This is a genomic window from Pararhizobium antarcticum (assembly GCF_001885585.1).
Lineage (GTDB): Bacteria > Pseudomonadota > Alphaproteobacteria > Rhizobiales > Rhizobiaceae > Pararhizobium > Pararhizobium antarcticum.
Genome location: NZ_LSRP01000076.1, coordinates 1 through 57,671, shown reverse-complemented (window position 1 = coordinate 57,671; position 57,671 = coordinate 1). Strand labels below are relative to the sequence as shown.

Here is a 57,671-nt window from a genome sequence, read left to right as displayed (position 1 = left end):
GCGACCCGGCTTGCGTTGTTCAATGCCCACAACATCAATCTTCTGGCCGTCAGCCGCCAGGGGCAGCGGATCAAGGAGCGTCTCGGCTCACTGAAACTGCAGGTTGGCGACATTCTGGTGCTGCAGGGTGCACGCACGGAACTGCCGGGCTTCCTGCAGGAGTTCGGCTGCCTGCCGCTGGCGCAGCGGGAAATCCTGCTCGGCACGATCCGGCGCGCCTATCTGCCGCTTCTGGTGCTGTTTGCCGCCATGGGCAGCACGGCCGTCGGCATCCTGCCGGTGCCGATCGCTTTCTTCGCTGCGGCCTTGGCCATGGTGGTGTTGCGGGTCATTCCGCTTAGAGACGTCTACCGCTCCGTCGATGGGCCGATCCTGGTGATGCTCGCAGCACTGATCCCCGTCAGCGATTCGCTGCGCACCACCGGCGGTACGGACGTGATCGCGCAATGGCTGGGCGGGGTGGCAACACAGCTTCCGCCGATGGGCGCGCTGGCTCTGATCCTTCTGGCGGCAATGGCGGTGACGCCCTTTCTCAACAACGCCGCAACCGTACTCGTCATGGCGCCGATCGCGGCCAGTTTTGCAACGGCGCTCGGCTACAGGCCCGAAGCCTTCCTGATGGCCGTCGCCATCGGTGCCGGGTGCGACTTCCTGACGCCGATCGGCCACCAGTGCAACACGCTGGTTATGGGCCCCGGCGGCTACCGGTTCAGCGACTATCCAAGGCTGGGGCTGCCGCTGTCTCTGGTCATCGTGCTCGTCAGCGTTCCGGCCCTGGCCTATGTGTGGCCTCTCTAGACACGCCTCCGGTACCTGCGGAAAAGCGACAAACGCTGCCCGTGCCTGTTGGTGACAGTCCGTATCCTTGCCCTGATGTCGCCTGCGGCCAGAACGCTTGCCCATCGATAAAAACGCCTATCAGACCATATTGACCGATGTAATGTTATTATATAACAAGTCCGCAGATCAACAGTTCGCGCCAGATTTCCCGGGAAGACGGCGCGCGCAAGGTTGTCAGTTTTGGCGGGGTGTGTATTGGTTTGGATCGATGGTGCTGCTTCCACGAGGAATAGGAAGCGGCTGAAAAGGGAACACGGTGAGGACGACCCAACACGGGGCCGAAACCGTGGCTGCCCCCGCAACTGTAAGCGGAGAGTGCATTCACGTTATCCCACTGGCGAAAGCCGGGAAGGGGTGAATGCGCATCGACCCGCAAGCCAGGAGACCTGCCATCAAACCGATCAACCGCAACGGACGGGGTGTTCCGATGGAAAAAATCTGGCCTGCCGCCGGGGGCTGCTTGCTCCTGCAGGACCTTGCCATTTTGTCTCCGGAAAAAGCCACCGGGGGAAAACGATGGCAAAATCATCTTCGAACAAACACGCGATTACGGTCTGCACCGATTGCCGGATTACCGGCACACCCTGCCGGCCGGGACTGGAATTGCTTGCCCGGCTGAACGAAAGCCTCGCCCGGCTGGGCCGGCCTCTCGACCGTGATTTCTCGGTGTCCGGCACCGTCTGCATGGCCGGCTGCACGCGGCCGTGTACGATCGCCTTCCAAGCGAGTGGCAAGGCGACATATCTTTTCGGCGACATCCTGCCGGACCAGGACATCGATGATCTCATGGCTTTCGCCGGCTTGTATGCCGGGCGCGGCGACGGGCTGACACGCGCCGCGGAGCGTCCTTGGGGGCTGAACGGCAAGACAATCGCCCGGATTCCGGCTGCCCTGGTGGCTTCGGAACTGCTCGGGGAGCGCCTGCAGTGAGCGGCGCGTTCAAGGGAGGCCGGCCATGAACTGCCGTTCAGAAGGGTCTGGTCTCGCGGCCCGATCACTGTGCTGGGGGCCGCGCGCCGAACTGATGCTGGTCCGCGATGTCAGTTTTTCCATCGTCCCCGGCGACCGGCTCGTCATTCTGGGACCAAACGGTGCAGGCAAGTCTTCGCTGCTGCGCTGCCTGTTCCGCGCGGTGAAGCCACTGAAGGGATCCGTCGAGATCGACGGCGACGATCTCTGGCAGCTGTCAGCGCGGGACGCCGCCCGCAAGATCGCCGTTGTGCTGCAGGAAATGCCGGCTGATTTTCCATTCAGTGTGCTGGATGTCGTGACGATGGGGCGGATACCGCGGCGGCAGGGCATGAGCGGCTGGACCGAGCTTGACCGCGAGCATGTGCATCATGCGCTTGATCATCTCGACCTCGCACATCTGGCGACACGCCAGTTCACGACCCTGTCGGGTGGGGAAAAGCAACGCGTCCTGGTGGCGCGGGCGCTGGCACAGGAGCCGCAGATCGTCATTCTCGACGAGCCGACCAATCATCTGGATATTCGCCACCAGCTGGAAATCCTGACGCTGTTGCGCAGCCTCGGGCTCACCATCGTCACGACGCTGCACGATATCAACCTGGCGGTCGATTTCGCCACAAGGATCGCCATCATGCAGGACGGCCGCATGACCTGTTTTGGCGTGCCATCAGAGGTGCTGACATCCTTGGAGATTTCCCGGGCCTTCAGCGTCACGGCCACCGCGCACAGCAAGGTGGACGGCGATGCCCCGCGTTTTTCGTTTTCCCTTACCGCTTGAACGGAGATCATCATGATCAAGTCGATGCTGTCTACCACGGCGCTTGCCGTGCTCATCACCTGCCTCTTCACGGGTCACAGCCTGGCCCAGGACACGACCGTCAGGAGTTGTGACCGCGACGTCAGTTTCGATACGGTGCCGAAGCGGGCCGTCTCCAACGACGTCAATCTGACGGAAATGATGCTCGCCTTGAAACTGCAGGATCATATGGTCGGCTATACCGGTGTTTCCGGCTGGAAGACGCTGGACGAGACGTTGCGCCAGGGCGTCAAGGCATTGCCGGAATTGTCGGCAAAATATCCGACCAAGGAAGTGCTGCTGAATGCCGATGCCGATTTCTATTTCGCCGGCTGGAACTACGGCATGAAGGTCGGCGGCGAGGTGACGCCCGAGACGCTGGCGCCTTTCGGCATCAAGGTCTACGAACTGACCGAGTCCTGCATTCACATCATGGCCAGAAGCAAACCGACTATGGACGAGATGTTTGTCGACCTGATCAATCTCGGCAAAATATTTCATGTCGAGGACCGGGCCGAAGCGCTTGTGGCGGACTATCGCAAGAAGCTGGAAGGCATCACCACCAGGATCGGTGCGGTCAAGGCGCCGGTTCGCGTCTTCGTCTATGATTCGGGCGAGGAAAAGCCGTTCACCTCCGGCCGATACGGCATCCCGACGGCAATGATCGAGGCTGCGGGCGGCATCAATGTCATGGACGGCGTCGAGAAGAGCTGGACGGAGGTGTCCTGGGAACCGGTCATTGAGGCCGACCCGCAGGTGATCGTCATCGTCAATTACGGCGAGGTGACCGCAGAACAGAAAATCGCCTTCATGAAGACCAATCCCGCCTTCAAGGCGATCGACGCCGTTCGCAATGATCGTTTCGTGGTTCTGGACTATGTCGAGGCGACGCCCGGTCCGCGCAATGTCGATGCGATCGAAAGACTCTCGGCCGCCTTTCATCCGGGCACGATGTAGGCTTTCCGTCTGCGCCTCTGTTCATGCCGCCGGATGCATCCGGCGGCATTCTTCTGCACAGGAAAGCTCTTTTTGACCATGACCATCAAAGTCTGCCTCGCCGGGCTGGCAGCCTGCCTGCTGCTCGCCCTGTCGGTTTCGGCCGGTGTCTCGCTCGGGGCTGCGCCCGTTCCGCTGTCGACGGTCTGGTCGATCGTCGCCAACAAGGTGATGCCCGGAGTGCTGGAGGCCACCTGGTCGGCCGGGCGCGAAAGCATCGTCTGGGAGGTGCGTTTTCCAAGGGTGATCCTCGCTGGTCTGGTCGGTGCGGGACTGGCGGTCACCGGCGCCGTGCTGCAGTCGCTGACCCGCAACCCGCTTGCGGATCCGCATCTGCTTGGCGTCTCCTCGGGGGGCGCGCTGGGTGCGATCATCGCGCTCTTGCACACCGGGCTGATCTTCGGGCTGGTGACCGTGCCGCTGTTTTCCTTTGCCGGGGCGCTGCTGGCGACCGTCGCGGTTGCCGGTGTCAGCCGGATGACGGGGGCGGGGGCCGATCGGCTGGTGCTTGCCGGTGTCGCCGTTGCCTTTGTCCTGACGGCCCTCTCCAATCTGACGATCTTTCTCGGCGATCCGCGCGCCGTTCATACGGTGATCTTCTGGATGCTCGGCGGGCTGGGGCTGGCGCAGTGGCCGCACCTCGCCTATCCCGCGATCGTTCTGGCCGGCAGCCTTTTGTGGCTGTGTCTCAAGGCACGCGAGATCAATGCCCTGGCCATGGGCGACGAGACCGCGCTGACGCTTGGCATTCCGGTTGCGCGCTTTCGCATGATGCTGTTCGTCGTCACGGCACTGTTGACCGGTGTCATGGTGGCGTTTTCGGGTGCGATCGGCTTTATCGGGCTGATGGTGCCGCATTTCGTGCGTATGGTCGCCGGCAGCGACAATGTCCGGGTCATTCCGCTCTCGGCGGTCTTTGGCGCTGCGGCGCTGATCTGGGCGGATCTGGTCGCCCGGATCGTCATGGCGCCGGAAGACATGCCGATCGGCGTGGTCACAGGCCTAGTCGGCGGCATCGCCTTCATTGCGATTTTACGCCGGCGCGCGTTCTGATGTGTATCGGAAATGCCCTTGGAAAAGTCCCATTCAAATTCTAAATCCCTCGCCTATGATGGATGTCAGGAAAGGCCTTCGCGCTGGTGCGGGGCCGGGAAGAGGATGGAAAACGATGAGCATGGACGCGCCGCTCTGCACCCCAGGGGAAATTCTGACCTTCTGGTTCGAGGAGTTGCAGCCCGAGCACTGGTTCAAGTCGCCGCCGGGCCTCGACGAGCAATGCCAGCGGCGTTTTATGAGCACGCATCTGGCATTGGCACGCGGTATTCCGCCGCTTTGGCGCGAAACACCGGACAATCGGCTGGCGGCGATCATCGTCCTCGATCAATTGCCGCGCAACATCTATCGCGCCAGCCCGCTGGCCTTTGCAACGGATAGCCTGGCCTTGCGGGAAGCAAAGCTTGCTATCGCCGCCGGCGCCGATCTGGCGACCCCGGCAGAGCGACGCTGTTTTTTCTACATGCCCTTCGAACATGCCGAAAATCTCGCGGAACAGGTTCAGTCGGTCAAGCTGTTCACCGAATTGGCAGACGCGCACTATCTCGATTTTGCCATTCGCCACCATGAAGTCATCCGCCTGTTCGGCCGCTTCCCGCATCGCAACGAGATGATCGGGCGGACCTCGACGGCCGCAGAGGAAGCGTATCTCAGCCAGCCGGGTGCGGGCTTCTAGATCGATCCCGGATAAGCCGCCTTTGCATCTCTCCGCATCGCCACCTATTGAAACTAGACAAACACGTTGCGTGCCGATTCTCCCTCCGCTGTCATTCCCATCGCTCTGAAAGCCAAAGGCTTGCCGATGCCACCGAAATTTCTTGTCCTGCTGTTTTCGCTCGGGGTAGCGCTGTCGGTGCCGACGGTGTTTGCTCAGGACGCTGCAGCCCCGGTCTCGGCGACCGAGACTGCGGTGGGCAGCGCGCAGAGCCAGGCGAGCGAGCAGTTGAACGTGGCGCGCAACGAATTGACGCGCCTGACGGATCTGATGCAGGCGGAAAAGAGCGACGACAACCGGCTGTCCGAACTCAAGGTCGATGTCGATGCGACCGCCAAGAAGATCATCGCGATCTCCATCGCCACGCGGCCGCGGCTTGACGAGATCAAGGCGCGGCTCGCCGAGCTTGGTGATCCGCCGGCCGAAAATGCGCCTCCGGAAGCCGAAATCGTCCGCCAGGAACGCGAGCGGCTGATTGCCGAGCGCGGCGAAATCAACGCGCTGACGGGCGATGCAGAAAATCTCTCCATACAGGCGACCAGACTGTCGAACGCGATCACCGAGATAAGGCGGGCGCTGTTTTCCAACACGCTGCTCCAGCACACGGACATCAATCCCGACGTTCTCGTGAACGCTGGAAAGGCGCTTGCCATTGAAGGGCAGGCGCTGTCGCGCAGCCTGACGAGCTGGGTTTCCTTTGTCTGGAAGTACAAGCGCCTCTCGGTGTTGAGCGCGCTTTTTCTGTCGCTCTGTGCAGCGCTGCTGTTCCTGTCCGGCAGCTACCGTGTGTTTTCTCCGCTGATCCGCCGCGATGTGAAGGATCCCGAGCCGGGCTACATCACGCGTCTCTCTGTCGCCTTCTGGTCGACGATGATCCCGACGACGGCGGCGGGGGCCTTCGTGCTGTCCAGCTATTTCTTCCTGCAGTCCTTCAATGTCCTGCGCGCCGACATCGCCCCGATCATCGCGATCACGCTGGGTGTCAGCGTCGCGCTCTTGTTCGTGGTGACGCTGGCCAATGCCGTGCTGGCGCCGGGCGAAGGCAACTGGCGTCTGGTTCGTGTATCCGATGTCGGCGCGCGGCGCCTGATGGTCGCTATCTTTGCGATGACTGCGGTCAACTCCTTCGATTACCTGCTCGGCGGGATCAGCGAAGCCATGGGCTCGCCAGTCGTCCTGACCGTCGTCAAGAGCCTGTTCGCTTCTGTCATCATCGGGCTCATCCTGATGACCCTGGCGCTGATCAAGCCCATGGTGCCGGCCGGTGCACCTCTTGACGGACCGGGACGGCCGTGGCCTCGCTTCATGTCCGTGCTGTTCGTGTTGACCGGCGGTGCGCTGATTGCCGCGGCGCTGGCTGGGTATGTCGGGCTTGCGCGGTTCATCGCAACACAGATCGTCGTTACCAGCGCGATCATGGTCACGGCCTATATCGGTATCCTGACGGGCAAGGCCGTGGCCAAGCAGAACGCCTTTGCCGACACTGTCGTTGGTCGTTTCCTCGAAAAGCGATATGGCATGGGGCAGGTGTCCCTTGACCAGTCCGGCCTCGCTGCGGGGCTTGGCATCTATGCCCTCGTCATCCTGATTTTCATTCCGCTGATCCTGCTCCAGTGGGGCTTCAAGGTCGCCGATATCCAGGCTGGGGCCTACCGGTTGTTCACGGAAATCAAGATCGGCAGCATTACCATTTCGCTGGTCGGCATCTTTGCCGGCATTCTGCTGTTTACCATCGGATTTTTCATGACCCGCTGGTTTCAGCGCTGGCTGGACGGCAGCGTCATGGCGCGCTCTCGCGTCGATGCCGGCGTGCGAAATTCAATCAAGACAGGGATCGGTTATCTCGGGGTCGGCCTTGCGGGTCTGGTTGGCATTTCCGCGGCGGGCCTCGATCTGTCGAGCCTTGCGCTTGTCGCGGGCGCCCTTTCGCTGGGTGTCGGTTTCGGCCTCCAGAACATCGTGTCGAACTTTGTCTCGGGCCTCATTCTTCTGGTTGAGCGTCCCTTCAAGGTTGGCGACTGGGTGGTCACCGGCACGACGGAAGGCTTCGTCAAGCGGATCTCGGTTCGCGCCACCGAAATCGAGACATTCCAGCATCAGTCGATCATGGTCCCGAACTCGCTGTTCATCAATGCCTCAGTTGGCAACTGGACGCATCGCAACAAGCTCGGACGATCGGATATTCCTGTCGTCGTCGGTTATGACACGGCGCCGCGCCGGGTCATGGATCTCCTGCTTGAGATCGCCGAAGCGCATCCGCTGGTTTTGCGCAACCCATCGCCATCGGCCGTCTTCAGTGCCTTTGGCGAAGCGACGATGACGTTTGAACTGCGCGTCTATGTCGCCGACATCGTCAATGGCGGGGGTGTCCGCAATGATCTTCGGCTGGCAATCTACGAACGCTTCCGCGCCGAGGGCATCGGGTCTCCTTTTCCAAAGGATGTCGTCGAGGCGGTGGCGCTGGAACCTGTGCCGGAAGAACCCGCTTCGCTGGAGGTCGGCCTGCCGGCGCCTGAAGATGCCAAGCCCGGTGCGACAGCGCGCCGCCCCCGTCGCGTTGGTGTCGGTACCGGCGGTGAGCCCTCCTAATGCTCGCGACGAACATATTCACGCTGCATTCAGCCATCGCGCAATAAAACCCATGCAATTCCTTCATTCGCGGTCTAGTCTTCGAATGGCTGAAGAGGTGCAGGCCTTATCCGCGGTATATCGCTTCGGAACTGCGCGCACCAAAAAGGGGCGGCGTTTACGCCGATGAGCAATGAAGACAGCATCGGGTGCATTTCTTCTCGTCCTTCTTGCAATTGCGCCAGCGGGCGCTGCCACGGTTACGAACAAGGACGCCGACACGGCGATCCTCGTCGTCGTCGAGGGCGAAAGCCGCATGGAGATTGCAGTTGATGCCGGCGGCTCGGAATCGATCTGCCCGGCGGGCTGTTTCCTGACCACGCCGAGCGGCGACCGCATCGGCCTGCAGGGTGATGAAAATGTCGAGATCATCAACGGTTCCGCCGTGGTGAAATAGGCCGCCGGCCATTCCGCGATGTTGCGGCCTTTGAACGGCCATGTGTCGGCGCTGGCGTGGAATTTGCGACAGGCTGAACGCCTCGTTTCAGGCTTGTCCTGCCGAAAACACTCCCTTGTTATTTCAGCAATCGGTTAACCACTGCGAAAACCTTTCCGCGTAGCTTCTCTGTGGGGACAATCTTTCAGATAGGCGAGCTATGTCATTTTTTGGCGTTTCCGGCATGTACTACTCCGGCGAATCCTTGCAGCAGCACCGTATCGTGCTTGCCGAGGACTCAAACCTCTTTTCGGCCATGGTATCCAAGCGGCTGAAGGAGTTGCTTGATATCGACGTGATCGTGTGTCGCGACTACGACGACATGACCTTCGCTGTCGAGAACTCATCCTTCCCGGCAACGCTGGCAATTTCCAACATCAATCTTCCCGGCGCCGAAAACGGGGAAGCTCTGTCCTATCTGACGGACATGAGCATTCCGACGATCGTGTTCACGGGGACGTTCCAGGAAAGCATCCGGGAGAAGATCCTGGCCAAGGATATCGTGGACTATGTCCTGAAGGACAGCGTCTTCGCAGTCGACATGCTGGCCGAATCCGTCTGCCGCTTTCTCACCAACCATCAGCACCATGTGCTGATCGTCGATGACAGCCCGACGGCGCGCGCCCTCCTGACGACCCAGCTCAAGCGCTACAACTTCCGGACAAGCTCGGCTGAAAACGGTGCGGTCGCTCTCGACATTCTGAAGAAAAATCCCGATATCGGCCTGATGATCACGGACTATAACATGCCCGATATCGACGGTTTCGAATTGACGCGGCGCATCCGCGGCAGCCATGGCCCGCATCAACTCCGCATTATCGGTGTTTCCTCTTCCGCCGACCGGCTCCTGTCTGCGCGCTTCCTGAAAGCCGGCGGCAATGATTTCATGCTGCGGCCATTCATCAATGAGGAATTCTACTGCCGGGTGAACCAGAACCTCGATACGTTGACGAGAATCCAGACGATGAACGCGAAATCAGCCCGAAAGGTCTGATTTTTTTAGAATTTGCTCATTTTCACAGCTTTTCGACCGATTTTGCAACAGCTGTCGCTTATTTCATCATTTTTCTTAAGACACGCCGCGAATTAACCAATTCGAAACGGCGACCCCGTTTGATTGCACCAACGGGAACATTGGGACGGGAGCGGTTGATCCGGCAGGGAATGCCTGGTCGCCGCCCGGTCACAATCAAAAAATATTGCGAGTCAGCCTTTCAAGCGAAAGCGCCTCCGGCTCAACAATGGGATTGGTAGCAACGTGGGCTTTCGCAAGGCACTGGGGCGTGGGAACGCCGTGCAGAAACATCCGGACAGGCGGATGCTTCTTGTAGAAGATTCCCGGATGTTCTCGACAGCACTGAAGCATGGTCTGGAAACGGCCCATGGTGTCTCGGTCACCCATTGTTCCTCATTGCAGGCGTTGAAAACTCTGTTCGGGACGGGCCAGGCCGATTTTTCGCTGGCCGTCCTTGATCTCAATCTTCCCGATGCACCGAACTGTGAGGCTTTGGAATTTGTGCTTTCCAAGGGCATTGCGGTGATCGTCTTCACCGCCACCTTCAACGACGCGACACGCGACTATATTCTGTCGAAGAACGTGGTTGATTGCGTGCTGAAGAACCAGATGGATTCTATCGGCCAGGTGATGTCAGCCGTCGATCGTGCCCTGACGAACAGCAAGACTCATGTTCTGCTTGCGGATTCCGATGCCGATTCGCGCTCCGGTCTCGCCAGCCTGCTGGTGCGACAACAATTCCGTGTCACCGCTGTCGACAGCGGCACGCAGGTTTTGGAGCGGCTCGAGGGGGCGGAGGCGTTCGACCTGGTCGTTACAAACATCAATCTTTCCGACATGTCAGGCCATTGGCTGCTGGCGGAGATCCGGCTGCGCTACGGCGAGGATGCGCTGGGCGTGATCGCCGTGGATTCGAGTGGCGATCGCCAGCAGGCGGCCCGCTTCCTGCGCAACGGCGGAACGGAGTTCATTCAATCGCCGTTTCTGGTCGATGAATTCATCAGTCGAATTTTTCATGTCGCCAGCATTCAGAATCGTGTCCAGGCCCTGCACAATATTGCCGCGCGCGACTATCTGACGGACCTCTACAATCGCCGACACTTCTTCCAGGTCGGGCCGCGCCTCGTGGATCAATGCCTGCGTCGGGGCGGGACGACGTGCATCGCCATTCTCGACATCGACCATTTCAAGCGTCTGAACGACACGTATGGCCACGAGGTCGGCGATCTCGTATTGACGGCGGTTGCCCGGCGCCTGCGCGCCCAGGTGGGCGAGGAACATCTTCTGGCGCGTCTGGGTGGCGAGGAATTCGGCATCCTGTTCAACAGCCTCAACGTTGCCGATGCCAGCCGGTTTTGCGAGGACCTGCGACTCGACCTTGCCTCGGCAAAAGTGACTGCGGACGATGAAGAACTCTCGGTCACCGTATCGATCGGCTTGGCGATCATCGAGGGTCGCGAATCCTTCGACAACTATCTGAATGCTGCCGACCAGTTTCTCTATATGGCGAAATATGATGGCCGCAACCGGACCGTCTCCGAACTGACGCTGCTCAACGCAATGGCATCCTGAACACCCTGATCAAGTCCTGTCCGAACGTCGCGATGAACTCGCCCGCTGGTCTTAACGTGCGGCCTGAAGGGTCAGTTTGCGCTCGGCTCGCTCCTGCTGCGGCGAGCGGTTGTAGAGTTCGCGATAACACTTGGAAAAATGCGAGGCGGATACGAAGCCACAGGCGACAGCCACTTCAACGACGGGCATGGCCGACTGGACGAGCAGGTGCCGGGCGCGGTCAAGACGGATCTCCAGGTAGTAGCGGGCAGGCGAGCGGCCCATTTCCTGGCGAAACAACCGCTCGATCTGGCGGCGCGAGAGGCCGGCACTGTCGGCGATCTCGATCAGCGACAGGGGTTCTGAAAGATTGCCCTCCATCAGTTCGATGATCGACAGGACCTTGGCGTTCTGGACGCCGAGGCGGGCGCGCAGGGGCAGGCGCTGGCGGTCATGCGGGCCGCGCACGCGGTCCGTCAGAGCCTGCTCGCAGACGCGGTTGACGAGGTTTTCGCCAAAATCCTGATCAATCAGGTTCAGCATCATGTCGAGAGACGCCGTGCCGCCGGCGCAAGTGTAGATATTGCCGTCGATTTCATAGAGATCGGCATAGACATCGACCTGCGGGAAGCTTTCGGCGAAGCCGGGCAGGTTCTCCCAGTGGATCGCACAGCGTTTGCCGGTCAGAAGTCCGGCGGACGCCAGGACATGGGCGCCCGTGCAGAGGCTGCCGACGGAGACGCCGCGATTGTAGACTTCGCGCAGCCAGGCATTCACCGACTTGTTGTAGAAATCCTCGACATAGATGCCCGAACAGACGAGCACCATGGAGGGGCGGTTTTCACCGCCGAGATGTTTGCGTTCGTCGGCCAGCGAGGAGTTGACCTCGATGCCGATGCCGCTCGAGGAGAGCACCTGCAGCCCGTCCGTCGAGGCCAGACGCCATGTGTAGGCCTCATAGCCCAACATGCGGTTGGCGATGCGCAGGGTCTCGATCGCCGCTGAAAACGGCAGCATGGAGAAATTCGGTACCAGAAAGAAAACGAGAGACCGTTTTTTAGTCATTGGCTTGTTCATGAGACCGTTCCATGCCCAGAGGATGTCGCATTTGTCACGTGGAAGCCGGAGTTGTCGCTTGTCTGAATACGACATTCGCATGGATGTCCACGACTGGGAAGATGTATATTTTTGGGTCTGGTTTGAGACGGCTGCCAAAGTGGTCATGGCGTCATGCAGACGCCTATTCTTTTTGCTTTCAGCGTCGAACAGCGGGACTTCGGCAGGCAATTCCGCAGCGTGCGTGGCTTGGCGCGGTGTGCTTGTAGGTTGCGCAACTTTGTGAATTGCGACGTCTTTCGACGGCTTGGGCGTGTGTGTCGGAATCAGGCCATGCCCGGATCATACGAATTTGGCAGAGCGACAGGGCGCTGTCATCAAAAAGGGCACTCCGCCGTCATGGTGGAATGCCCTTTTCATACGCCGATCCATTTTCGACAGGACGGTCCGTCCTCTTGTTCTGTCGGGATCCGGACTGTCATCGTGCCGGCTTGCCTGTCTTTTCAGCGGTTGCGGACGGAAAGCCGATGTCCTTCAACGTGTCATAGGACAGGCCTTCGAAGGCGCGTTCGGTGCGGTGCTGTTGCCAGGCGTCGGCCATACGGGTGCGTGCCGTCTGAAACAGGGACAGCGCGGGCCGAAACAGGTTCGAGGACAGCCTCGGACGGCGTCCGGGCACGGTGTGTTCACAACTGGAGAGCGTCATTTGCTGGTTCCTTTTGAGGTTTGGTTTTCAAAAGGTCGCGACCATGTGAGGATAATGTCGCAACCCAATTCATCATTCAAACGAATATATTTGATGTTTTTCATCAAGGATCGTTGTGTTTCAGCTCCTTCGAAAAAGCGATGTCCTGCTGCAACGAAGCGGGTAGATTGGCAATTTCTGCGCGCGTCTGGCGGCGGAGGGCGGCGATCCTGCGCACCTGCCTGTTGTCGGTGATCTGCAGCAGCAGGGGGCTGACCATGCGGCCGATGCCAAGGACGAGTTGTCCGGCGCGCCCGCTAAGCGCTGGTGCGTGGTCGTGAGGGCCGGTTGAGTGGATGGACATGGCAGGCTCCTTTCGTCTCGCTTCGATGTTGCAACTTGACTATCGCTGCTCCCTCATGTTCAATCAAACGAAATGAAGTCATGATATCTTTCAGAAAAACTGATCCTGGAGTGTTTCGATGAACATGATGCTGCGGCATGCCCTTCCGCTTCTGGAAATGGACATTCTGAAGACCTTTGTCGCCATCGCCGAGACCGGCAATTTCACCACGGCAGCCGAAACCGTCTACCGGACGCCATCGGCCGTCTCGATGCAGATCAAGAAACTCGAGGAAATCCTCGGCTGCGTCCTCTTCCTGCGGGATGCGCGCTCCGTCTCGCTGACGCCCAACGGTGAACTGCTGCTCGGCTACGCCCGCCGGCTTCTGGCGCTGAACAACGAGACGGTGTCGCGCTTCCTTTTGCCGGACATGAACGGCGTCGTGCGCGTCGGTGCGCCGGAGGATATTGGGGAACGCATCCTGCCCGAAGTGCTGAAGCGGTTCGCCTTATCCTATCCGAACGTCACCGTCGACGTGATGATCGGCAACAGCAGCGTCCTGCGCAAGCGGGTCGAGGAGCACCGGATGGACATCGCCATCTTCAACAGCATGTGCGGTGAAAATACCGGTGGCGGTGAAATCCTGCTGTCGGAGAGACTGGTCTGGACCGGGACAAAATGCGGCACGGCCCATACCCGCGAGCCGCTGCCGATCTCGATGTGGGAGGATGGCTGCGTCTGGCGCTCGGATGCCGTCGAAAAGCTCGCGAAAGCAGGGCGAAAGTTCCGGGTCGCGTTCCTCAGCGCCCATACGACCGGCCAGCGGGCGGCCATCCAGGCCGACCTCGCGGTCGCCCCCCTGCCGCGCTATCTCGTGCAGGGCGATCTGGTGGCGCTGGGCGAGGTGGATGGCCTGCCGGACCTCGGCTCCTACAATATCGGCCTGCAGATCGTCGAAAACGCGTCGCCGCCCGTCCTGGCGGTGGCAGACTATGTCCGGGCGGCCTTTGTCGACCTCCAGTAAACCGGTTTAGCGCGCGGAGTTTTCAAGATCGGTGCTGTCCGCCAATTTCAGCCAGCGCAGCAAGCGGATTTCGTCTTCGTCCATCCAGCGGGCGGCTCGGCTTGCGCCACTCACCCTTATTTTCCGGAGCGCCGTTAGCCCGCCTTCGGGAAAATGCTGCAGAATCAGCGGATGGATATAGGACGAGCGACAGACGGCGCGGGTGTTGACCATGCGGCTTGCAACGCTGTCGATCGCCGCATTGATCTGGCGGGCAATCGCCGTCTGGCTATTGCCGGGTTCGAGCGCCGCAAGCGCGGTTGCCGCGTGGCGCGTTGCGCCCCAGGTGCGGAATTGGCGCGAACTGAATTCCGCACCGGCGGCCTCCCTGATATAGGCGTTCACATCCTGGGAACTGATCGGATGGCGGTTGCCGTCCGCGTCGATATATTGGAACAGCCGCTGGCCGGGCAGTTCCTGCAGCATGCGGATCGTGCGGGTGATGCGCCGGTCGTTGTGGCTGAGTTTCCATTCCTTGCCGGACTTTCCCTTGAACTGGAAATGCACCGTGGAACCGTCGATCTTCACATGTTTGTTGCGCAGCGTCGTCAGCCCGTAGGAGCCGTTTTCCTGCGCGTAGGTCATGTTGCCGATGCGGATCAGAAGATTGTCGAGCAGCCAGACGACGGTCGCCAGGGCCTTTTCCATGCATGGCTTCTGACGCCTGAGATCGCTATCGACCCGTTCACGGATTTTCGGAAGGCTGGCCGCAAATTGGGTCAGCAGCGCAAACTTTGCCCTGCCACGTGCTTGCGACCATCCGGGATGGTAGCGATATTGCTTGCGGCCCCTCGCGTCACGTCCGGTTGCCTGGAGATGGGTGGTCGGGTCCGGCGAGATCAGCACGTCGGTATAGGCGGGCGGGATGGCAAGGGCCGCGATACGCTCCAGTGCCTCCCGGTCCGTGATCCGCTTGCCATCGCCGCTGCGGTAGTGAAAACCGCGCTTGCCCTGCCGGCGGGTGATGCCGCCCTCAAGGCTGGTCGCATAGGTGAGCGCGTCGAGGGCAGGCGTATCGGCTTCGTCACGCCGCGTGCGTGTTCCGTGCATGGCATGGTTTCCGTGAGGGGGTGGACAGGGTCACAGTCCCCATAAACGCGATGCGGATCGACTTGGTTCCTTTCCTGAAAGAAGCAGGAGCCGTATCAGTCGCGACTGCGCCTGCGGCGACGGCCGCCGCCTTCGCCACCGCCATCGTCCGCCATGACCTTGCGTGCCGGCAGGGTCACCACGGCCGAAAGCTTCGGGAAGGTATCGACCTTGTTCGGGAGCGCCATGGCGTAGACGAAATGCTCCTGGAATTTCGGCTCCAGCGCCGTCTCGATCTTTTCGATCCGGTTGACCATGGTTTCGATCTCGCGGCGGTGGTCACGGTTGAGAAGCGCCATCAGCGCGCCGGTGCCTGCGGCATTGCCGACGGCCTTGACTTCAGACAGGTCGCAGTCCGGAATGAGCCCCAGCACCATGGCGTATTTGGGATCGATGAACGAGCCGAAGGCGCCGGCGAAACGGATCGTATCGACATGATCGATCCCGAGCTTTTCCATCAGCAGCTTGATACCGGCATAAAGCGCGGACTTGGCAAGTTGAATGGCACGCACGTCGTTCTGGGTGACGGTGATGCGCTGTTCGCCATCATGCAGCAGATAGGAGAAGGTGCGGCCGCTCGGGAGGATGCGCGGACTTTTTTCCGCCATCGTGCCGTCGACGACGCCGTCTTCCGAGATGATGCCGGCGAGGTACATTTCGGCGACGACTTCGATGATCGCCGAGCCGCAGATGCCAGTGACGCCGACAGAGGCCGCGTCCTCGGCAAAACCCTGTTCATCCGACCATTTCTCGACGCCAATGACCCGAAATTTCGGCTCCAGCGTCACCGGATCGATCCGCACACGCTCGATGGCGCCGGGCGCGGCCCGCTGGCCCGACGAAATTTCGGCACCTTCGAAGGCCGGGCCGGTGGGCGAGGACGCCGCAACGACGCGCTGGCTATTGCCCAGTACGATTTCGGCATTTGTGCCAACATCGACGAGCAGCATCATCTTGTCCTGGCGATAGGGACCCTCGGCCAGCGTTGCGCCGGCTGCGTCAGCACCAACATGGCCGGCAATGCAGGGCAGCATGTAGAGCCGCGCACCGCGATTGACGTCGATGTCGATCTCGTGTGCCCAGAACTGCAGCGCTCCGGAAACGGCAAGCGCGAACGGCGCCTGGCCCAGTTCGGTCGGGTCGATGCCGAGGAACAGATGGTGCATGATCGGATTGCCGACGAAGACCATGTCGAGAATGTCGTGACGATCGACCTGACCTTCCGCGCAGACCTTGCCGATCAGCACGTTGATTGCCTCGCGCACGGCCTTCGTCATGGCTTCCCGGCCGTCCGGGTTCATCATCACATAGGAGACGCGGCTCATCAGGTCTTCGCCGAAGCGGATCTGCGGATTGGAGGTGCCGGACGACGCGACGATGCGGCCCGACAGCAGGGAGACGAGATGCATGGCGATCGTCGTCGATCCGATGTCGCAGGCGATGCCATAGGCTTCATTTTTCAGGCCCGGCCAGAGCGAGACGATGAAGGGACGCGACGAATCCATGTCGCGGTGGATGGCGGCGGTCACACCCCAGTTGCCCTTGCGCAGGATGCCCTGGATCTGCGGAATGAGATGCGGCGCGATCAGGAGATCCTTCCAGCCCCAGTCCTTTTCCAGCATAACCTTCAAACGGTCGAGATCGCCGAGCGGCTTGTGCATATCAGGCTCGTCGACCTCGACGTAACAGAGCTGGACTGCAGCATTGCGCTCGATCACACGGTCTGTGGCCGCCTTGCGCACCACCTGTGCATTGATCACCGTATCCTGCGGCACGTCGATGACGAGGTCGCCAAGGATCTGGGCTGAACAGGAGAGACGCCGGCCATCGGGCAGGTCGCGCACCGAGGCGTAACGCTGCTCCTTGGGGCCAAGCGGAGAGATGTGGTCGTTCGAAGAGACGATCTTGTGCTTGGCGAAATTGCCTTCCTGCACGGTCACCTGACAGCGGCCACAGGTGGCGCGACCGCCGCAGACACTCTCGACATAGACGCCAAGCTGACGGGCCGCATCGAGCACCGGCGTACCGACCGGAAAATGGCCGCGCTTGCCGGATGGCATGAAGAGGACGAGGGGATCGCTTTTGTTCTGCTCAGCCGACACGGTCAGTTCATTCCTTTTAAGCCTTGGCTATCTGCTCAGACGCTGCGCATTGGCGCGAACGCGCTTGCCGTAGGGTTCGAGGGCCGCAACGGCGACGCGGTCGGAGGCACCGGCCATGCCGGCACAGGTTCCGGTGGCAAGCGCCGTGACGGCAATCATGCCTTCCTTTACCATGGCCATGTTGACGGCCATGACGCTCTCGACGGCTGCGGACAGTTTCTCGTTGATCATCTGGCCGACTTCGGCCGGCCCGCCCGTTGATCCGCTCAGGCTCGATGCGGCAAGGTCCTGCAGGCGCGACGACATGACCATCGGGGCCTGGAACCAGAGGCTCGCACATTCGTCGAGCAGATCAGCACTGAAAAACATCTTGTCTCTTTCCGGGCGGGTTTCCGCCTTTTGCGCCCGATCCCGCCGGATGATTCCGGGGGATCAGGCTTTATTCCAGCCGCTGGCGGCTTTATTCCGGACGGGCGCGGCCGGCACGTCCGCCGCGACGACCGCTGGAGGCGCCGGGGGCAGCCGTCGAGGCCGCTACGGCTTCACCAGGCTTGTGGTCACGATAGGACATGATCCAGTTGCCGCAGTTCGGGTCCGTTCCGTTCAGCACGTTGGCGGCGCGCACGGCTTCCATTTCCTGCGGACGGCAGGGGTTCATGATCGCCGACGTCATGCCGGCACCGATGACCATCGGGATGAAGCCGGCATTGATGCCGTGGCGATGCGGCAGGCCGAACGAGATGTTCGACAGGCCGCAGGTGGTGTTGACCTTCAATTCGTTGCGCAGGCGGTAGAGCAGCGCAAAGACCTGGCGGCCGGCATCACCCAAGGCACCGATCGGCATCACCAAGGGATCGACGACGATATCGTGCGGCTTGATACCATAGTCCATGGCACGCTCGACAATTTTCTTCGCAACTGCGAAACGAACGTCGGGGTCCATCGAAATGCCGGTCTCGTCGTTGGAAATGGCAACGACAGGAACGTCGTATTTCTTGCAGAGCGGCAGGATGGCCTCAAGCTTCTCCTCCTCGCCTGTGACCGAATTGACCAGCGGGCGACCCTTGGCGACCTTGAGTGCCGCTTCGATGGCAGCGGTGACCGAGCTGTCGATCGACAGCGGTACGTCAACAAGGCCCTGGACGATCTCCATGGTCCGCACAAGCAGGCCCGGCTCGGTTTCATTCGGGTTGACCGAGGTGACGCCGGCATTGACATCGAGCATGGTGGCGCCGGCGGCGACCTGTTCCAGCGCGTCCCGGATGACGGTGTCGAAATTGCCCTCGATCATCTCGGCGGCCAGTTTCTTGCGGCCGGTCGGATTGATGCGCTCGCCGATGACGCAGAAGGGCTGGTCGAAGCCGATGATGATTTCGCGTGTGGCGGAGGCAACGATGGTGCGGGTCATGTCTGATCCTCTGGTCGGGTGGCGCATCCGGTCTGTCTGGATGGCCCGTTTGTTTAGGATAACCGGCGTGTTTTAGGAAGGTGCGCCTGACAGCGGCACCCTGATTGTTGCAGGAAGGCGGTCAGTGCGGCCGATGGGCCGCGACGTCGGCCATTTCCTCCTGGTTTTCGGTCTTGCCATCGCGCAATGCGTCCATGCGTTCGGCCACCAGTGCGTCGCCAAGGTTGGATTCGCGCTTCCACGGCGTACGCCCCTTGAGGACGCCGGATTCGTGGACGATCTCGGCCACATATTCTTCCTGGCGGTAGGCCATGACGTGCACGCCGGACACGCCCGCGATCTCCTTCACCTCATTGATGATGTCAATGCAGAGCTGTTTTCCCTCCTTCTTCTGGTCCTGCGCGCCTTCGAGGCGGGCAATGATCGAATCGGGAATGTGGATGCCGGGCACGTTCGAACGGATCCATCTCGCGGTCTTGGCGGAGGCAAGCGGGCCAACGCCGCAGAGGATGTAGCATTTCTCGTCCAGGCCGAGATCGCGCACCTTCTCCATGTAGGTGCGGAACATCGGCACGTCGAAGCAATACTGGCTCTGCACGAATTGCGCGCCGGCCTCGATCTTCTTGGCGAGGCGATAGGGACGAAAATCATAGGGCGGCGCGAAGGGGTTGATGGCCGCCCCCAGAAACACCTGCGGCGGTGTCGTCAGCTTGCGGCCCGACAGGAACTTGCCGTTGTCGCGCATGATCCGGACCGTTTCGAGCAGCGACATGCAGTCGAGGTCGAAGACGGGCTTTGCGCCCGGCTGGTCGCCGGCCTGCACGCCGTCGCCGGTCAGGCACATGATGTTGGCCACGCCCATGGCGGCAGCCCCCAGCACGTCGCCCTGGATGGCGATGCGGTTCTTGTCGCGGCAGGCGATCTGCATGATCGGCGCATAACCCATGCGGGTCAGAAGGGCGCAGATGCCGACCGACGACATATGGCAATTGGCGCCGGAGGCATCGACGGCGTTGATGCCGTCGACCCAGCCCTCGAAGATCGCGGCGCGCTCGTAGACGTCCTGCGGATTGGCACTGTCGGGCGGGTTGAGCTCGGCTGTTACGGCAAATTCACCGCGCCTGAGCACACGCTCCAGCCGTCCGCGCGAAGAATGCCCGGGCAGGGGATCGAGCGGCAGGTCGCGTCCAAGCGGGTTTTCGTCGATATGCGCCATGGCTCAGGCGTCCTTCGCTGCCGCTTCGCGGGCTTCTGCGGCCTGCGCGGTGACGCGCAGCCAGGAGGATGTTTCGCGCAGCGACTGATTGACCGGCTGCTGCACCTTGAGGATCGCGTCGCCGCCGACCATGCTGCGCGAGCCTTCCCAGGCCTTGACCCAGACGCAGGGCATGTCGGGCTCGACTTCGCAGTTGCCATTGGCGCGCACGCCGCCGCAGGGGCCGTTGCGCAGCTGTTTCGGACAGTTCATCGGGCAGGACATGCCCGTCGACGACAGCACGCACTGGCCGCACATGCGACAGTCGAACATGAGGCCCTTGACGTTGCGCTCGATGAAGGTGATCGGCGCTTCCACGCGGCTGTAGCCGATCGCCTTCCAGAGCGGGTGCAGAAGCAGGAAGGTGCTGGCAAAGCGATGGTAGAACCATTCGAGGAAGCGCGCGTGGCGCACGGCCCAGAGCCGGATCGTATAGCTGCGGCGGGCACGCCGGTTGGGTGACACCCCGGATGGCGTGAAGGCGCCGGTGGCAGCCTTTTTGGCGGGGGCGGCATTGCCGGGTTTTGCGTCAGCCATTGTCCTTGCCACCCGCTTTCACCAGCGCCACCAGCCGTTCCTTGTCGTAGGCCGCCTCGATTTCCGCTGCCGCGGTGTCGGCTTCGGCTTCAAGGTCGTCGGAAACAGGGGTCGGGGCGGCCTTGCGCCATTCGGCAAGATAGTCGCCGGATTCGGCAGCCCCGGTGCGCATGGCCGCCATGTCGATCGCTTCGGTGAAACGCAGGGAGAGTTCGCGCTTGGCGGTCTTGCGTCCCTGTTTGATGATGACCTGCGCGGGAATATCGCGCCAGTATACGATAATGCGGTCTGCCATCTCTGTGAATTCTCCTCTTGTCCGACAATGCGCATGTCGGTGGCTCGTGGCTCATCTCGCCACGACGCGCGACAGGCTCAAAAGCGACCTTCCTGCAGCATCGGCGAAATATACCGGAAAACGATGATAGGGCGTGGACGTGCCGACTACCAGATGCGGCGCGCGATGCCATTCCAGAGCCATGTCCAGATCGGCGGATGATACCATTGCTTGGAGGGGCCGGACGTCGCGACCGGACGGATCGCGCCGTCCAGAACGTCCTCGATCGCCCTGATCGCGATGTCGGTGGAAGCAGCCGTCTGCAACAGCGGGTAGGTGTGCAGCGTGTCGCGCTTCGACGGGGTCATGCGCGACTGGTAGAGGACGTCGCCGGTATCGACGCCGGCATCGACGAGATGCACGGTCGCACCGAAATTGGCCGCGTCGCCGCTGGCCAGCGCCCAGTATCCGCCCATCAGGCCGCGATAATGCGGATTGATGCCGGCATGGAAATTGAGGACGGGACAGGGCAGGGCTGACAGCGTGGCGCGGCTCAGCATGCGGCAGCTGATCAGGAAAACAACGTCGGGGGCAAGATCGCATATGCGCGCTGCGGCCGAGGCTTCATTGATGCTGCTGATGGGCAGCACGGCAATCGCCGGATTTTGTTCGTCGCTGACGCCGTAGTCGCGCAGGATCTCGACGGCGCGCAGATGTGTGAAGCGCTTGCCGACCTTCGAAACAACCATGGTGGCAAATTGTCCGGCAGCGGCGATCCAGCCAAGTTTCCGGGCGCGGCGCCTCAAAAATACTGATTTTGATTCGGGCTCCTCCTGGACGACCGTGATCGCTTCGGTCCCGAAGCGGCTCGCCAGCGCGTTGATCATGATCTGCGGATTGGCTCCGCCTGCGGTGACGACGACGATGCGGGGGCCGGATGCCGTGTTGTCGCGCATGCGCCCGCCCTAGAACAAAAAGCTGAGGAGGGTACCGGCGGCAAACACCACGGCGGTGGCGATCGCGATCGATCCGACGCCGATCGTCGTTCCGACCAGAAGGCTGATGCCGTCACGCTCCGTATGGGCAAAGCCGATGATGGCGAGCGCAAAGGCCGGCAGCCAGTTTCCAAACGGGATCGGCAGGAAGATGACAATCGCAAGGATCAGCGCCAGAAGGCCGACGAGACGCTCGCAAAACCGGCTGCCGAGAAACCAGGCACGCGGCTTGACCAGACGTTCGGCGCGCACCAGCCAGGGCGTGATGCGGGTGACGATGGCGGCAAAACTCGCCTGTTCGAAGGCATAATCGCCCATGCGCTTCGGAAGCCAGATGCGCGTCCGGCGCGAGGCGAACATCTGCCAGGCAACGAAGATCAGCGGCAGGCCGAGAATGAAGGTCGCCCCCGGCGGCAAGGGAATGAGATTGGGCAAAGCAAAGACGACGAGGAAGGCGCCGAAGGAGCGGTCTTCCATGGCGACCGCGATGTCGCGCAGCGTCACTTTCGGTCCGGAGTTGAGTGCGAGATTGCGCAGCAGATGCGAAAGCTGGCGATCGGAATGGCCGTGTGCTCGAGACTTGGCCTGTGTGCCCGTAGAAAACGTGTCCGTCATCTCTTCCCCGTTCAGTTCCGTTTCTTGCTTGTTGTCGATCAGTCTGGTGCGGTGTGCTTACGATCGACTTAAGGCAGGGATGAGGAAAAGCTTAAAATTGTTCGCAAGGCTAACGGAAGGTTTCGACCGCCCGTCGTCAGAGGGTGAGCAGCGCAGGCGTCAGATCGCCATAACCGGTATGACGATATTCATAGGCAAGGCCGAGCGTTTCGGCGGCGGCTTTCGCCTTGGCCTGAAGGGCCGCATCCTCCACCTGCGACAGATAGATCAGCTTGCGGTAATGGCCGAAATACATGTCGCGCAGCTCGGGGTGGCGATCAAGCCCGAGCGGTTCGATGACAAACGCCTCGAACTGGCGGGCGAGAAAATCGGTAAGGAAGAACGCCGTGAAGTCTTCGTCCCAGCGCGATTCGAAATCGGCATTGCCGGCAAAGAAGGAAAAACAGTGTGGCCCGGCGATGCGCCCGACCTTTTCTTCTTCGCAGAGCCGGTCGAGATGCCCGCCGGTGCCGCAATCGGCATAGGCGACGAAAATGCGCTCGAAACCCGCAGCCCGCGCCTTGTCGATCGCCACCTTGATGCCCGGCGTGATCTTGTCCGGCGTATTGTGCCAGATGGCCGGCAAACAGGCGAGGTCAATATGATCGAGACCGTTGGCTTCGCAGACCGCCAGAATTTCACGGGCGATCGCACCGCAGGCAATCACGTGAACTTTTTCCGCACTCGTGCGTTTCATGGCTGTTGGATCACTTCCATCGCAGTTTCATGTTGAACCAATCTAAAGGAATCCAGACCATGACAGCAAAGACAATCGCGACCGTTGGCGTCGTTCTCTTCGCACTCACCACACTCAGCGCCTGCGGCAACACGATCCGTGGCGTCGGCCGTGATGCTGCGAACACGGTGGATGCAACGCAGGATGCCGGCCGCAACGTCGAACGCGCTGCCAACTAAGATTTCTGAGTTCCCGAATGAAAACGGCCGCGCCTTTGACAGGCGCGGCCGTTTTCGTTTCTCCGGTGTCATTTGGAACCGATCAGGCGCCGGACATCTGGTTGTGCTTGCGCTTCATGAATTCCTTGGCTGTCTCGACGGCGACGGCTGCATCGCGGCAATAGGCATCGGCGCCGACAGCCCTGCCGAATTCCTCGTTCAGCGGCGCACCGCCGACCAGCACGACATAGTCGTCGCGCATGCCCTTTTCCTTCATCGTGTCGATCACGACCTTCATATAGGGCATGGTCGTCGTCAGAAGGGCGGACATGCCGAGAATGTCCGGCTGCTCGCGCTCGATGGCCTCGAGATAGTTTTCGACGGGATTGTTGATGCCGAGGTCGATGACGTCAAAGCCAGCCCCTTCCATCATCATGCCGACGAGGTTCTTGCCGATGTCGTGGATGTCGCCCTTGACGGTGCCGATGACCATTTTGCCCTGCTTCGGCGCGCCGGTGGCGGCGAGCAGCGGACGCAGGATGAACATGCCGGCCTTCATGGCATTGGCCGAGAGCAGCACTTCTGGAACGAACAGGATGCCGTCGCGGAAATCCACGCCGACGATCCGCATGCCTTCGACCAGCGCCTGGGTCAGGACGTCGTAGGGAACCCAGCCGCGCTTCAGCAGGATATTGGTCGCATCCTCGATCTCTTCCTTCAGGCCGTCATAGAGATCGTCGTGCATCTGCTGCACAAGCTCTTCGTCGGAAAGATCCTCGAGAATGATTTCGTCGTCTGCCATGATCGGTTTCCTCGGTTTGTGCGCCCGGTCAGCATGGTCCGGTCACAGCGCATCTGTCAATAAAGCATCCTTGCCGGCATCGCTCCGTCCCACCGGCGCCAACGCCCAGAGCGAAGCACGAAATGCCTCGACACTGCCTCCAGCCTGTCATCGTTAACCGCATTGCGACGGAAACCCCTTTTCGAAAGCGACGCCGCATGCGATGAAAAACGACGATAACCGTCCAGCGCTATTTTGTAGCCGAATCTGCTTAACAAAAACAACAGATTATGAGCGGGTTCAGAGCCTGTGCCGGCCGGTCTGGAACAACGATGGCAACGCGTAGCGGAGGCGGCAAATGCGCCATGCCTGCGCGGGTATCCGACCTGCGTCACTTGGTGACGCATTAAGAACCGTCTCGACTTGGCCTGTTGGTAGCATAGTTTTCGAATGACGGTGCAGCGACTGCACGGGAGCGAGGAAGACAGAGATGAGCGACAAGATCGAACAGACCGAAGCTGAAGCCGGCGGTCGCCGCACGCGCGGCGAAGGCCGCGGAGCCGCCGCCCGCCGGGCGTCGCGGACCGGTGGAGGCGCTGGCCCCTCACTGCCGTTCATCACCCGCAAGATCAAGGAATACGAGGTCCTCGATGAAGACGGCCTGCAACTGATCGAGAACAATGCCGATCTTATCCTCGAGGAAATCGGCATCGAGTTTCGTGAAGATCCGGAAGCGCTGGAGCTGTGGAGGCAGGCCGGCGCCGACGTGCGTGGCGAAAGGGTGCATTTTCCCAAAGGTCTCTGCCGCGAACTGTTGAAGACCGCGCCGTCGAGCTTCACCTGGCATTCCCGCAATCCCGAGCGCAACGTCACCATCGGCGGCAAGGCCACCTGCTTTGCGCCGGTCTACGGCCCCCCCTTCGTGCGCGACCTCGAAGGCGTGCGCCGCTATGCGACGATCGAGGATTTTCGCAATTTCGTGAAGCTCGCCTATATGGCGCCGTCGATCCATTCGTCCGGCGGCACGGTCTGCGAGCCGGTCGACGTGCCGGTCAACAAGCGCCACCTCGATATGATCTACAGCCATATCAAATATTCCGACAAGCCTTTCATGGGCTCGGTGACGGCGCCTGAACGCGCCGAAGACACGATCGCCATGGCCAAGCTGGTTTTCGGCGACGAATTTGTCGAAAACAACTGCGTCACGCTCAACCTGATCAACGCCAATTCGCCGATGGTCTTCGACGAGACCATGGTCGGGGCGCTGAAGGTCTATGCGCGCCATAACCAGGCCTGCGTGATTTCGCCGTTCATCCTGTCCGGTGCCATGAGCCCGGTCACGGTTGCCGGCACGCTGACGCAGATTCTGGCTGAGGTTCTGGCCGGTGCCGCCTTCACGCAGCTGATCCGCCCCGGCGCACCGGTTCTGTTCGGCACGTTTGCCGCCTCGATCTCGATGCAATCCGGTGCGCCGACCTTCGGATCGCCGGAGCCGTCGCTGGTTTCCTACGGCGCTGCCCAGCTCGCCCGCCGTCTCGGGCTTCCGTTCCGCACCGGCGGCTCGCTCTGCGGCTCCAAGGTTCCGGATGCGCAGGCAGCGCACGAATCGGCCAATACGATCAACATGACGCTGCTTGCCGGGACCAACTTCGTGCTGCACGCGGCCGGCTGGCTCGAAGGCGGTCTGGTCTCCTCCTACGAGAAGTTCATGATCGATCAGGACCAGCTCGGCATGATGCAGAAACTCGCAGAAGGCATCGATCTTTCGGAGAATGCGCAGGCGCTCGACGCCATCCGCGAAGTCGGTCCCGGCAGCCATTATCTCGGCTGCGCCCACACCCAGGCCAATTTCCAGACGGCCTTCTATCGCTCGGCGCTGGCCGACAATAATTCCTACGAACAGTGGGAAGTCGAAGGCGAAAAACGCATCGAGCAGCGGGCCAACGCGCTGTGCCGCAGCTGGCTCGACCAGTACGAGGCCCCCCATCTTGATCCCGCGATCGATGATGCGCTGAAGCAGTTCATCGCCGAGAAGAAGGATTCCATGCCCGACGCCTTCACCTGAAGCGAGCCCGAGAGCGCCAGGGAGCAAGGCGGCACGGCAAAAGTGGCGGACCTCATACAAAAGGAGGTCTGGCGGTCGCACTACAACGCGGTTCGCGGGCCAATGCCGAAATGACGGATGACAACCGATCAGTTGAGCAAGTCCGTGCGGTTCTCGAACCGCACGGACTTTTTTTGCGCGGCACGGTGAACTTCGCATTGGGCGAAACGGCGCCGGATCTTGCCGATGGTCGGCCCGCGCGTTCCGTAGTCCTGATCGGCAATGTCGGCAGTTCGATATGGCCGGCGTTCGAGCGCTGGCGCGGCAGCGCAGCCCCGACCGATCATCCTCTCGACGACTGGACAAAATCGGTAATCCGGCCGGTCGCCACAGCCTTTGGCGCAACACCGTTTTTCCCGTCCGATCCGCCGTTTCAGCCGTTCCAGCAATGGGCGGTGCGGGCGGAGGGGATCAAGACTTCGCCGCTCGGCATCCTGATCCATCCGCAATACGGCCTCTGGCACGGCTATCGTGCGGCGCTGGCGTTCGACCGTGCGCAGCTGCAGACGGGCGCCGACAAGACAGAGCATCCGTGCGATAGCTGCCGGGACAAGCCCTGTCTTTCATGCTGTCCGGTCGATGCGGTGCAGCCGGGCGGGTTTGCGGTTTCGGCCTGCCGGACGCATCTTGCAACAAAGGCAGGTGCTGATGGCTGTGGGGAGGGCGGCTGTATAGCGCGCAATGCCTGTCCCGTTGGCACGGACTATCGCTATAAACAGGCGCAGTTGCAGTTTCACATGGCGGCGCTTTGGCGACCGCTTTGAACCGGCATCTTCGCGATTTTGCCGCAATCGGCGGTGATGCAGGACGGGAAAAGAGGGGTTGCTGTCTTGCACGCACTGAAAAGCCTGATGATCATCCTTGCCGGGTTTCTCGCCGGTGGCAAGACGGCGGATGCGGCCTGTCGGCATATTGCCCCCGCGGGCGGCGATTACACGATCTGCAGCTTCGACCCGGCCAGCACCGAGATCCGCACCTACAACAAAGATCGGAGAGGCGTGCCTTACCGATCGTTCAAGGCTTTGGCCGACGATCTCCGGTTCGACCGCGAAACTATGGTTTTCGCCGTCAATGGTGGCATGTATCACGCCGACCTGTCTCCGGTCGGCCTGTTCACCGAGGTCGGCATTGAAAAGCAGCCAATCAGCACAAAAGCCGGCTGGGGCAATTTCCATCTCCTGCCGAATGGCGTGTTCTTCGTTGTGCCGGGCAAAGCTGGCGTTCTGGAAACGGGAGCCTTTCTCAAGGCGGGCTTAAAGCCGATCTATGCGACGCAGTCTGGGCCGATGCTGGTGATCGACGGCGTCCTGCATCCGCGCTTTCTGGCCGACAGCGACAGCCTGAAGATCCGCAACGGCGTCGGAATCGATCGCGACGGGATCGTGCATTTCGTGGTTTCGAACGGACCTGTCCGCTTTTACGATTTCGCTGTTCTGTTTCGGGATCGTCTCGACTGCCCGAATGCGCTGTTTCTCGACGGCTCCATCTCCAGCCTGTTTGCGCCTGACATCGGTCGTCACGACCGCATTTTCCCGATGGGGCCGATCATTGCGGTGGTGGAACGCCGGCGTTGAGGCCAGAATAAAAAAAATCTTGTCAGGCACCCAAGGAATGTCCTCCAGCAGACGTCTAGTGTGATGAGGACTTAAAAAGCGGGCGGGATCTTGGACGCGACGTTGATCGAGAGTGCACAAAAGGGGGACCGGCAGGCGTTCAGCGCGCTTCTGGAACAGCACTATGATTTTGTCCATGCGGTTGCTTGGCGGTGGTCGGGCAATCGTGCGGATGCGGAGGACATCACCCAGGATGTCTGCGTCAAACTTGGTCAAGCCATCCGCAGCTTTCGCGGCACAAGCCGCTTCCGGACCTGGCTCTATACGCTGACGCTCAATGCTGTCCGCGATCATCAGCGCAAGGCATCGCGCGAACGGCGCAATGCCGGACAGTTCATCGCCGACCCGGCCTTTGCGGCAGTTGCGGCGGCCAATGACAATACGGCGCAGGCCGATGCCCTTTGGGCAGCGGTGCGCAGCCTGCCGGAAAAACAATGCGATGCCGTGCTGCTCGTCTATGCCGAGGGTTTGAACCACGCTGCCGCCGCCGATGTCATGGGCTGCTCCGAGGGCACCGTGTCCTTTCATGTGCATGAGGCGCGCAAAAGATTGAAAATCCTGCTCGGCAGGGAGACGGTGTGATCATGACCGACGAACTCGACAGACTTTCGAAGACCGCAACGCCTGCAGCGTCTGCAGATGCGCGGGCGCGGGCGGTTGCTGCAGCGATGCAGGCGTTCGACGCGCAGGACGCGGGCAAAGAAAAGTTTTCGACCGCCCCCCAAGGAAAACAGAACGGCTGGCGTCAAAGCTCCATCATCAACTGGATATGGAGCCCCATCATGAACAGGAAACTTCTGGCCGGCTCGGCACTCGCCACGCTTCTCGTGGTCCCTGCCGCCGCCTTTCTGACCCTCGAACTCACGCGCGGCAATCTGCCTGTTGGCAAGCCGGATCTCGAGATTGCCGGCGATGTGCTGCCAACGGAAAATCCGAAAATTGGCGACGAGGCTGCTGCGGATGCAGCGAAAACGAAGGCCGTGCCCCTCGAGCAAGAAACGGCAGTCAAACCAACCGACTTGACGGGGGAGCCTGTTGGGATGCTGTTGAAGGAAAATAACCCCTCCGAGGATGCAGGTCGCAGTTCGGATGGGAAAAAGCTTGCGCCGATCGCTGATGGGGCTGCATCCGGTGTGCAGCCACAGCGCGCGGAATCGCAGTCAGTGGACGCTGCGGCACCGGTCGGGACGCTCACACGGACACGACAGGTCACCACGATGATGCAGGAGGCGATGCCTGCTCCGTCTTTGCTTCCGGATGGTCTTCTGCCGCAGCCGGAGAAGAGCGGTGATCGCTTTTCAAGCGAGGATAACAATCCGGTCAAGAGCGTTGCCTCCGATCCGGTCTCGACCTTTTCCGCCGATGTCGACACGGCCTCCTATGCCTTTGTTCGCAAGGCGCTTCTGGCCGGCGGTTTGCCGGACAAGGACAGCGTGCGGGTCGAGGAGATGGTCAATTATTTCCCCTATGACTGGCCGGGACCGGAGACCGACGCCGCGCCGTTCAAGGCGACGGTCAAGCTTCTGCCGACCCCCTGGAACCCGAACACCCGGCTGATGCATATCGGGATCAAGGGCTATGATGTCCTGCCGGCGGCTGCGCCGCGCGCCAATCTGGTCTTTCTCATCGACGTCTCGGGTTCGATGGAGGAGCGAGACAAGCTGCCGCTTCTGAAAAGCGCTTTCCGCCTTCTCGTCGAAAAACTCAAACCCGACGACACGGTCTCGATCGTCACCTATGCCGGCAATGCCGGCACGGTGCTGGAGCCGACAAAGGTCAAGGACAAGCAGACGATCCTGTCGGCCATCGACACGCTTCAGCCGGGTGGCGCAACGGCGGGTGCGCAGGGGATCGAGGCAGCCTATGCGCTGGCGCAAAGCGGTTTTGCCAAGGATGGCGTCAACCGCATCCTGCTGGCGACCGATGGCGATTTCAACGTTGGCCCTGCCAGCGACGATGCGCTGAAGGCCGTCATTGAGGAGAAGCGCAAGGCTGGCATTTTCCTCTCGGTGCTCGGTTTCGGGCGTGGCAACTACAATGATGCGCTGATGCAGACGCTGGCGCAGAATGGAAACGGCATTGCCGCCTATATCGACACGTTGGCCGAGGCGCAGAAAGCCCTGGTCGAGGAGGCCGGATCGCAGCTATTCCCGATCGCCAGGGATGTGAAGTTCCAGGTCGAGTTCAACCCGACACAGATCGCCGAATACCGGCTGATCGGCTATGAAACGCGGGCGTTGAAGCGCGAGGATTTCAACAATGACCGCGTCGATGCCGGCGATATCGGCTCCGGCCATCGGGTGACGGCGATCTATGAGGTGACGCCGAAGGGCAGCCCGGCCGTGTTGAACGACGATTTGCGCTACCAGGCGGGGAAGACATCGGAAGAAGCGGCGGTAGCGCCGGGCAAGGGGGGCGAGCTGGCCTTCCTGAAGATCCGCTACAAGCAGCCGGATAGCGACACCAGCCGCCTGATCACCACGCCGGTGACCGAGGAAAACGCTGTCACCAGCCTCGACGCGGCAGGCGCGGATGCCCGATTTTCGGTGGCGGTTGCCGCCTTCGGGCAGAAGCTGCGCGGCACGGATGCAGTCGCAGCCTATGCCTATGACGCCATCCTCGAACTTGCCGCAGGCGCCAGAGGCGACGATCCCTATAGCTACCGTGCCGAATTCCTCAATCTTGTCCGGCTCGCAAAAAGCCTGTCCGGCGAGTGACGGACAAAGTTCCTGGCTGGCAGGGCTGGTCACTGGAAAAGCCGGTGATCGGCCGGGCGGTTCAGGCCTTCGGGTAGGCACGCTCCAAACCGCCGGAGCGGACAAGGCCTGTACGGAAAGCGGCAAAGGCGGCGTGCTGGCTCGAGCGCGCCGCTTCCATGAGCCGGATCTGCAGCCGGGCGGGGGCATGGGTGCCGATCCACTCGCCGGCCGTCTCGAGTTTCAGGGAGTTCAGGAAGCGCGCTTCCGAGGCGAGATCGAGATAGCGGTACAGACCCTCGAGAAGATTTCCGTCCTGCGCCGCGTTCTCCATCAGGAGACGCAGGTAGGACTGCTCGGTCTCGCCAAGATTAGCAAGTTTGCTTGCGACGGCGTCGCGATCGGGAAATGCGGCAGCTGTACCGTTCATGCTTGGTCTTTCCTGTCTGTCTCTGTCGGCTGGAGGTCTGTTGACCGCTACTTCCGGAACGGTGCGGTTCGCGCCGGGCGGGCCGGAACGTCGATGTGGTCCGGCTCCAGTCCGGCCTTTTCCCGGTCGATCATCCGGATATAGGCGTCTTCGAGATGGCGGGTGAAGCGCTCGGTATCGAAGAGCGGCGCTGAGAAGCGATTTTCCACCAGTTTGTCGCGGATCGCTTTCAGCTGATCGGGATTGCTGGCGAGTGTCTTGCAGAGCGCCACATAGCCAGCGGCGTCTGCGGCGATCAGTTCGGGCACGGCGAGCGCCGTCAGCAGGCTTTCCGACACGCGCGATGCAAAATGACTGCCCTTCATGGTGACAACCGGCAGTCCAGCCCAGAGCTTGTCGGATGTCGTCGTGTGACCGTTATAGGGAAAGGTATCGAGGCCGATATCGGCGGCCTGCAGGCGGGCGATGTGTAGGTCGTAGGCCAAGGATTTCGCAAAGATCACACGGCTCTCGTCGAGGCCCTCGTCGGTCACATATTGCAGGAAATTGTCGCGGGCGAATTCGTTCTCGCACATCATCCAAAGGACGCTGTCCGGCACTGAATTCAGGATTGTCACCCACAGACGGGCAGTGGCCGGGGTGATTTTCCGGATCGCGTTGAACGAGGCAAAGACGATTCCGGTTTCCGGCAGGCCGGCCTCGGCGCGTGTTGCGGCAGGCGTCAGGGCGCGATGGGTGTCGTCGTTCGACTGATAGCTTTCCGGCAAACGGCAGAGTTTCTCGTGATAATGCGGCTTGCTGCTGTCGGGCGTGACGATCGGATCGCTGATCACGTAGTCGCAGTCGATCCCGTTGCCGCTGCCGGGAAAGCCGAGATAGGCGACCTGGATCGGCGCCAGCCCGAGATTGATCAGATCGACGCGGGCGCCCTTCGTATGGCCTTTCAGGTCAACGAGGATATCGATCTTGTGCTTGCGGATCAATTGCGCCGCCTTCTCGTCGCTCAGATGGCTGATCGGGATGAGCCGTCCATATTTGCGGCGCATGCCCTTGTCCGTACCGATGACCTTCTGCTCGGTGTGACAGAACAGCGTGACCTCGAATTTTTCAGGATCGTGGCGTAGGATGACGCCCTGAAACAGTCGCATCGTTGCGTGCTGGTCGGAGAAGTCGCTCGAGAGGTAGCCGATGCGGATCTTGTCTTCATAGACATGCGGCTGGGCGCGACGTGCGGCCCGCGATTGTGCTGTGAACGCCTTGCCTTTCTGGATGCGCGTCAACCTGGCATTGATGCTTTCGTCTGCGCACCAGCTGATGTGGTCGAACGGGTTTTCGACGGCGAAGAAGGCAGGCTCCCCGGATTTCAGCTTCTGCAGGAAACGCTGGTCCTCGATCGCGGCTTCCTCGAGGCAGAGGTAATTGTGCAGGCAGCGTCGGTATGCTTCCTCGCCATCGCTGTTGAAGTCGCCGGAGCGTGCGGCGTGCCGGGCAGCCTTCAGGGCCTGTTTCGATTCGTTCGTGCGCATCAGCATCGCTGCTGCCAGCGTCTTGAACAGCGGCTCCTTGCCGCCATCGGCCTCGGATGCCCTTCCGTAGTAGTGCGCAGCATCGGCATATTGCTCGGCCTTGGCGTGGCACTGGGCGGCGAGAAGTACGGTTTGCAGCCCCGCGTCCGACTTGGCAAGCAGGGGGGACAGGAGTGTCAGGCTCTGGCGATATTTGCCGGCATGATAGCTTTTCAGGGCATTCTGAAGGATCATCGACATGGGTTCCGAAAGGCTGGATTGCGACTGGTTGCCTGCTTCTAGCCGATCAGGCTGGGGCAAAACTGGATTCCCTGTCTGGACAGTATCTGGGGCGCAAGCCTGACGCAGCCATTGGCTGGCAGATATTCTCGGGCCGACGGGCAGCTTCAAGAATCAGGTCGATGGTCACGTCCTGAACGGAAAGCCTCCTCTGGGGGCCACCCTTCGGCCGATCGTTTGCGTCCAATTGTTTCCGTGCCCCGTATCGTCTGGAAGTCGCCATGCCCCAATTGTCCATCTGCATGCCCAGCAATCGCGATCTCAAGCGCTCGCGGCGGGCCATCGAAAGCGCGCTGGCCTATGCGGAGGCGACGGATGCGCGCCTTATTCTTTCGGACAATTCCCGCGATCCGGAAAAACGCGCCTGCTTTGAAGGGTGTTCTGCGCGCCTCGTCTATGTCGTTCCGGACAATGATGACCCGATGTTCAACATGATGAACGCCTTGTCCCGGGTGGAGACACCGTTTCTTCTGCCGATGGGCGATGATGACGAGGTGCATTTTCTCGAGGGTGCGGCGAGGGTCGACCTGTCGAGCTTGCCTGCCGATGTTGTCGGCGTCCGGCCGCGCACGCAGTTGTGGACACTGGATGGCGGCGTTGGCCGCACCGAACGCTTCACCATCGATGCAGATGCGGCGGACATGCGGCTTATGGAATATAATGAGAAAGCCAAGGGCAACAACACGATCTATTACAGCATCTATCGCACCAGCCTGTTCAAGCCGCTGCTGGAACTGTTCTATACAGCGCACCCGACCCGCGGCGGCTATTGCGACTGGGCGCTCTGTCTATCGTTGTTTGCCTGCGGCAGGATGGTCCACGATCCCTCGATGGTGTACCGCTACGATATGGGCCGTTGGGCGCAACAGAAGAGCATTGATGATACCAAGCTGTTCCTCTATCGCATGGTCGGGCTGCCGGACACAGCAGAGGATTTCTGGGCGCTGCTGACCTTTGTCGACCTCTATATTCTCCTGATGCGCGGTTCCCTGCCGCTTTCGGCAGCAGAGCGGCAGAGTGCGTTGATGATGACCTGTCGCATCGCGCTTGCCACCTTCGTTCGGGATGTGCGCGCGGACGGGGGGAAGTTCGATGAGACGACGCGCTACCTGGTCGAGCTGATCGAGAGTGAAGCCAATCTCGACACTATTTTCCAGATCGCGCTGATGCTGACCGACTGCGTACAGCCAGGACTGAAGGAACGGTATGTTCGCTTCTTCCAGGCCGCTGTCGCGGCCTGAGATCACAGCCTATGCTACGCCTTTCGGCGGTTCGTCGCGATGCGCGCCGCCGCTTGCCTGGCCTGATGACTACTGCCTGCGGCGACCGGTGCGTTCGCGCGGCGCGCTGGTCGGACCCTCATTGGCTGTCTTGTTTCGCATCGGGCCGATACGGGCGATGATGGTTTCGACCGTCGGACGCTCGCTGGGCGTATAGTCGTCCAGCGCGACCCGCATCGCCGCCAGATGTTCGCAGGACGTGCCGCAACAGCCGCCGATGATCCGCGCGCCGGCGTCACGGGCGAGCCGAGCATAATCGGCCATCAGCGGTGGCGTGCCGGAATAGTAGATCTCCGAACCGCGAAATTCCGGAATGCCGCAATTGCCCTTGACGACGATCGTCGCACTCGGATCGGCGTCCGTCATGTCGAGCAGCGAGGACAGGATGTCCGATGCGCCGACGCCGCAATTGGCGCCAACCGCCACCGGACCATCGCCGATGTCTTTGGCGACAGCGGGGAAATCGCGCGGATGTACGCCCATCATCGTCTTGCCAGCCGTGTCGAACGAACCCGTGTAGACATAGGGCATGCCGAGTTTGACAGCCGCTTCGGCCGCGGCGCGGATCTCATCGGCAGACGACATCGTCTCGATCCAGGCGACTTCGGCACCCCCGGCCTTCAGGCCTTCGATCTGCTCGGCAAAGGCTGCGACCGCATCTTCATAGGACATGGCGCCGAGCGGGATCAGCAGTTCACCCGTCGGCCCGACGGAGCCGGCGGTGATCACCTTGCGCGGCGCCTTGTCGGCAACGGCGCGGGCGATCTCGGCGGCTTTCCTGTTGAGGTCGAAAACACGATCCTGCGCATTGTGCAGCTTCAGGCGATGCCGGGTTCCGCCAAACGAATTGGTGAGGATGATGTCGGCGCCGGCATCGACGAAATCCTGGTGGAGCTTGGTGATGTTCTCCGGCCTGGTCTCGTTCCAGAGCTCCGGTGCTTCGCCTGCTTCGAGGCCCATGGCAAACAGCGAGGTCCCGGTCGCGCCGTCTGCGAGCAGAACTCCTTTTTCGGCAAGGAGGTCGGAAAGTGGGTTTGCAGCGGCGCTCATGGTCATATCCTCAACTGTCGTGTTGAAATAACATATAAAGATGTCTTTATGTGATTGCAATCATTTTGAAGGCGCTGGCCAGCAGCCGGTCATCGGGGTGGGCCGCGCACCCCAAGGCGGGCGGCAAGCCCCAGACCGTAAACCGCAACGGCCGTCAGCAGCCACATGGGATCGGCGCGATTGAGGAAAAAGCTCTCCATCATGCTGTTATAGGTCATGAAGATCACGACCATGATGCAGAAATCCGCAAAATGGCGATTGCCGGCGCGCTGGTTGGCGCGGGCGTAGTCGTAGAACGGTTTGACAAACAACAGCAGGATAATGGCGATACCGCCCGGCAGGCCGAAGGTGAGGACGGCGTCGAGATAGCTGTTGTGCCCGGATACAATGCCCCGGACGTCCCAAGTCGCTTCGAAATCGGCCTCAAGCCCCCGGATCACCGGCGACAACCAGAAGCTGGCATAACCATGGCCAGCCCAGAGATGATCGGGAATGCTGGTGCTGGCAAAACGCCAGATCGCATCGCGTCCCGTATAGGTCGGATCGTCCAGGAGTGCGGTCGTTACGGCCAGCAACTGATCCGAATAGATCGTTCCGAGCGTCAGCGCGAAAATGAGGATGGTGAAGAGGAAATGCCCGAGGATCATCAGACCGGGCCTGCCGACGGCGCGACCGCCCAGCACAAAGAGGATGGCAATCGGCAAAAATCCGATGGTGGTCTTGGATCCCGTGTGCAGAACGAAATTCATCGCCAGGAGCGCAATAAGCGCGCCGCGCACCCGTGCCCCGGCGCGAAAGCAATAGATACCGAAGACGCAGAGCACGGAAAAAACCGGTGCTGTCACGTTCTTGTGCAGCAGGTGCCCCTTCCAGAAACCGGCATGCCACGGCTCGCCGCCAGCGGCGGAATGGATGGCACGATCGGGAACGATGAACAAAGCGGCATAGTCGATAAGAACAAGCAGCAGGATGGCGTTGGCGCCGGCGTTGACAAAATCCTCCTCGCTGCGCGGCAGAACCAGAACGCCAGCGACGAGAATCATCGCCACCAGGCTGAGCATGAGACCGCGCGCCGAAGCGGTCGGATCATAGGATTGCAGGCAGGAGATGAAGGCGATGCCGAAGATCAGGAGCCAGGTTGGCGACAGGATGCGCACCATCGTCCGTCGCTCGACGATCAGCAGCATGGCAGCGAGGTAAACGACGCCCAGGCCGAGATAACCGACCTGATTGATGATGTTGCCTTCATTGCCGGAACTCAGATCGACTGCCACCACGCCCTGAAACGGGATCAGCGTCAGCGCAATGAGGAACAGTCCGGCGCCCGACAGGAAGGCGGCTAAAGTCTTGAGGAACCTGGCTTTCAGGTGTTCGTTCGCCTCGAGCGACATGGGCGCTGCCGGATGGTAGGTCTGCATGGTCATTGATACATGGCTTGCATATGGAGCGCCCCAATGGCGAAGACAGCGGGCGGTTTCCGTGATGGCAGAAGCTGCGAACGATGTTCAGCCCGAGTTTCCACCATGCCGCGATATGGTTAACCGCCGGTGAACGCGTTCGCCCGGCCGGCGCCAAACAAAAAAGGCACCCGTTGCCGGATGCCTTCCGTTTGTCTGGCGAAAGAGCGGCTACTCGGCGGCCTGCAATGCCGGTTCATGGCCGATCGGTGTCACCATTGCGGAGATGATCGTGGACAGATCGATCGATCCCACCGCCTTGCCGTCGACCGTCACCACGTGCGCGGTGGTGTGGTTGGAAACCGTCATCATCCGGGCGGCAGCCTCAAGCACGGTTCCGATAACCACCGGAATGCCTTCCGGGTTTCCAGAGAGCGGCTTCATGATGGTCTCGACGTTGATCACCCGGCCACGGTTCACTTCCTTGACGAAGGCGGTGATGTATTCATCGGCCGGCTTCAGCACGATATCCTGGCCGCTCCCCTGCTGGATGACCTTGCCGTCGCGCAGGACGGCGATCTTGTCGCCGAGGCGCAGGGCCTCGTCGAGATCGTGGGTGATGAAGACGACGGTCTTCTTCAGTTCCTTCTGCAGGTCGAGAAGCACCGTCTGCATGTCGACACGGATCAGCGGGTCGAGCGCGGAATAGGCTTCGTCCATCAACAGGATATCGGCATCATTGGTCAGTGCGCGCGCCAGACCGACACGTTGCTGCATGCCGCCTGACAACTGGTTGGGGTAGTGGTTCTCAAAACCCTTGAGACCGACACGCTCAATCCATTCCTGGGCCCGCTTGCGGCTTTCCGCATCCGGCACGCCCTGGATTTCCAGGCCATAGATCGTGTTCTCGATGATCGTGCGGTGCGGCAGAAGCGCAAACTTCTGGAAGACCATGGCGGTCTTATGCCGCCGGAATTCGCGAAGGTCGTTTTCGTTCATCTTGCAGACGTCGACACCGTCATAGAGCACTTCGCCGGCCGTCGGGTCGATCAGCCGGTTGATATGCCGGATGAGGGTCGATTTTCCGGAACCCGACAGGCCCATCACCACCATCACGCCACCGGCGGGCATGGAGATATTGATGTCCTGGAGGCCGAGCACGTGACCGTGCTTTTCGTTGAGTTCGGTCTTGCCAAGGCCTGCCTTGACCTGGTCGACATACTGTTTTCCTTGCGGACCGAAGATCTTGTAGAGGTTCTTGACCTCGATTGCGTGACTAGCCATGGATCACCTCCGAATGCTTCTGCAGCCGCTTGCCATAGGCCTGGCTGGTCCGGTCAAAAATGATGGCGATCGCGACGAGCGCGAAGCCGTTCAGGAAGCCGACGGTGAAGAACTGGTTGTTGATCGCCTGCAGCACATTTCGGCCGAGACCGCCGACGCCCACCATTGATGCGACCACCACCATGGCCAGCGACATCATGATGGTCTGGTTGATGCCGGCCATGATGGTCGGCAAGGCCAGCGGGATCTGGACGTTCTTGAGGCGTTGCCATTGCGACGAACCGAAGGCGTCTGCCGCTTCCAGCACTTCCTTGTCGACAAGCCGGATGCCCAGATTGGTCAGACGGATCATCGGGGGAACGGCGTAGATAACGACGGCGATCAGGCCAGGAACCTTGCCGATGCCAAAGATCATGACGACCGGGATCAGGTAGACGAAGCTGGGCATTGTCTGCATGACGTCCAGGACCGGGTTGATGATGGACTGCGCACGCTCGGAGCGGGCCATCAGGATGCCGATCGGAATGCCGACGAGAATGGCGATCAGCGTACAGACCGTAACCATCGCAAGCGTCACCATCGTGTCGTTCCAGAGGCCAACAAGTCCGATGGCCAGCATGGAGGCAATGGTGCCGAGTGTGATGCGGATGTCCCGACTGCCATAATAGACGATCGCCACCATGACCGCGAGGATGATGATCCAGGGTGAGTTGACGAAAAGATTTTCCAGAAAGTTCAAAAACACCTGGAGCGGCTGCACGAGCACATCGATGGCATTGGTATAGGCGCGGACAAGTCCCTTGAAGCCATCGTCAATACTTTTTCGCGCGATGCGGATGGTCGTGTCGTCCAAGGACGGAAATTCACAAAATAGGTCTGGCAACAAAGTGCACGCCATGTCGTTCCCCTTTTTAACCGGAAATTTTATCAACCGGCCGTGTCATCGGACAGATCGGATCTGCCCTGTACGGATTTTCGCTGGTCTCTGCGGACCCCGGTGTCTTGTCCCCTCACGCCGGACGAACGGCGTCGGAAGTCAGTCTTGTCTTGGAAAGGCAGGCATCTGAAGCGGATGCCTGTGGGCGGGAACGTCGCAGATCGGCACGATCTCCACTTTGTTGTTTGCGACCAAAGTCAGCTTCTCTGCATTCCACGTTCGTCGTTGTGCAAAAAGAGGCAGCGGATCCGTGGACCCGCTGCCTTTCTATTTTCACTTACAGAGCTGCCTTGACCTTTTCGGCAACATCCGGCGCAACCCACTTGGTCCACATGTCCGGATAGGTTTCCAGGAAGTGCTTTGCTGCATCTTCGTTGGTGCCTTGGTTCTCGTCCATCCAGGCCAGAACCTTGTTCACGGTTCCATTGTCCCAGTTGCGGGCCTTGACGTAATCCATGGCGACGCCGGCCTTTTCCGAGAATGCCTTGGTTACGACCGTGAAGACGTCCGAAGTCGGATAGGAATTGACCTTGGGGGCGGCGCAATCCGGAACGGCCGTGCAGGCGTCCCATTCGGCCTTGTCATTGTCCACGCCGAAGCTCAGACGGGTCATTTCATATTTGCCGAGAATGGCGGTCGGAGCCCAATAATAGCCAAGCCAGCCCTTCTGCGTGCTGAAGGCGTTGGAAATGGAGCCGTCCAGGCCCGCAGCCGATCCGGTGTCGACCAGTTCGAACCCGGCCTCTTTGGCTCCCAGCGCCTTGTACAGATTGGCCGTCGAAACCTGGCAGTTCCAGCCCGACGGGCAGTTGATGACGGCAGCCTTCGACGCATCTTCGGGGGCCGGGAAGAGCTCGGGACGCTTCAGGGCGTCCTGAACGGTCTTGATGTCAGGATTTGCGTCGGCGAGGAATTTCGGAATCCACCAGCCTTCGACGCCGCCTTCGTTGAGGATCTTCGCCGCTTCGATGAGGCGACCTTCCTTGATGGCCGCATCGAGCGGGGTGCGCACGGCGTTGACCCACATTTCCGGAGCCATGTCCGGCTGGCCTTTTTCGTTCATCGACGTGAAGGTCGGCATGGTGTCGCCGGTGACGAGGGTCGCCGTGCAGCCATAACCATTTTCAAGAATGAATTTGTCGACATGGGCTGCGACGCCTGCCGATGCCCAGTTCATTTCCGCAATGCTGACGTCGCCGCACTCTGCGGCCGATGCTGAACCCGCAAGCGCATAGACGCTGGCGGCGAGGATGGTGGAAGCGAGGAGCTTCTTCATGTTTAAGACCTCCCAGTCTTAATGCAGCAAAAAATCTGGAGGCAAGGCGGGATGCTGCCGTCCCGGCTGCCCAAATGGATGAACTTCGCAGCGAAAGGGAGCGCACTTTCGGGCAGGGCCGCATGTCGCCCCCGCTGCAACGGTCGTAGAGCTTTTTTGTCTGGTCGCGGAACCCTGTCGCCAACCCGCTCTCTTTTGACCGTATGCCCTTAAGCCTATTTGTTCCTCCGCAGAAATCAACCTCCGGAATTCAATCGAAGCGATACCGGGCTTTCGCCTGCCGCCTGGAAGACTTGCACAAGCTGTTGATTTGCCTTGCTGCGGCAATATTTTTGAGCATCGCGGCCTACAATTGCCGCAAATCCCGCCTTCACCTTCAATCGTGGTGTTCTGCCCGTTTCGTTGCAGACGTTTTTTGTCCCGAATGCGCCGTCGGGTGTTTTTTTACGTCTTTAAAAAAAATCTCGAAAAAAGCCCAAATTCATCTTTGATTCATCTCTCACTAACCATCCGGTAACGATGTCAGGCTAATTGTTCTCCTGCGGCGGGGGACAACTGCCGCCCGCCCGGATCAGGTTTTGCGTCCCGGGTCGGAGCGATCTTCGCGTATTTTGAAGAAGCCATGTGTTTTTTGGCAGACCGCACGATCCCGGATGGGGTTGGTGCGGTTTTCGCGTTTTGGAACCGATGGCGGCGCGCGCGGCACATCCGCTCTGTCGCCTTCATGGCACAAAAAAAACCGCGTCGCTTTCGCGATGCGGTTTAAAGCTTCAAGGACGATCGACGCCGGTTAGCCGACGCTGCGCGTGCGGATAAAACCGAGCGGCCCGATCGGCGCGGTCATGACCGTGTTGCGGACGCGCGACTGGCTGTCCGGAACGATCGAATTCCAGGCGATCTGGACGAAATTTGGCTTGCTGAAGATGAACAACATCGGACTGTGACCTTGGGTGTGGCGCGGGTTTCGGTGCCTGCCTGCGCGCCGTGAAGACATGTCGCTGATATACGCAAGATATGGCGCAAAACAACAATCAAACTCGCCATGCAATGTCGCATTTTGACCGATGAAAGCAGGAAGCGTCACAAGGCTTGAAACAGGGTGAAATACAGCGTGAAAAAACCGTGGGGATCGTGGCGAAATTGCGGCAGGGCAAGGCTTTGCTTGGGGTCTCGCAGCTGGTAAAGACGCTGCCATGACAAAGACGATCATGCTTCAGGGAACCGGCTCGGATGTCGGAAAAACGGTATTGGTGGCTGGGCTCTGCCGGCTTGCCGCAAACAGGGGCTTGAAGGTCAGGCCGTTCAAACCGCAGAACATGTCGAACAACGCCGCAGTATCCGATGACGGGGGCGAGATCGGCCGGGCGCAGTGGCTGCAGTCGATGGCCGCGCGGGTGCCGTCATCCGTGCATATGAACCCGGTGCTGCTGAAGCCGCAGTCCGAGACGGGCAGCCAGATCATCGTGCAGGGCAAGGTTGCCGGCCAGGCGCGCGGCCGCGACTATCAGGCCCTCAAGCCGAAACTGCTCGGTGCCGTCATGGACAGCTTCGAGACCATCTGTTCGGGTGCCGACCTCGTCGTCGTCGAAGGCGCGGGTTCGCCAGCCGAAATCAACCTGCGGGCAGGGGATATCGCCAATATGGGTTTTGCCACCCGCGCGCAGGTGCCGGTCGTGCTTGTCGGCGATATCGACCGGGGCGGGGTGATTGCGTCGCTGGTCGGCACCCATGCGATCCTGTCCGACGAAGACCGCCGGATGATCTCCGGCTATCTCATCAACAAGTTTCGCGGCGACGTGTCGCTGTTCGACGATGGTATCGCGGCCATCGGGCGCTACACCGGATGGCCGTGTTTTGGCGTTGTGCCCTGGCTGAAGAGTGCGGCGCGCCTACCGGCGGAAGATTCGGTGGTTCTCGACAAGCTGACCCGTGGAACCGGCAAGGCGCTGAAGGTCGCCGTGCCGATTTTGTCGCGGATCGCCAATTTCGACGATCTCGACCCCTTGGCATCCGAGCCGGATGTCGACCTCGTCTTCGTGCCGCCGGGAGAACACCTGCCCGTCGATGCCGGTCTCGTGGTCATACCCGGCTCCAAATCGACGCTTTCCGATCTCCGTGATTTCAGGGCTCAGGGCTGGGATCGCGATCTGCAAGCCCATGTCCGCCGCGGCGGAGGCGTCATCGGCGTGTGCGGTGGGTATCAGATGCTGGGGCGGCAGGTCACCGACCCCTTGGGCATCGAAGGCGATCTTCAGGTCATCGATGGCCTCGGCCTGCTCGATGTCACGACGGTAATGGCTCCGGAAAAGACGGTGCGCAATGTCAGCGCCTGGTCGCTGCAGCATGATGTGGCACTCAGGGGCTACGAAATCCATCTCGGCCTCACCACCGGTCCCGATTGCATCCGCGCCCCGGTGTCGATCGACGGGCGCGACGATGGGGCAATGTCGGCCGATGGCCGCATCGTCGGCACCTATCTGCACGGGCTGTTTGCAAGCGATGCCTACCGCGCGGCACTTTTGGCCAGCTTCGGCATTGTCGGTGGCGGCCACAACTACCGCCAGAGCGTCGATGACGCGCTCGACGCGATTGCCGTCGAACTGGAAACGGTTTTGGATTCCGCCTGGATCGACGCGCTGATGTCCTGACGACGTTCAGATCTCGCCGGAGGCTTCCCGACGTCGCCTGTCAAGTTCCTCGCTGTAACGGCGCAGCGTGTGGCTTTCCGTCAGCAGACCGACGACACGCCGCTCGATCAGATTGTTGACCACGGCAAGGGCATCGTTGCCGGTCTTGTCGAAAAGGGCGGCGGCCTGTTTCGCATTCATGTTGGGGACGAGGAAATCGTTGTTCAGGTGAATGAACATGTCCAGGCTTTCGTTCGCTCCGGAGGTTTCGACGGGATCGGCAAAGACCTCCGGCACGATGATGATACCGGCATATTTGTTGTTGCCATCCACTGCGATCACCCGCTGGCTCGAGCCGAGCGGGTGATCCTGCTTGAAGGCCTCCAGCGTTGTGTCGGTGCTGACCGTGCGCACATCCGAGCGCATGAGCCGGTCGACGGTCAGGTTCCGGATCCAGCCGATGTCGTGCGCGCTGCGGATGCTCTCGCCGCGCAGGTGCAGGCGCCAGGTGGCAAACGAATAGCCGAATGTTGTTCTCACGACGAGCGACGAGGTGATCGATGCTGCCAGGACAAGCGCCGTAATGGGAAAGTCGCCGGTGATCTCCAGGGCCAGAAAGGTCATGGTCAGCGGTCCGCCAATGACGGCAACCGCAAGCGAACTCATGCCGACGACCGCGTAGATCACCGGCGTCAGGGTGGCATTGGCAAAGATGAACGGCGCGCAATAGGCAAAAAGCTTGCCGAGAAGCGCGCCCATGAACAGCGATGCGAAGAACAGGCCGCCGCGAAAGCCCGAACCGATCGATACCGCCGAGGCGAAGGATTTCAACAGGAACAGGCCGATAAGCGCTGGGATTGTCATCGAGTGGTCAAGGTTCAGATGGAGGGCACCATGGCCGGCCGAGAGAACCTGCGGTGAAATCATCGCGAGAAGACCAACCACGATGCCGCCGATCGCGGGGCGCAGCGGCGCCGGGATCGAACTGCGGCGCGCCAGGCCCTCGACGGCCGACACGGCTTTCATCAGGAGAATGCCCATGCCGGCGCAAAAGACGCCGAGCAGCAGAGCGGGCAGATAATCGGCCGGCACCACGGCGCCGAAGGTTCCGACATCGATGGTGAAATCGCTGTCGGAGAGCAGCCTTGCCACAAGGTTGGCGACCAGAGCCGAGACGACGACCGGTGTCAGCGACAGGATCGTATAGGTGCCGATGATCAGTTCGAACGCATAGAAGGCACCTGTAAGCGGCGCATTGAACGCCGCCGCAATGGCACCAGCGGCGCCGCAGCCGACCAGGGTCCGCAGGTCCGAGCGGCGCAGTTGAAGGGTAATCCCCAGCTTGGAGGCAAGGCCGGACGCCAGTTGCGTATAGCCGGCCTCGAGCCCGACGGATGCGCCGAACCCGTTGGAGATGAGATTCTGGACGGCGACGATGATGCTGTCCGTCAGCGAAAGCCGTCCACCATGCAGCGCATTGGCTTCGATCGGATCGACCATCGGTTTCTTGCGCCAGGAAGCAAGCGACAGCATCAGGAGACCAAGAATGATACCGCCGACAATGGGCGCCATCAGAACCGCGATATCGCCGTCGAGGTCGCTGGAGCTCAGCCTCTCGGTGTCGCCGATGCCGAAGACAAGGCCATGCATGCGGCTGGCAATGAAACTCATCGCAGTGACTGCAAGCCCGGCGATCACGCCGACGACAATGCCTGCGGCCACCAGTCCAACTTCGCTGCGGCGTGCGAATGCGCGCAGGCGTCCGATATCGAACAGAAGAGACACATAACCAAGCCGACGCAGATCGAGTTTCGCAAGAATCTTGGGCATCCGCAGTCCGCCTTTCAGAATGCTATCTCTCGTAATCGTCATCGCCGCGCTGATCAAGTTGCGATCGGAGGAATGCGCTGCGGCGCCAATGCGATTGACTTTGCCACAAGCCACCCATAATCATCGACCCATTGGATGGTTCCCGCAGAGCGCTCTGTTTTGCGGGAGTAAATGGGAATGTGACAGGGTGGACCCAGATCGGGCACTCTTATCGCAGCCGACCCCGCGACTGTAGAGCGGTCAGGGTTCGCCATCCGGGAAAGCCGATCCTTCGGGAATGTCGCATGGTGCGGCATGTCGCAGGCGCAGGCCCAACCGGAAAAGCCACTGGAGTGGCATCATGATCAGCCGGGGCCGGACGCCTCTTTGTCTACGAATCGTCCACCTCTTCGTGATGCCTGTCGATTGCGGTTAGCAATCCGGCCTGAAGACTCCGGGAAGGCGAGGCGAACCCGTTCGCACCCTTGGGTGCGTAGACCCGTGAGCCAGGAGACCTGCCATCCGACAAGGGCATAATGCCCGCCTGCGGGACGTTCCCGATGCCAGCACGGAGGTTGTCATGGCTCTATCACCCGGTTTGCGCGTGGGCGCGACAAAAAACACGCGCCTGTTTAAAACACCGTCTGCCTCTGTCCGTGCCATCGACTGACGGCGGAATTGCATCATGATATCGTCAGAGACCGGATCCGTCCTCGTTCTGGGCGGCGCCCGCTCCGGAAAATCCACATTTGCCGAAGCGCTGGTGACGGCGTCGGGGCTTGCCATGCATTATGTCGCGACCGGGAGAGCCTGGGACGGCGAAATGACATCAAGGATTGCCGAGCATCGCGATCGGCGCGGGGGGGAATGGCAGACGCTCGAGGAGCCGCTGGCGCTTGTCGACGGCCTGAAATCCATCGACACGCCGGATCGGGTCATCCTTGTCGATTGCCTGACGCTGTGGGTTACCAATCTGATGATGGAAGAGCGTGACATGGCGGCGGAATTTGCCCAACTCGCCGGCCATATGCTGACGGCAAGGGCGAAACTCATCTTTGTCTCAAACGAAGTCGGCCTCGGCATCGTGCCGGACAACCGCATGGCGCGCGATTTTCGCGACCATGCCGGCCGGCTGCACCAGATCGTCGCGGCAAAGGCCGCGGAAGTTTACTTTATTGCGGCCGGACTGCCGCTGAAAATGAAGGGTTGACCATGACACTCGCAAAGGCTGGAAACGGCAAGATCCCGGCCACCGTGATCACCGGCTTTCTCGGCGCCGGCAAGACGACGATGATCCGCAATATCCTGCAGAACGCCGGCGGCCGTCGCATCGCGCTCATTATCAACGAGTTCGGCGATCTCGGCGTCGACGGTGACGTGCTGAAGGGCTGCGGTGCGGACGCCTGCAGCGAGGACGACATTATCGAACTGACGAACGGCTGCATCTGCTGCACAGTCGCCGACGATTTCATCCCGACAATGACAAAGCTGCTTGAGCGCGAAAACCGCCCGGACCACATCGTCATCGAAACATCGGGGCTGGCATTGCCGCAGCCGCTGATTGCCGCCTTCAACTGGCCGGACATCCGTACCCAGGTGACCGTCGATGGCGTCATTACCGTGGTCGACAGTGCCGCCGTTGCCGCCGGCCGCTTTGCCGACGACCATGACAAGGTCGATGCGGCTCGTGTCGAGGACGACAATCTCGATCATGAAAGCCCGATCGAGGAGCTTTTCGAGGACCAGTTGACTGCAGCCGACCTGATCGTTCTCAACAAGACCGACCTGCTTGATGCGGCTGGCCTTTTGTTCGTGCGCGGCGAGGTCGCTGCGCGCACCAGCCGCAAGCCGACGATGATCGAGGCGAAGCACGGCGAGGTGTCCGCCGCCATCCTGCTCGGTCTTGGCGTCGGCACCGAAGCCGACATCGCCAACCGCAAGTCCCATCACGAAATGGAACACGAGGCCGGCGAGGAACACGATCACGACGAGTTCGAGAGTTTTGTTGTCGAACTTGGCCCGCTTGCCGATCCGGTCGCCTTCATCGAGACGCTGAAGACCGTCATCGTGGCGCATGACATTCTGCGCATCAAGGGCTTTGCCGATGTGCCGGGCAAGCCGATGCGTCTGCTGATCCAGGGCGTCGGCGCCCGCATCGACCAGTATTTCGATCGCCCCTGGGCGGCCGGCGAGGTTCGCCGGACCCGGCTGGTCGTCATCGGCCTGCACGACATGGACGAGACGGCCGTTCGTGCCGCGATCGAAGCGGCGGTTGTTTGAGAATGGTGATCGTGGCTCGCCCTTCTTCGTCACTTCGTGACATCTCCCCCGCAAGGGGGGAGATCGGGCGTGCACTGCGATCTTTCGCTGTAAACTTTCCTTTCGAAACCAGGCTTGGCGTCGTCGATCTCCCCCCTTGTGGAAGAGATGGCCGACCGGACAGAGGGGGGTATCACGGCCCTTTGGAGGCACTATGCACCTTCTTCTAGCCCAGAAGGGCACGATCACCGATGGCGAGGAGGCGATCGATCTCGGCCAGTCGCCGGGGGATATCCTGTTTCTGTCGGCCGCCGATACGGAGTTGTCGTCGATTGCCGGTGCCCAGCGTGTGCGGAAGGCATCGTCCAGCCTGCGCGTCGCCAGCCTCTTGACCCTCAAACATCCGATGTCGGTCGATACCTATGTCGAGCGCACGGCGCGGCATGCCAAACTGATCATCGTGCGACCGCTGGGTGGGGCCAGCTATTTCCACTATGTGCTCGAAGCCCTGTATGCTGCCGCGGTGACCCATGGGTTCAAGATCGCGGTGCTGCCGGGCTGCGACAAGCCTGATCCCGGTCTCGAGCCGTTTTCCACGGTCGGCACTGAAGACCGGGCCGCCATGTGGGCCTACTTCAACGAGGGCGGTGCCGACAACATGGCGCGCCTGCTTGACTATGGCGACGCGCTGATCGGCGGGGCGGAAAGACCCCAGCCGGCATCGCCGCTGCTGAAGGCCGGCATCTGGTGGCCGGGCACCGGCGTTATCGGTGTCGAGGCCTGGCGCAAACTCTCCGCGTCCAACACGGCCGCACAGCCGCAGCCAGTTGTCGCCATCTCCTTCTACCGTGCCCTTGTCCAGAGCGGCGAGACGAAGCCGGTCGAAGCGCTGATTGCGGCGCTTTCGGCGGAAGGCATGGCGGTGCTGCCGGTGTTCGTTTCGAGCCTCAAGGATTCGGTTTCGGTCGGAACGCTGGAAGCGATCTTTTCGGAGGCCTCGCCCGACGTGGTGATGAACGCCACCGGTTTTGCCGTGTCTGCGCCGGGTGCCGATCGCAAGCCGACGGTGCTCGAATTCACCGATGCGCCGGTGCTGCAGGTGATCTTTTCCGGCTCGTCGCGCAAGGCCTGGGAAGGCTCGGCGCAGGGCCTGATGGCACGGGATCTGGCGATGAATGTGGCGTTGCCGGAGGTCGATGGCCGCATCCTGTCGCGGGCCGTCTCCTTCAAGGCGGCGGCGATCTATGATCCGGACGTGGAAGCCAATATCGTCGGCCATGAGCCGCTCGCCGACCGCGTGCTGTTTGCCGCCCGGCTTGCCGCCAACTGGGCGCGTCTGCGCAGGACAGAGCCGGAGCATCGTCGCGTCGCCATCATCCTGGCCAATTATCCGAACCGCGACGGCCGTCTCGGCAATGGCGTCGGGCTTGATACGCCGGCCGGCACGATCGAAGTTCTGCGTGCGATGCGCGCCGCGGGTTATCCCGTGGACGCGATCCCCGCCGATGGCGATGCCCTGATCACGCATCTGATGGCAGGCCCGACCAATGATGCAAGGCAGGATCGCGAGATCCGCGAGACGCTTTCCTTGAGTCAATACAAGACGTTCTTCGCGTCTCTTCCACTTCAGATTCAGGATGCGGTTGCGGCCCGTTGGGGGGCTCCGGAAACGGATCCCTTCTTCCGGGACGGATCTTTTGCGCTGCCTCTAGCGCGCTTTGGCGAAACGCTGGTCGGTATCCAGCCGGCGCGGGGCTACAATATCGATCCGAAGGAAACCTACCATTCCCCGGACCTCGTGCCGCCGCACGGGTACCTCGCTTTCTATGCCTTCCTGCGCATCGCCTACGGTGCCCATGCCGTCATTCACATGGGCAAACACGGCAATCTCGAATGGCTGCCGGGCAAGGCGCTGGCGCTGTCGGAAAATTGTTATCCGGAAGCGATCTTCGGGCCGATGCCGCATCTCTATCCGTTCATCGTCAACGATCCGGGCGAGGGCACGCAGGCCAAGCGCCGCACTGCCGCCGTCATCATCGACCATCTGACGCCGCCGCTGACACGCGCCGAATCCTACGGGCCTTTGAAGGATCTGGAAGCACTGGTCGATGAATATTACGACGCTGCCGGCAGCGATCCGCGCCGCCTGCGTCTGCTCAGCAAGCAGATCCTCGACCTCGTGCGTGACATCGGCCTCGATCAGGATGCCGGCATTGCGGGCACGGACGGCGAGGACAAGGCGCTGGAAAAGCTCGATGCCTATCTCTGCGACCTGAAGGAACTGCAGATCCGCGACGGCCTGCATGTGTTCGGCGTTGCACCGGAAGGCCGTTTGCTGACGGACCTGACGGTTTCCCTGGCACGGGTGCCGCGCGGGCAGAGCGAAGGCGGTGACCAGAGCCTGCAGCGGGCGATTTCCGCCGATGCGTTCACAAATGAAAACCCCTCGGCAGAGGCTGGGCTGGGGTGTCTTCCGTTCGATCCGCTCGATTGCGTCCTCTCCGATCCCTGGGCGGGGCCGAAGCCGACCATTCTCGCTGACCTATCCGACGCCCCCTGGCGGACCGCCGGCGATACAGTCGAGCGCATTGAGCTTCTGGCCGCCGAATTTGTCTCCGGCGTCCTGCCGTGCCCGCAGGCGTGGATCGCCACAGGCGCGGTTCTGCACGAAGTCGAAACCCGCCTGAAACCCTCCATCGTCCAGTCCGGCCCTGCGGAAATCGCGGCTTTGCTCACCGGCCTCGACGGACGTTTCGTTCCGCCTGGCCCCTCCGGCGCACCGACACGCGGGCGACCGGACGTCTTGCCGACGGGGCGCAATTTCTATTCCGTCGACAGCCGGGCCGTGCCGACGCCGGCCGCCTTCGAACTCGGCAAGAAATCCGCCGAGCTGCTCATCCGCCGCTATCTGCAGGATCATGGCGATTGGCCAACCTCCTTTGGCCTGACCGCCTGGGGCACATCCAACATGCGCACCGGTGGCGACGATATTGCCCAGGCGATGGCACTGATCGGCACCAAACCGGTCTGGGATATGATGTCACGCCGCGTCACCGGCTACGAGATCGTACCGCTCGCCCTGCTTGGCCGGCCGCGTGTCGACGTGACGCTGCGGATTTCCGGATTTTTCCGCGATGCCTTCCCCGACCAGATCGCCCTGTTCGACAACGCGATCCGGGCTGTCGGCGGGCTGGACGAAGACGATGCCGACAACATGATCGCGGCCCGCATGCGGGTTGAGACCGCGCGTCTTGTCGCCGAAGGTGTCGATGGCAAGGAGGCCGCGCGGCGCGCGTCCTACCGCGTCTTCGGTGCCAAGCCCGGGGCCTATGGTGCGGGCCTGCAGGCGCTGATCGACGAAAAGGGCTGGGACGACAAGAAGGATTTGGCCGAGGCCTATCTCACCTGGGGTGGTTACGCCTATGGCGCCGGCGAGGATGGCAAGGCCGAGCGCGGCCTGTTGGAGGAGCGGCTGAAATCGGTCGAGGCCGTCGTCCAGAACCAGGACAACCGCGAGCATGACCTGCTCGACAGCGATGATTATTACCAGTTCGAGGGCGGCATGAGCCTGGCTGTCGAATCGCTCGCCGGCAACCGTCCGTCGATCTATCACAATGATCATTCGCGTCCGGAAAAGCCGGTCATCCGCTCTCTGGAAGAAGAGATCGGGCGCGTCGTGCGCGGCCGTGTTGTCAATCCGAAATGGATCGCCGGCGTCATGCGCCATGGCTATAAGGGCGCCTTTGAGATCGCCGCAACCGTCGACTACATGTTCGCCTTCGCAGCGACCACCGGCGCGGTGCGCGATCATCATTTCGAGGCGGTCTACCGCGCCTTCGTGCTGGATGACAAGGTTCGCCGCTTCATGGAAGACAAGAACCCGGCCGCATTCCGCGACATGACCGACAAGCTCATGGAGGCGATCGACCGGGGCCTCTGGACGCCACGGTCGAATTCGGCGCGGTTCGATCTGCGCAGTCGCACCGATGCCGCGGCCTGACAAGACAAAAGCCGGCGAGCGGTGCACAGACATATTTGGGAGAACAAGACCATGAGCGAAGACGACATCACGGCCATTGAGGCGCCTGTGGCCAATGACGAAGCCCGTCACGCCATGAAGATGGCGAAGAAAAAGACGGCGCGTGAAAAGATCATGGCGACGAAGACGGACAAGAAGGGCCTGATCATCGTCAATACCGGCAAGGGCAAGGGCAAGTCGACCGCCGGTTTCGGCATGATCTTCCGCCACATCGCCCATGGCATGCCGTCCGCCGTCGTCCAGTTCATCAAGGGCGGCTGGGAGACCGGCGAGCGCAATCTGATCGAGAAGCATTTCGCCGACGTTTGCCAGTTCTACACGCTGGGCGAGGGGTTCACCTGGGAAACGCAGGACCGGAGCCGCGATATCGCCATGGCGCAGACAGCCTGGGAGAAGGCCAAGGAACTGATCCGCGACGAACGCAATTCCATGGTGTTGCTCGACGAAATCAACATCGCGCTGCGCTACGACTATATCGACATTGCCGAGGTCGTGCGTTTCCTTGCCGAGGAAAAGCCGCACATGACCCATGTCGTGCTGACCGGACGCAACGCCAAGGAGGAACTGATCGAGATCGCCGATCTGGTGACGGAGATGGAATTGCTGAAACACCCCTTCCGCTCCGGCATCAAGGCACAGGTCGGCGTCGAATATTGATGCCTTGCCGGACTATACGCCCATCCATAGCCTTATCGGATGGGCGGGATCGGAGAGCAGCTTGATCGCCAGCGCAATGCAGGTGACGACGAGCAACGGCTTGATGATCCTGGCCCCGTTCTTCATGGCAAAACGCGAGCCGACCTGTGCGCCGATGAACTGGCCGACGCCCATGATCAGGCCGGTCTTCCATAAAACAACGCCATAGAGGGCGAACACGATGAAGCCGCCGATGTTGGAGCCGAAGTTGAGAAACTTCGTGTGGGCCGTGGCTTTCAGAACGCCGAAACCGGCCAGCGTCACGAAACCGAGCATGAAGAAGGATCCGGTGCCCGGGCCAAAAACCCCGTCATAGAAGCCGATCAGCGGCACGAAGGTCAGGCCGAACAGAAACGGTGTTATTCGCCGCGTCCGGTCGGCGTCGCTGATGTTCGGCTTGAAGCCGAAATAGAGCGCAATGGCGATCAAAAGGAATGGCAGGAGGATCTTCAAGACATCACCGGGCACGATCGTGGCGAGACCCGCGCCGACGGCGCCGCCGAGCACGGCCAGCGCCGCCATCGGAAGCTGCTCGACGAGGTTCACATGGCCGCGCCGCGCATAGGCGAGACTGGCCGAGCCCGACCCGAACAGCGACTGCAATTTGTTCGTGCCAAGTGTTTCCAAAGGCGGGATGCCGGCAATCAGCATGGCCGGTATGGTGATCATGCCGCCACCACCGGCGATCGAATCGATGAAGCCGGCAAGAAAAGCTGCGGCAAACAGGAAGACGAGAATATGGAGAGCGAGATCTGGCAAGGGAGAGGACTCATGACCGGAGGGTGGTTGACGCAAGGCGCGCGCCTTTCTGGCAGAGTGCGTCGCAGACTGTAAAGGCCGGTTGCCGATCTTCCCCGCAATGTTCCCCCCGATATTACCGGGGCATAGCCGATGCGGATGGCGTTTCCGGCCTCGGCAATGGCGCAAACCGGTTTGACCCATCCTGCCGGGTTCGATAAACTCCACCGACGTGCGACGGTGCCCTTTGCAAGGGCTGAAAGAGCGTCCGGTGCGGCCGACCCAGTCAGGGGGCTTCATCCGGTGCTGTCCAGACGGCTTCGGGCAGGAGACTGCGCGCGGCTCCCGGCGTTTCGTATGGATGCGACGAAGGGAGGCGGATGTTTCATGCAGGTGGCAACTATTGATCGGCCCGGTTCGGCCCGCTTCGTTCTCGGCCTCGGCTGCGCGCGTGGCACGCCGGCTGACGAGATCATCGCGCTTGCTGAAAACGTGCTGGCCCTTGCCGGTGCTCAGCGCTCGGACTTGACCTGCATCGCGTCCCTTGAGAGCCGAAGGGGCGAACCGGCCATACAGGCCGCAGCTTTGCACTTTGCCGTTCCATCGCGGTTTTTTCACGCCAGCATTCTCGAAGCGGAAACGCCGCGCCTTCATACTCCGTCCGAGCGGATCTTCGCCCTGACCGGCTGCCATGGCGTGGCCGAAGCCTCCGCGCTTGCCTGTGCCGGTGCAATGGCGGAACTCGTCGTGCCGAAGATCCGGTCTGCGCACGCGACCGCAGCGGTTGTCCGTCTGGAACTGGTCGATTGCGAGATGAGCGCGTGATGAATGTCTTGCTTGCCGGTGCGTTGAATTCCGATTCTTTTCAGGCAGATGTGACGGATTGTTTAGAGGTTGAATCCGGTTGTTCACAGATTGAATCAGGTCGGGCCGGGACGCTTGGGAATGGCCGGTGGCCGATATGAGCGACGCGCTATTTGCAGGCCTGCCTGTTCTGGAAAAAGGCTCCGTCTGGCTTGTTGGCGCCGGTCCTGGTGATCCCGGACTGTTGACGCTCCATGCCGTCAATGCGCTGCGCCAGGCCGATGTCATCGTCCATGATGCGCTGGTCAATGCCGACTGCCTGACCATGGCCAAGCCGGGCGCCGTCCTGGAGTTCGCCGGTAAACGCGGCGGCAAACCATCGCCCAAGCAGCGTGACATTTCGCTGCGCCTGGTCGAACTGGCGCGGGCCGGCCACCGCGTGCTGCGGCTGAAGGGCGGCGATCCGTTCGTCTTCGGCCGTGGCGGCGAGGAGGCGCTGACGCTGGTTGAAAACCGCATTCCGTTCCGGATCGTGCCGGGCGTGACGGCGGGTATCGGCGGCCTTGCCTATGCCGGCATACCCGTGACGCACCGCGAGGTCACCCATGCCGTGACCTTCCTGACCGGCCATGATTCGGCAGGCGTCGTGCCGGACCGGATCCAGTGGGATGCGATCGCCAAGGGCTCGCCTGTCATCGTCATGTACATGGCGATGAAACATATCGGCCAGATCACCGCCAAGCTCATCGCTGCCGGGCGCGCGCCGGATGAGCCCATGGCGTTCGTCTGCAACGCCTCAACTGTGCAACAGACGGTTCTGGAAACCACGCTGCAAAATGCTGAGGCCGACGTCATGGCCGCCGGGCTGGCGCCGCCGGCGATTGTCGTGGTCGGCGAGGTGGTGCGACTGCGCAGCGCGCTCGACTGGCTTGGTGCGCTGGAGGGCCGCGTTCTCGACGCCGACCCGCTTCGGCAAGGGTTGAAGGATCCGGCATGAGTGGTGTCCTGATCGCGGCTCCTTCGTCCGGTTCCGGCAAGACGACGATCACGCTCGGGCTGCTGCGCGCGCTGCGCAATCGCGGCGTCGCCCTTGCACCCGGCAAGGCCGGGCCAGACTATATCGATCCGGCCTTTCACACCGCGGCCAGTGGTGCGCCCTGCGTCAATTATGATCCCTGGGCGATGCGCCCCGAACTCCTGCGTTTCAATGCCGGTGAAGCCGCAGGTCGGGACCGGGCGTTCATCGTCGAGGCGATGATGGGGCTCCATGACGCATCGGTCGATGGCACCGGCTCGCCCGCCGATCTCGCCTGCGTGCTCGATCTCGCCGTCATCATGGTCGTCGATTGCGGGCGCATGGCGCAGTCGGTGGCAGCGCTGGTCAGGGGCTATGCTGGCCATCGCGCCGATATTCGCGTCGCCGGCGTCATTCTCAACAAGGTCGGCAGCGACCGGCATGAGAAAATGCTGCGCGATGCCTTGGTCGCGATCCATATGCCGGTGCTCGGTGTCGTCCGCTTGGACAGCCGGATGAAGCTGCCCGAACGCCATCTCGGGCTGGTGCAGGCGAGCGAGCACGGTGAACTCGATGCCTTCATCGAACATGCCGCGTCCCGCGTCTCCGGTGGATGCGACCTCGATGCGATCCTTGCGCTCGCGGGGACGGGGCGTCCGGATGCTACCGCCATTGCCGGCCTCAAGCCGCTGGGCCAGAGGATTGCCGTGGCACGCGATGTCGCCTTTGCCTTCTGTTATGAACATCTCCTGCGCGACTGGCGCCGGCAGGGTTGCGACATCTCGTTCTTTTCGCCTCTGGCAGACGAGGCGCCGCAGGCGGAGGCCGATGCCGTCTATCTGCCCGGTGGCTATCCGGAGCTGCACGCCGGCGCCTTGTCCGGTGCGCGTCAATTCCATGCCGGGATGCTGGCGGCACGGGACCGTGATGCCCGGATTTTCGCAGAATGCGGCGGCTACATGACTCTGGGGGAAGGGCTTGTCGCTGCGGATGGCAAACGCTACGGCATGCTGGGGCTGTTGCCGTTGGTCACGAGTTTTGCCGAACGCAAGCGGCATCTCGGTTATCGCCGGGCCACACCCCGCAATCGCAGCTTTTTCGACGGCCCTCTGATGGCGCACGAGTTTCACTATGCAACGATCGTTTCCGAAGGAGACGCCGACCGGCTGTTCGACACGGTCGATGCGGCAGGCGAGATCGTCGGCCCGGCCGGTCTCCAGCGCGGCTGCGTTGCCGGCTCCTTCATGCACCTGATCGATATGGCGGTCACCGCGTGAGCGGCACGATCGTCCATGGCGGCGGCGTGACCGAGGCGGCTGCGCAATTCGGCGGCCAGCCGCAGGACTGGCTCGACCTGTCGACCGGTATCAATCCGTGTCCTCCGCCCCTTCCGGATGTGCCGGCAAGCGTCTGGCACCGCCTGCCGGACCGGCACCTTGTCGATGCGGCAATGCAGGCCGCTGCACTCTATTATGGTACGGGTGATCACCTGCCGCTGCCGGTTCCGGGAACACAATCGGTCATCCAGCTGCTTCCGCGGCTGGCGACACCAGGGCGGCGTATCGCGATCTTCGGCCCGACCTATGGCGAATATGCCCGCTGCTTCACGGCTTCCGGCTTCGCGATCGACGTGATCGCGTCAAAAGATGAAGTTTCCAGTGATCACGGCCTCGTCGTGCTGGTCAACCCGAACAACCCGACGGGCCGGACATTGACCGCGTCCGCGGTCGAGGATCTCCGCCGCGTCGTCGTCGGGCATGGCGGCATGCTCGTCGTCGACGAAGCCTTTGGCGATCAGCAGCCAGATCTGAGCGTTGCTCGAGACCGGCCTCAGATGACCGGCCTGATCGTCTTTCGGTCCTTTGGCAAATTCTTCGGCCTCGCCGGCCTGCGGCTCGGCTTTGTCATTGCAGACGCGACGGTGACCGAGCGGTTCCGCGACTGGCTTGGCCCCTGGGCGGTCTCGGGGCCGGCGCTGTTTCTGGCGACGACCCAGATGACCGACGGATCGGCGGCGACGATCAAGGCCGCGCTGGTGGCGCGCAAGGCGGCTCTCGATCGTGTCCTGCATCAGGCCGGGCTGACGGTTTCAGGTGGTACCGGGCTCTTCAGCCTGATCGAGCATGACCGTGCGCTTGACCTGCACACCCATCTCTGCAGGGCGCAGATCCTGACGCGGCGCTTCGACTACGAGGCCCGCTGGTTGCGCATCGGGCTTGCGCCGGATGCGGCCGGGGATGCACGTCTGGCCGATGCGCTTCGAACGTCGGGCCTTTGATCATGTCGATTGCAATTCTCCTGGTGCTTGTCGCTGCCCTTCTCCTCGACCGGCTGGTCGGCGATCCCGACTGGCTGTGGCGCAGGGTGCCGCATCCGGTCGTCTGGTTCGGGGCGGCCATCGGCTGGTGCGATCGGTCGTTCAACCGCAAGCGCCTGAGCGACGATGCGCTTCGGATCAGCGGCGTCATCAGCATCGTCTTTCTGCTTCTGCTCAGCATCGGCGCCGGCTTTGTTCTTCACCGCCTGTTCGCGACGATGGGGCTTTTCGGCTGGTTCGCAGAGGCAATTGTCGTGGCTATCTTTCTGGCGCAAAAAAGCCTTGGCGATCATGTTCAGCGCGTGGCTGACGGTCTGCGAACCGACGGGCTCGCCGGCGGCAGAAAGGCTGTCTCGATGATTGTCGGCCGCGATCCGGAGACGCTCGACGTGCCCGGCGTCTGCCGGGCGGCAATCGAAAGCCTCGCGGAGAATTTTTCCGACGGGGTCGTAGCGCCGGCCTTCTGGTATGCGCTCCTCGGGCTGCCGGGATTGCTTGCCTATAAAATGCTGAACACGGCCGATTCGATGATTGGTCACAAAAGCGAAAAATATCTGCATTTCGGATGGGCTTCGGCGCGGCTGGACGATCTTGCAAACCTGCCGGCGGCCCGACTGTCCGTGCTGCTGTTTGCGGTCGGGGCCTGGCTGAGGCTCGGTCGCCATGCGGCCCGCAATGCGCTGAATGTCGGCCTGCGCGATCATGGCCTGCATCGCTCGCCGAACTCCGGCTGGCCGGAAGCGGCGATGGCCGGTGCATTGGACATGCAATTGGCGGGTCCGAGGCTCTATGCCGGCATCCTCGTCTCCGAGCCGATGATCAACGGTGCAGGGCGAACAGATGCGACCGGCGTCGACATAGAAAAGGCCATCTCGGTTTTTTACGCGGCGTGTACGGTGCTGGCCGCAACGGTAGCAGTTCTTGTTCCTATTGCTTTCATGTTGAGCTGACGTTGCTTGTTTTGCTATCATTTTATGGAATTTTTTAGGTGAAAATTTTCCATTTCGCTTAAACTTGTATGATTATAGGTGTTGTATATTCTGTGCCGTGTTGGGACACCAGTAATAAGGTGGTTTAAATTCGGAGGGGATACATGCGTAAGAGTCCGTCCGAACACTTTCTCATTTTGAACATAGCCTTCGCAGCATGAGGCGGATGGAGGCTAATTTGAGGAAGGCAAGCGCATTTCTTGACAGGTTTTCGAGGTCCTTGGCCAGTCTACGGCATCGTCCGAGCCATGCGAAGGTTCGCTCGACAACCCATCGGCGTGGCAACAACTCGAAGCCTTTGGCCGCATCGGATCGCTTGACGATTTCAGTTGCCAGACCTGGTCTGGCCTTCTTCTGACCCTTTGCGAAGA

Annotated in this window: 53 protein-coding genes and 2 riboswitches (1 of these 55 running past the window's edge); of the genes, 28 read left to right on the top strand and 25 right to left on the bottom strand. The window is 61.2% G+C overall.

The features are described from left to right. The 10 genes from AX760_RS09190 to AX760_RS09145 form a co-directional block, all read left to right on the top strand. On the top strand, nt 1-798 hold the final stretch of the coding sequence (locus tag AX760_RS09190; RefSeq protein ID WP_071832582.1) for an SLC13 family permease. Its footprint begins 972 nt before the window's first position; only the last 798 of its 1,770 coding nucleotides appear in the window; the start codon falls outside the window, past its left edge; it ends in the stop codon at nt 796-798. A gap of 234 nt (nt 799-1,032) precedes the next feature. Next, a riboswitch (cobalamin riboswitch) is annotated at nt 1,033-1,248 on the top strand. Between the two features lie 108 nt (nt 1,249-1,356). Then, on the top strand, nt 1,357-1,770 hold the full coding sequence (locus AX760_RS09185) for a DUF1636 family protein (RefSeq protein ID WP_071832581.1): 414 nt from the start codon (nt 1,357-1,359) through the stop codon (nt 1,768-1,770). Between the two features lie 25 nt (nt 1,771-1,795). Beyond that, nucleotides 1,796-2,587, top strand: coding sequence for an ABC transporter ATP-binding protein (locus tag AX760_RS09180; protein ID WP_071832580.1), 792 nt, complete (start codon nt 1,796-1,798; stop codon nt 2,585-2,587). A gap of 12 nt (nt 2,588-2,599) precedes the next feature. Further along, nucleotides 2,600-3,562: an ABC transporter substrate-binding protein gene (locus AX760_RS09175; protein WP_245294968.1), complete on the top strand. Its 963-nt coding sequence runs from the start codon at nt 2,600-2,602 to the stop codon at nt 3,560-3,562. 78 nt (nt 3,563-3,640) lie between these two features. Beyond that, on the top strand, nt 3,641-4,654 hold the full coding sequence (locus AX760_RS09170) for a FecCD family ABC transporter permease (RefSeq protein ID WP_071832579.1): 1,014 nt from the start codon (nt 3,641-3,643) through the stop codon (nt 4,652-4,654). A gap of 115 nt (nt 4,655-4,769) precedes the next feature. Continuing rightward, nucleotides 4,770-5,330 carry a DUF924 family protein gene (locus AX760_RS09165; protein WP_083531128.1) on the top strand — a complete coding sequence of 187 codons (561 nt, stop codon included), beginning with the start codon at nt 4,770-4,772 and terminating at the stop codon, nt 5,328-5,330. Nucleotides 5,331-5,456: 126 nt separating this feature from the next. After that, entirely contained in the window at nt 5,457-7,958 is a 2,502-nt protein-coding gene (locus tag AX760_RS09160; protein WP_083531129.1) for a mechanosensitive ion channel family protein, read from the top strand. Nucleotides 7,959-8,130: 172 nt separating this feature from the next. Continuing rightward, nucleotides 8,131-8,394, top strand: coding sequence for a hypothetical protein (locus tag AX760_RS09155; RefSeq protein WP_071832577.1), 264 nt, complete (start codon nt 8,131-8,133; stop codon nt 8,392-8,394). Between the two features lie 199 nt (nt 8,395-8,593). Next, nucleotides 8,594-9,427 (top strand): response regulator, encoded by an 834-nt coding sequence (locus tag AX760_RS09150; protein WP_071832576.1) that lies wholly within the window; start codon nt 8,594-8,596, stop codon nt 9,425-9,427. 324 nt (nt 9,428-9,751) lie between these two features. Then, complete coding sequence (locus tag AX760_RS09145) at nt 9,752-11,020, top strand: GGDEF domain-containing protein (RefSeq protein WP_071832575.1); 1,269 nt, start codon at nt 9,752-9,754, stop codon at nt 11,018-11,020. Nucleotides 11,021-11,071: 51 nt separating this feature from the next. Here AX760_RS09145 and AX760_RS09140 read toward each other — a convergent pair whose 3' ends face one another. The 3 genes from AX760_RS09140 to AX760_RS26695 all read right to left on the bottom strand — a co-directional run bounded on the left by AX760_RS09140 (nt 11,072) and on the right by AX760_RS26695 (nt 13,104). After that, complete coding sequence (locus tag AX760_RS09140) at nt 11,072-12,076, bottom strand: GlxA family transcriptional regulator (protein WP_071832574.1); 1,005 nt, start codon at nt 12,074-12,076, stop codon at nt 11,072-11,074. Between the two features lie 457 nt (nt 12,077-12,533). Then, complete coding sequence (locus tag AX760_RS09135) at nt 12,534-12,761, bottom strand: hypothetical protein (protein ID WP_071832573.1); 228 nt, start codon at nt 12,759-12,761, stop codon at nt 12,534-12,536. A gap of 103 nt (nt 12,762-12,864) precedes the next feature. After that, nucleotides 12,865-13,104 carry a hypothetical protein gene (locus AX760_RS26695; RefSeq protein ID WP_139276167.1) on the bottom strand — a complete coding sequence of 80 codons (240 nt, stop codon included), beginning with the start codon at nt 13,102-13,104 and terminating at the stop codon, nt 12,865-12,867. Between the two features lie 118 nt (nt 13,105-13,222). On the opposite strand from AX760_RS26695, the gene AX760_RS09130 reads away from it, so the two are divergent. Next, nucleotides 13,223-14,107, top strand: a complete 885-nt coding sequence (locus AX760_RS09130) for a LysR substrate-binding domain-containing protein (protein ID WP_071832572.1) — start codon at nt 13,223-13,225, stop codon at nt 14,105-14,107. A 6-nt stretch (nt 14,108-14,113) separates the two neighbouring features. Here the strand turns inward: AX760_RS09130 and AX760_RS09125 are convergent, their stop codons facing one another. The 10 genes from AX760_RS09125 to AX760_RS09080 all read right to left on the bottom strand — a co-directional run bounded on the left by AX760_RS09125 (nt 14,114) and on the right by AX760_RS09080 (nt 23,157). Continuing rightward, entirely contained in the window at nt 14,114-15,196 is a 1,083-nt protein-coding gene (locus AX760_RS09125; protein WP_071832571.1) for a DNA topoisomerase IB, read from the bottom strand. A gap of 95 nt (nt 15,197-15,291) precedes the next feature. Further along, nucleotides 15,292-17,295 carry an ASKHA domain-containing protein gene (locus tag AX760_RS09120; protein WP_071832606.1) on the bottom strand — a complete coding sequence of 668 codons (2,004 nt, stop codon included), beginning with the start codon at nt 17,293-17,295 and terminating at the stop codon, nt 15,292-15,294. Between the two features lie 69 nt (nt 17,296-17,364). After that, nucleotides 17,365-17,706: a hypothetical protein gene (locus tag AX760_RS09115; RefSeq protein ID WP_071832570.1), complete on the bottom strand. Its 342-nt coding sequence runs from the start codon at nt 17,704-17,706 to the stop codon at nt 17,365-17,367. Nucleotides 17,707-17,797: 91 nt separating this feature from the next. Beyond that, on the bottom strand, nt 17,798-18,745 hold the full coding sequence (locus AX760_RS09110; RefSeq protein WP_071832569.1) for a methyltetrahydrofolate cobalamin methyltransferase: 948 nt from the start codon (nt 18,743-18,745) through the stop codon (nt 17,798-17,800). Nucleotides 18,746-18,866: 121 nt separating this feature from the next. Next, nucleotides 18,867-19,961 (bottom strand): methylenetetrahydrofolate reductase, encoded by a 1,095-nt coding sequence (locus tag AX760_RS09105; protein WP_071832568.1) that lies wholly within the window; start codon nt 19,959-19,961, stop codon nt 18,867-18,869. Between the two features lie 3 nt (nt 19,962-19,964). Then, entirely contained in the window at nt 19,965-20,537 is a 573-nt protein-coding gene (locus AX760_RS09100) for a methylenetetrahydrofolate reductase C-terminal domain-containing protein (protein WP_071832567.1), read from the bottom strand. Continuing rightward, on the bottom strand, nt 20,530-20,832 hold the full coding sequence (locus AX760_RS09095) for a virulence factor (RefSeq protein WP_071832566.1): 303 nt from the start codon (nt 20,830-20,832) through the stop codon (nt 20,530-20,532). The genes AX760_RS09100 and AX760_RS09095 overlap by 8 nt, the downstream gene beginning before the upstream one ends. Nucleotides 20,833-20,978: 146 nt before the next feature. Next, on the bottom strand, nt 20,979-21,767 hold the full coding sequence (locus AX760_RS09090; RefSeq protein WP_071832565.1) for a formyl transferase: 789 nt from the start codon (nt 21,765-21,767) through the stop codon (nt 20,979-20,981). Nucleotides 21,768-21,776: 9 nt separating this feature from the next. Next, on the bottom strand, nt 21,777-22,421 hold the full coding sequence (locus AX760_RS09085) for an exopolysaccharide biosynthesis protein (RefSeq protein WP_071832564.1): 645 nt from the start codon (nt 22,419-22,421) through the stop codon (nt 21,777-21,779). A 136-nt stretch (nt 22,422-22,557) separates the two neighbouring features. After that, complete coding sequence (locus AX760_RS09080; RefSeq protein WP_071832563.1) at nt 22,558-23,157, bottom strand: DUF1638 domain-containing protein; 600 nt, start codon at nt 23,155-23,157, stop codon at nt 22,558-22,560. 59 nt (nt 23,158-23,216) lie between these two features. Here AX760_RS09080 and AX760_RS09075 point away from each other — a divergent pair, with 59 nt between their 5' ends. Then, a complete protein-coding gene (locus AX760_RS09075; RefSeq protein WP_071832562.1) occupies nt 23,217-23,375 on the top strand; it encodes an entericidin domain-containing protein in 159 nt (52 codons plus the stop codon). An 82-nt stretch (nt 23,376-23,457) separates the two neighbouring features. On the opposite strand, the gene AX760_RS09070 is transcribed toward AX760_RS09075, so the two are convergent. Next, complete coding sequence (locus AX760_RS09070) at nt 23,458-24,156, bottom strand: corrinoid protein (RefSeq protein ID WP_071832561.1); 699 nt, start codon at nt 24,154-24,156, stop codon at nt 23,458-23,460. A 469-nt stretch (nt 24,157-24,625) separates the two neighbouring features. Here AX760_RS09070 and AX760_RS09065 point away from each other — a divergent pair, with 469 nt between their 5' ends. From AX760_RS09065 to AX760_RS09045, 5 genes are all read left to right on the top strand, one after another. Further along, entirely contained in the window at nt 24,626-26,200 is a 1,575-nt protein-coding gene (locus AX760_RS09065; protein ID WP_071832560.1) for a trimethylamine methyltransferase family protein, read from the top strand. A gap of 110 nt (nt 26,201-26,310) precedes the next feature. Beyond that, nucleotides 26,311-27,003 (top strand): ferredoxin, encoded by a 693-nt coding sequence (locus AX760_RS09060; protein WP_071832559.1) that lies wholly within the window; start codon nt 26,311-26,313, stop codon nt 27,001-27,003. 87 nt (nt 27,004-27,090) lie between these two features. Continuing rightward, on the top strand, nt 27,091-27,813 hold the full coding sequence (locus AX760_RS09055) for a phosphodiester glycosidase family protein (RefSeq protein ID WP_071832558.1): 723 nt from the start codon (nt 27,091-27,093) through the stop codon (nt 27,811-27,813). A gap of 90 nt (nt 27,814-27,903) precedes the next feature. Then, entirely contained in the window at nt 27,904-28,434 is a 531-nt protein-coding gene (locus AX760_RS09050) for an RNA polymerase sigma factor (RefSeq protein WP_071832557.1), read from the top strand. Next, nucleotides 28,431-30,569 (top strand): vWA domain-containing protein, encoded by a 2,139-nt coding sequence (locus AX760_RS09045; RefSeq protein ID WP_071832556.1) that lies wholly within the window; start codon nt 28,431-28,433, stop codon nt 30,567-30,569. Before AX760_RS09050 ends, AX760_RS09045 begins: the two co-directional genes overlap by 4 nt. A gap of 61 nt (nt 30,570-30,630) precedes the next feature. Here the strand turns inward: AX760_RS09045 and AX760_RS09040 are convergent, their stop codons facing one another. Continuing rightward, nucleotides 30,631-30,978: a hypothetical protein gene (locus AX760_RS09040; RefSeq protein WP_071832555.1), complete on the bottom strand. Its 348-nt coding sequence runs from the start codon at nt 30,976-30,978 to the stop codon at nt 30,631-30,633. A 47-nt stretch (nt 30,979-31,025) separates the two neighbouring features. Then, nucleotides 31,026-32,738, bottom strand: coding sequence for an O-linked N-acetylglucosamine transferase, SPINDLY family protein (locus tag AX760_RS09035; RefSeq protein ID WP_175552036.1), 1,713 nt, complete (start codon nt 32,736-32,738; stop codon nt 31,026-31,028). A 266-nt stretch (nt 32,739-33,004) separates the two neighbouring features. Here AX760_RS09035 and AX760_RS09030 point away from each other — a divergent pair, with 266 nt between their 5' ends. Next, a complete protein-coding gene (locus AX760_RS09030; protein WP_071832553.1) occupies nt 33,005-34,024 on the top strand; it encodes a glycosyltransferase family protein in 1,020 nt (339 codons plus the stop codon). A gap of 69 nt (nt 34,025-34,093) precedes the next feature. Here AX760_RS09030 and bmt read toward each other — a convergent pair whose 3' ends face one another. The 6 genes from bmt to AX760_RS26465 form a co-directional block, all read right to left on the bottom strand. Next, nucleotides 34,094-35,113 (bottom strand): betaine--homocysteine S-methyltransferase, encoded by a 1,020-nt coding sequence (gene bmt, locus AX760_RS09025; RefSeq protein WP_071832552.1) that lies wholly within the window; start codon nt 35,111-35,113, stop codon nt 34,094-34,096. An 89-nt stretch (nt 35,114-35,202) separates the two neighbouring features. Next, nucleotides 35,203-36,537, bottom strand: coding sequence for an O-antigen ligase family protein (locus AX760_RS09020; protein ID WP_071832551.1), 1,335 nt, complete (start codon nt 36,535-36,537; stop codon nt 35,203-35,205). Nucleotides 36,538-36,741: 204 nt separating this feature from the next. Further along, nucleotides 36,742-37,794: a quaternary amine ABC transporter ATP-binding protein gene (locus AX760_RS09015; RefSeq protein ID WP_071832550.1), complete on the bottom strand. Its 1,053-nt coding sequence runs from the start codon at nt 37,792-37,794 to the stop codon at nt 36,742-36,744. Next, nucleotides 37,787-38,692 carry an ABC transporter permease gene (locus AX760_RS09010; protein ID WP_071832549.1) on the bottom strand — a complete coding sequence of 302 codons (906 nt, stop codon included), beginning with the start codon at nt 38,690-38,692 and terminating at the stop codon, nt 37,787-37,789. The genes AX760_RS09015 and AX760_RS09010 overlap by 8 nt, the downstream gene beginning before the upstream one ends. 316 nt (nt 38,693-39,008) lie before the next feature. After that, complete coding sequence (locus tag AX760_RS09005) at nt 39,009-40,007, bottom strand: glycine betaine ABC transporter substrate-binding protein (protein ID WP_071832548.1); 999 nt, start codon at nt 40,005-40,007, stop codon at nt 39,009-39,011. Between the two features lie 790 nt (nt 40,008-40,797). Continuing rightward, nucleotides 40,798-40,941: a hypothetical protein gene (locus AX760_RS26465; RefSeq protein WP_087149200.1), complete on the bottom strand. Its 144-nt coding sequence runs from the start codon at nt 40,939-40,941 to the stop codon at nt 40,798-40,800. A gap of 259 nt (nt 40,942-41,200) precedes the next feature. Here AX760_RS26465 and AX760_RS09000 point away from each other — a divergent pair, with 259 nt between their 5' ends. Further along, nucleotides 41,201-42,655 (top strand): cobyric acid synthase, encoded by a 1,455-nt coding sequence (locus AX760_RS09000; RefSeq protein WP_071832547.1) that lies wholly within the window; start codon nt 41,201-41,203, stop codon nt 42,653-42,655. Nucleotides 42,656-42,661: 6 nt separating this feature from the next. On the opposite strand, the gene AX760_RS08995 is transcribed toward AX760_RS09000, so the two are convergent. After that, complete coding sequence (locus AX760_RS08995; protein ID WP_071832605.1) at nt 42,662-44,455, bottom strand: chloride channel protein; 1,794 nt, start codon at nt 44,453-44,455, stop codon at nt 42,662-42,664. 128 nt (nt 44,456-44,583) lie between these two features. Continuing rightward, a riboswitch (cobalamin riboswitch) is annotated at nt 44,584-44,980 on the top strand. A gap of 148 nt (nt 44,981-45,128) precedes the next feature. Here AX760_RS08995 and cobU point away from each other — a divergent pair. The 4 genes from cobU to cobO all read left to right on the top strand — a co-directional run bounded on the left by cobU (nt 45,129) and on the right by cobO (nt 51,398). Beyond that, the gene (gene cobU / locus AX760_RS08990; protein WP_071832546.1) at nt 45,129-45,653 is read left to right on the top strand and encodes a bifunctional adenosylcobinamide kinase/adenosylcobinamide-phosphate guanylyltransferase; all 525 of its coding nucleotides are present in this window, start codon (nt 45,129-45,131) and stop codon (nt 45,651-45,653) included. A 2-nt stretch (nt 45,654-45,655) separates the two neighbouring features. After that, a complete protein-coding gene (cobW, locus tag AX760_RS08985) occupies nt 45,656-46,723 on the top strand; it encodes a cobalamin biosynthesis protein CobW (protein ID WP_071832545.1) in 1,068 nt (355 codons plus the stop codon). 193 nt (nt 46,724-46,916) lie between these two features. Continuing rightward, on the top strand, nt 46,917-50,702 hold the full coding sequence (cobN, locus tag AX760_RS08980; RefSeq protein WP_071832544.1) for a cobaltochelatase subunit CobN: 3,786 nt from the start codon (nt 46,917-46,919) through the stop codon (nt 50,700-50,702). Between the two features lie 51 nt (nt 50,703-50,753). Next, nucleotides 50,754-51,398, top strand: a complete 645-nt coding sequence (gene cobO / locus AX760_RS08975; RefSeq protein ID WP_071832543.1) for a cob(I)yrinic acid a,c-diamide adenosyltransferase — start codon at nt 50,754-50,756, stop codon at nt 51,396-51,398. A 12-nt stretch (nt 51,399-51,410) separates the two neighbouring features. Here the strand turns inward: cobO and AX760_RS08970 are convergent, their stop codons facing one another. Continuing rightward, nucleotides 51,411-52,196, bottom strand: a complete 786-nt coding sequence (locus tag AX760_RS08970; RefSeq protein ID WP_071832542.1) for a TSUP family transporter — start codon at nt 52,194-52,196, stop codon at nt 51,411-51,413. 366 nt (nt 52,197-52,562) lie between these two features. On the opposite strand from AX760_RS08970, the gene AX760_RS08965 reads away from it, so the two are divergent. The 5 genes from AX760_RS08965 to cbiB all read left to right on the top strand — a co-directional run bounded on the left by AX760_RS08965 (nt 52,563) and on the right by cbiB (nt 57,261). Next, entirely contained in the window at nt 52,563-53,000 is a 438-nt protein-coding gene (locus AX760_RS08965) for a cobalamin biosynthesis protein (RefSeq protein WP_071832604.1), read from the top strand. A 136-nt stretch (nt 53,001-53,136) separates the two neighbouring features. Continuing rightward, nucleotides 53,137-53,976 (top strand): uroporphyrinogen-III C-methyltransferase, encoded by an 840-nt coding sequence (gene cobA / locus AX760_RS08960; protein WP_071832603.1) that lies wholly within the window; start codon nt 53,137-53,139, stop codon nt 53,974-53,976. Then, on the top strand, nt 53,973-55,271 hold the full coding sequence (locus AX760_RS08955) for a cobyrinic acid a,c-diamide synthase CobB (RefSeq protein WP_071832541.1): 1,299 nt from the start codon (nt 53,973-53,975) through the stop codon (nt 55,269-55,271). The genes cobA and AX760_RS08955 overlap by 4 nt, the downstream gene beginning before the upstream one ends. Further along, on the top strand, nt 55,268-56,272 hold the full coding sequence (cobD, locus tag AX760_RS08950) for a threonine-phosphate decarboxylase CobD (RefSeq protein ID WP_071832540.1): 1,005 nt from the start codon (nt 55,268-55,270) through the stop codon (nt 56,270-56,272). Before AX760_RS08955 ends, cobD begins: the two co-directional genes overlap by 4 nt. Before the next feature lie 2 nt (nt 56,273-56,274). Beyond that, the gene (gene cbiB, locus AX760_RS08945) at nt 56,275-57,261 is read left to right on the top strand and encodes an adenosylcobinamide-phosphate synthase CbiB (protein WP_071832539.1); all 987 of its coding nucleotides are present in this window, start codon (nt 56,275-56,277) and stop codon (nt 57,259-57,261) included. Nucleotides 57,262-57,432: 171 nt separating this feature from the next. Here cbiB and AX760_RS08940 read toward each other — a convergent pair. Next, the coding region (locus AX760_RS08940; RefSeq protein ID WP_139276435.1) for a transposase at nt 57,433-57,671 on the bottom strand (239 nt) is incomplete at its 5' end.

Coding starts and splice junctions, on each gene's coding strand:
- AX760_RS09010 (WP_071832549.1), bottom strand. CDS start 38,692: ATGGCGTGCACTTTGTTGCCAGACCTATTTTGTGAATTTCCGTCCTTG.
- AX760_RS09090 (WP_071832565.1), bottom strand. CDS start 21,767: ATGCGCGACAACACGGCATCCGGCCCCCGCATCGTCGTCGTCACCGCA.
- cobU (WP_071832546.1), top strand. CDS start 45,129: ATGATATCGTCAGAGACCGGATCCGTCCTCGTTCTGGGCGGCGCCCGC.
- AX760_RS09140 (WP_071832574.1), bottom strand. CDS start 12,076: ATGAACAAGCCAATGACTAAAAAACGGTCTCTCGTTTTCTTTCTGGTA.
- AX760_RS09005 (WP_071832548.1), bottom strand. CDS start 40,007: ATGAAGAAGCTCCTCGCTTCCACCATCCTCGCCGCCAGCGTCTATGCG.
- AX760_RS09180 (WP_071832580.1), top strand. CDS start 1,796: ATGAACTGCCGTTCAGAAGGGTCTGGTCTCGCGGCCCGATCACTGTGC.
- AX760_RS09040 (WP_071832555.1), bottom strand. CDS start 30,978: ATGAACGGTACAGCTGCCGCATTTCCCGATCGCGACGCCGTCGCAAGC.
- AX760_RS09130 (WP_071832572.1), top strand. CDS start 13,223: ATGAACATGATGCTGCGGCATGCCCTTCCGCTTCTGGAAATGGACATT.
- AX760_RS09065 (WP_071832560.1), top strand. CDS start 24,626: ATGAGCGACAAGATCGAACAGACCGAAGCTGAAGCCGGCGGTCGCCGC.
- AX760_RS09125 (WP_071832571.1), bottom strand. CDS start 15,196: ATGCACGGAACACGCACGCGGCGTGACGAAGCCGATACGCCTGCCCTC.
- AX760_RS09120 (WP_071832606.1), bottom strand. CDS start 17,295: ATGCCATCCGGCAAGCGCGGCCATTTTCCGGTCGGTACGCCGGTGCTC.
- AX760_RS09000 (WP_071832547.1), top strand. CDS start 41,201: ATGACAAAGACGATCATGCTTCAGGGAACCGGCTCGGATGTCGGAAAA.
- AX760_RS09175 (WP_245294968.1), top strand. CDS start 2,600: ATGATCAAGTCGATGCTGTCTACCACGGCGCTTGCCGTGCTCATCACC.
- cobA (WP_071832603.1), top strand. CDS start 53,137: ATGAGCGACGCGCTATTTGCAGGCCTGCCTGTTCTGGAAAAAGGCTCC.
- AX760_RS09150 (WP_071832576.1), top strand. CDS start 8,594: ATGTCATTTTTTGGCGTTTCCGGCATGTACTACTCCGGCGAATCCTTG.
- AX760_RS09085 (WP_071832564.1), bottom strand. CDS start 22,421: ATGACGGACACGTTTTCTACGGGCACACAGGCCAAGTCTCGAGCACAC.
- AX760_RS09170 (WP_071832579.1), top strand. CDS start 3,641: ATGACCATCAAAGTCTGCCTCGCCGGGCTGGCAGCCTGCCTGCTGCTC.
- AX760_RS09185 (WP_071832581.1), top strand. CDS start 1,357: ATGGCAAAATCATCTTCGAACAAACACGCGATTACGGTCTGCACCGAT.
- AX760_RS08965 (WP_071832604.1), top strand. CDS start 52,563: ATGCAGGTGGCAACTATTGATCGGCCCGGTTCGGCCCGCTTCGTTCTC.
- cobN (WP_071832544.1), top strand. CDS start 46,917: ATGCACCTTCTTCTAGCCCAGAAGGGCACGATCACCGATGGCGAGGAG.
- AX760_RS09015 (WP_071832550.1), bottom strand. CDS start 37,794: ATGGCTAGTCACGCAATCGAGGTCAAGAACCTCTACAAGATCTTCGGT.
- AX760_RS09135 (WP_071832573.1), bottom strand. CDS start 12,761: ATGACGCTCTCCAGTTGTGAACACACCGTGCCCGGACGCCGTCCGAGG.
- AX760_RS09165 (WP_083531128.1), top strand. CDS start 4,770: ATGAGCATGGACGCGCCGCTCTGCACCCCAGGGGAAATTCTGACCTTC.
- AX760_RS09020 (WP_071832551.1), bottom strand. CDS start 36,537: ATGACCATGCAGACCTACCATCCGGCAGCGCCCATGTCGCTCGAGGCG.
- AX760_RS08955 (WP_071832541.1), top strand. CDS start 53,973: ATGAGTGGTGTCCTGATCGCGGCTCCTTCGTCCGGTTCCGGCAAGACG.
- AX760_RS09070 (WP_071832561.1), bottom strand. CDS start 24,156: ATGGCAGACGACGAAATCATTCTCGAGGATCTTTCCGACGAAGAGCTT.
- AX760_RS09080 (WP_071832563.1), bottom strand. CDS start 23,157: ATGAAACGCACGAGTGCGGAAAAAGTTCACGTGATTGCCTGCGGTGCG.
- AX760_RS09160 (WP_083531129.1), top strand. CDS start 5,457: ATGCCACCGAAATTTCTTGTCCTGCTGTTTTCGCTCGGGGTAGCGCTG.
- AX760_RS09035 (WP_175552036.1), bottom strand. CDS start 32,738: ATGATCCTTCAGAATGCCCTGAAAAGCTATCATGCCGGCAAATATCGC.
- AX760_RS09030 (WP_071832553.1), top strand. CDS start 33,005: ATGCCCCAATTGTCCATCTGCATGCCCAGCAATCGCGATCTCAAGCGC.
- AX760_RS09055 (WP_071832558.1), top strand. CDS start 27,091: ATGATCATCCTTGCCGGGTTTCTCGCCGGTGGCAAGACGGCGGATGCG.
- cobW (WP_071832545.1), top strand. CDS start 45,656: ATGACACTCGCAAAGGCTGGAAACGGCAAGATCCCGGCCACCGTGATC.
- AX760_RS26695 (WP_139276167.1), bottom strand. CDS start 13,104: ATGTCCATCCACTCAACCGGCCCTCACGACCACGCACCAGCGCTTAGC.
- AX760_RS09110 (WP_071832569.1), bottom strand. CDS start 18,745: ATGACCCGCACCATCGTTGCCTCCGCCACACGCGAAATCATCATCGGC.
- AX760_RS09115 (WP_071832570.1), bottom strand. CDS start 17,706: ATGTTTTTCAGTGCTGATCTGCTCGACGAATGTGCGAGCCTCTGGTTC.
- AX760_RS09100 (WP_071832567.1), bottom strand. CDS start 20,537: ATGGCTGACGCAAAACCCGGCAATGCCGCCCCCGCCAAAAAGGCTGCC.
- AX760_RS09145 (WP_071832575.1), top strand. CDS start 9,752: ATGCTTCTTGTAGAAGATTCCCGGATGTTCTCGACAGCACTGAAGCAT.
- AX760_RS09075 (WP_071832562.1), top strand. CDS start 23,217: ATGACAGCAAAGACAATCGCGACCGTTGGCGTCGTTCTCTTCGCACTC.
- AX760_RS09060 (WP_071832559.1), top strand. CDS start 26,311: ATGACGGATGACAACCGATCAGTTGAGCAAGTCCGTGCGGTTCTCGAA.
- cobO (WP_071832543.1), top strand. CDS start 50,754: ATGAGCGAAGACGACATCACGGCCATTGAGGCGCCTGTGGCCAATGAC.
- AX760_RS09105 (WP_071832568.1), bottom strand. CDS start 19,961: ATGGCGCATATCGACGAAAACCCGCTTGGACGCGACCTGCCGCTCGAT.
- AX760_RS09095 (WP_071832566.1), bottom strand. CDS start 20,832: ATGGCAGACCGCATTATCGTATACTGGCGCGATATTCCCGCGCAGGTC.
- bmt (WP_071832552.1), bottom strand. CDS start 35,113: ATGAGCGCCGCTGCAAACCCACTTTCCGACCTCCTTGCCGAAAAAGGA.
- AX760_RS09155 (WP_071832577.1), top strand. CDS start 8,131: ATGAAGACAGCATCGGGTGCATTTCTTCTCGTCCTTCTTGCAATTGCG.
- AX760_RS26465 (WP_087149200.1), bottom strand. CDS start 40,941: ATGTTGTTCATCTTCAGCAAGCCAAATTTCGTCCAGATCGCCTGGAAT.
- cbiB (WP_071832539.1), top strand. CDS start 56,275: ATGTCGATTGCAATTCTCCTGGTGCTTGTCGCTGCCCTTCTCCTCGAC.